At 49.3% G+C, this 57,671-nt stretch carries 53 protein-coding genes, 1 other RNA gene, 1 pseudogene and 2 riboswitches (2 of these 57 cut by a window edge); of the genes and pseudogenes, 39 read left to right on the top strand and 16 right to left on the bottom strand.

From position 1 onward, the window contains the following. Positions 1–1,390: the 3' portion of a SulP family inorganic anion transporter gene (locus tag DYD62_RS08140; RefSeq protein ID WP_115226865.1), read on the top strand. 305 nt of this gene lie to the left of the window's left edge; the window shows 1,390 of its 1,695 coding nt (coding positions 306–1,695); the start codon falls outside the window, past its left edge; it ends in the stop codon at positions 1,388–1,390. Positions 1,391–1,553: 163 nt separating this feature from the next. Here DYD62_RS08140 and motD read toward each other — a convergent pair whose 3' ends face one another. From motD to DYD62_RS08115, 5 genes are all read right to left on the bottom strand, one after another. Then, complete coding sequence (motD, locus tag DYD62_RS08135; RefSeq protein ID WP_115226864.1) at positions 1,554–2,366, bottom strand: flagellar motor protein MotD; 813 nt, start codon at positions 2,364–2,366, stop codon at positions 1,554–1,556. 102 nt (positions 2,367–2,468) lie between these two features. Continuing rightward, positions 2,469–3,401, bottom strand: a complete 933-nt coding sequence (locus DYD62_RS08130; RefSeq protein WP_115226863.1) for a S49 family peptidase — start codon at positions 3,399–3,401, stop codon at positions 2,469–2,471. Beyond that, the gene (locus tag DYD62_RS08125; protein WP_115226862.1) at positions 3,394–3,750 is read right to left on the bottom strand and encodes a Rieske (2Fe-2S) protein; all 357 of its coding nucleotides are present in this window, start codon (positions 3,748–3,750) and stop codon (positions 3,394–3,396) included. The genes DYD62_RS08130 and DYD62_RS08125 overlap by 8 nt, the downstream gene beginning before the upstream one ends. Beyond that, a complete protein-coding gene (locus tag DYD62_RS08120; protein WP_115226861.1) occupies positions 3,743–4,399 on the bottom strand; it encodes an HAD-IA family hydrolase in 657 nt (218 codons plus the stop codon). The genes DYD62_RS08125 and DYD62_RS08120 overlap by 8 nt, the downstream gene beginning before the upstream one ends. Next, positions 4,392–5,348: an RluA family pseudouridine synthase gene (locus tag DYD62_RS08115; RefSeq protein WP_115226860.1), complete on the bottom strand. Its 957-nt coding sequence runs from the start codon at positions 5,346–5,348 to the stop codon at positions 4,392–4,394. Before DYD62_RS08115 ends, DYD62_RS08120 begins: the two co-directional genes overlap by 8 nt. 778 nt (positions 5,349–6,126) lie before the next feature. Between DYD62_RS08115 and DYD62_RS08110 the strand changes: the two genes are divergently transcribed. The 9 genes from DYD62_RS08110 (at position 6,127) to DYD62_RS08070 (ending at position 18,111) form a co-directional block, all read left to right on the top strand. Continuing rightward, positions 6,127–9,111 carry an Rne/Rng family ribonuclease gene (locus DYD62_RS08110; RefSeq protein WP_115226859.1) on the top strand — a complete coding sequence of 995 codons (2,985 nt, stop codon included), beginning with the start codon at positions 6,127–6,129 and terminating at the stop codon, positions 9,109–9,111. A gap of 480 nt (positions 9,112–9,591) precedes the next feature. Further along, a complete protein-coding gene (locus tag DYD62_RS08105; RefSeq protein ID WP_099398492.1) occupies positions 9,592–10,521 on the top strand; it encodes a branched-chain amino acid ABC transporter permease in 930 nt (309 codons plus the stop codon). A gap of 14 nt (positions 10,522–10,535) precedes the next feature. Then, positions 10,536–11,648 (top strand): ABC transporter permease subunit, encoded by a 1,113-nt coding sequence (locus DYD62_RS08100; protein ID WP_115226858.1) that lies wholly within the window; start codon positions 10,536–10,538, stop codon positions 11,646–11,648. Further along, positions 11,645–12,415 (top strand): ABC transporter ATP-binding protein, encoded by a 771-nt coding sequence (locus DYD62_RS08095; protein WP_115226857.1) that lies wholly within the window; start codon positions 11,645–11,647, stop codon positions 12,413–12,415. Before DYD62_RS08100 ends, DYD62_RS08095 begins: the two co-directional genes overlap by 4 nt. Positions 12,416–12,488: 73 nt before the next feature. Then, complete coding sequence (locus DYD62_RS08090) at positions 12,489–13,205, top strand: ABC transporter ATP-binding protein (protein WP_115226856.1); 717 nt, start codon at positions 12,489–12,491, stop codon at positions 13,203–13,205. 206 nt (positions 13,206–13,411) lie between these two features. Beyond that, on the top strand, positions 13,412–14,155 hold the full coding sequence (locus DYD62_RS08085; protein WP_115226855.1) for a YdcF family protein: 744 nt from the start codon (positions 13,412–13,414) through the stop codon (positions 14,153–14,155). Positions 14,156–14,561: 406 nt separating this feature from the next. Beyond that, a complete protein-coding gene (locus tag DYD62_RS08080; protein WP_115226854.1) occupies positions 14,562–15,188 on the top strand; it encodes a helix-turn-helix transcriptional regulator in 627 nt (208 codons plus the stop codon). 76 nt (positions 15,189–15,264) lie between these two features. Beyond that, positions 15,265–16,566, top strand: coding sequence for an HAAAP family serine/threonine permease (locus DYD62_RS08075; protein ID WP_115226853.1), 1,302 nt, complete (start codon positions 15,265–15,267; stop codon positions 16,564–16,566). 153 nt (positions 16,567–16,719) lie between these two features. Beyond that, the gene (locus DYD62_RS08070; protein ID WP_115226852.1) at positions 16,720–18,111 is read left to right on the top strand and encodes an L-serine ammonia-lyase; all 1,392 of its coding nucleotides are present in this window, start codon (positions 16,720–16,722) and stop codon (positions 18,109–18,111) included. Positions 18,112–18,343: 232 nt separating this feature from the next. Here the strand turns inward: DYD62_RS08070 and DYD62_RS08065 are convergent, their stop codons facing one another. From DYD62_RS08065 to DYD62_RS08035, 6 genes are all read right to left on the bottom strand, one after another. Further along, a complete protein-coding gene (locus DYD62_RS08065; protein ID WP_115226851.1) occupies positions 18,344–19,126 on the bottom strand; it encodes a peptidylprolyl isomerase in 783 nt (260 codons plus the stop codon). A 49-nt stretch (positions 19,127–19,175) separates the two neighbouring features. Next, the gene (locus DYD62_RS08060; protein WP_115226850.1) at positions 19,176–19,457 is read right to left on the bottom strand and encodes a BolA family protein; all 282 of its coding nucleotides are present in this window, start codon (positions 19,455–19,457) and stop codon (positions 19,176–19,178) included. Further along, positions 19,444–19,743, bottom strand: a complete 300-nt coding sequence (locus tag DYD62_RS08055) for a YciI family protein (RefSeq protein ID WP_115226849.1) — start codon at positions 19,741–19,743, stop codon at positions 19,444–19,446. The genes DYD62_RS08060 and DYD62_RS08055 overlap by 14 nt, the downstream gene beginning before the upstream one ends. Continuing rightward, entirely contained in the window at positions 19,743–20,300 is a 558-nt protein-coding gene (locus DYD62_RS08050; protein WP_115226848.1) for a septation protein A, read from the bottom strand. The genes DYD62_RS08055 and DYD62_RS08050 overlap by 1 nt, the downstream gene beginning before the upstream one ends. A 341-nt stretch (positions 20,301–20,641) precedes the next feature. Beyond that, positions 20,642–20,739: signal recognition particle sRNA small type (gene ffs, locus DYD62_RS08040), an RNA gene on the bottom strand. A 124-nt stretch (positions 20,740–20,863) separates the two neighbouring features. After that, a complete protein-coding gene (locus DYD62_RS08035) occupies positions 20,864–21,841 on the bottom strand; it encodes an asparaginase domain-containing protein (protein WP_115226846.1) in 978 nt (325 codons plus the stop codon). Between the two features lie 63 nt (positions 21,842–21,904). Here DYD62_RS08035 and smpB point away from each other — a divergent pair, with 63 nt between their 5' ends. Beyond that, positions 21,905–22,360: an SsrA-binding protein SmpB gene (gene smpB, locus DYD62_RS08030; protein ID WP_099399112.1), complete on the top strand. Its 456-nt coding sequence runs from the start codon at positions 21,905–21,907 to the stop codon at positions 22,358–22,360. A gap of 69 nt (positions 22,361–22,429) precedes the next feature. Here smpB and DYD62_RS08025 read toward each other — a convergent pair whose 3' ends face one another. Further along, a complete protein-coding gene (locus DYD62_RS08025; protein WP_132038613.1) occupies positions 22,430–24,463 on the bottom strand; it encodes an LTA synthase family protein in 2,034 nt (677 codons plus the stop codon). Next, on the bottom strand, positions 24,441–25,052 hold the full coding sequence (gene plsY, locus DYD62_RS08020) for a glycerol-3-phosphate 1-O-acyltransferase PlsY (RefSeq protein ID WP_115226844.1): 612 nt from the start codon (positions 25,050–25,052) through the stop codon (positions 24,441–24,443). The genes DYD62_RS08025 and plsY overlap by 23 nt, the downstream gene beginning before the upstream one ends. An 81-nt stretch (positions 25,053–25,133) precedes the next feature. Between plsY and DYD62_RS08015 the strand changes: the two genes are divergently transcribed. From DYD62_RS08015 to DYD62_RS07980, 8 genes are all read left to right on the top strand, one after another. Next, a complete protein-coding gene (locus DYD62_RS08015) occupies positions 25,134–25,490 on the top strand; it encodes a dihydroneopterin aldolase (RefSeq protein WP_099399115.1) in 357 nt (118 codons plus the stop codon). A 276-nt stretch (positions 25,491–25,766) separates the two neighbouring features. Then, entirely contained in the window at positions 25,767–26,648 is an 882-nt protein-coding gene (locus DYD62_RS08010) for a Tim44 domain-containing protein (RefSeq protein WP_115226843.1), read from the top strand. A 132-nt stretch (positions 26,649–26,780) separates the two neighbouring features. Then, a complete protein-coding gene (locus DYD62_RS08005) occupies positions 26,781–27,116 on the top strand; it encodes a hypothetical protein (RefSeq protein WP_115226842.1) in 336 nt (111 codons plus the stop codon). Then, positions 27,116–27,787 (top strand): Crp/Fnr family transcriptional regulator, encoded by a 672-nt coding sequence (locus tag DYD62_RS08000; protein WP_115226841.1) that lies wholly within the window; start codon positions 27,116–27,118, stop codon positions 27,785–27,787. The genes DYD62_RS08005 and DYD62_RS08000 overlap by 1 nt, the downstream gene beginning before the upstream one ends. 49 nt (positions 27,788–27,836) lie before the next feature. Beyond that, a complete protein-coding gene (locus tag DYD62_RS07995; protein ID WP_099399119.1) occupies positions 27,837–28,505 on the top strand; it encodes a Crp/Fnr family transcriptional regulator in 669 nt (222 codons plus the stop codon). Positions 28,506–28,681: 176 nt separating this feature from the next. Then, positions 28,682–29,320, top strand: coding sequence for a TetR/AcrR family transcriptional regulator (locus tag DYD62_RS07990; protein ID WP_115226840.1), 639 nt, complete (start codon positions 28,682–28,684; stop codon positions 29,318–29,320). Then, positions 29,317–30,402: an HlyD family secretion protein gene (locus DYD62_RS07985; protein ID WP_115226839.1), complete on the top strand. Its 1,086-nt coding sequence runs from the start codon at positions 29,317–29,319 to the stop codon at positions 30,400–30,402. Before DYD62_RS07990 ends, DYD62_RS07985 begins: the two co-directional genes overlap by 4 nt. A gap of 103 nt (positions 30,403–30,505) precedes the next feature. Further along, positions 30,506–32,092 (top strand): DHA2 family efflux MFS transporter permease subunit, encoded by a 1,587-nt coding sequence (locus DYD62_RS07980; protein ID WP_115226838.1) that lies wholly within the window; start codon positions 30,506–30,508, stop codon positions 32,090–32,092. Positions 32,093–32,142: 50 nt separating this feature from the next. Here the strand turns inward: DYD62_RS07980 and luxS are convergent, their stop codons facing one another. Continuing rightward, positions 32,143–32,652: an S-ribosylhomocysteine lyase gene (gene luxS, locus DYD62_RS07975; protein ID WP_115226837.1), complete on the bottom strand. Its 510-nt coding sequence runs from the start codon at positions 32,650–32,652 to the stop codon at positions 32,143–32,145. Between the two features lie 163 nt (positions 32,653–32,815). On the opposite strand from luxS, the gene DYD62_RS07970 reads away from it, so the two are divergent. After that, on the top strand, positions 32,816–33,790 hold the full coding sequence (locus DYD62_RS07970) for an L-threonylcarbamoyladenylate synthase (RefSeq protein ID WP_115226836.1): 975 nt from the start codon (positions 32,816–32,818) through the stop codon (positions 33,788–33,790). Between the two features lie 32 nt (positions 33,791–33,822). Here DYD62_RS07970 and DYD62_RS07965 read toward each other — a convergent pair whose 3' ends face one another. Then, positions 33,823–34,056, bottom strand: coding sequence for a hypothetical protein (locus DYD62_RS07965; RefSeq protein ID WP_115226835.1), 234 nt, complete (start codon positions 34,054–34,056; stop codon positions 33,823–33,825). A 122-nt stretch (positions 34,057–34,178) separates the two neighbouring features. Here DYD62_RS07965 and DYD62_RS07960 point away from each other — a divergent pair, with 122 nt between their 5' ends. The 11 genes from DYD62_RS07960 to DYD62_RS07910 all read left to right on the top strand — a co-directional run bounded on the left by DYD62_RS07960 (position 34,179) and on the right by DYD62_RS07910 (position 42,367). Next, positions 34,179–34,586: a type IV pilin protein gene (locus DYD62_RS07960; RefSeq protein ID WP_115226834.1), complete on the top strand. Its 408-nt coding sequence runs from the start codon at positions 34,179–34,181 to the stop codon at positions 34,584–34,586. A 58-nt stretch (positions 34,587–34,644) separates the two neighbouring features. Further along, entirely contained in the window at positions 34,645–35,082 is a 438-nt protein-coding gene (locus DYD62_RS07955; protein ID WP_132038612.1) for a hypothetical protein, read from the top strand. Positions 35,083–35,150: 68 nt separating this feature from the next. After that, the gene (locus DYD62_RS07950) at positions 35,151–35,582 is read left to right on the top strand and encodes a type IV pilin protein (RefSeq protein ID WP_115226832.1); all 432 of its coding nucleotides are present in this window, start codon (positions 35,151–35,153) and stop codon (positions 35,580–35,582) included. Beyond that, positions 35,563–36,012 carry a pilus assembly FimT family protein gene (locus DYD62_RS07945; protein ID WP_165928602.1) on the top strand — a complete coding sequence of 150 codons (450 nt, stop codon included), beginning with the start codon at positions 35,563–35,565 and terminating at the stop codon, positions 36,010–36,012. Before DYD62_RS07950 ends, DYD62_RS07945 begins: the two co-directional genes overlap by 20 nt. Then, positions 35,996–36,406 carry a type IV pilus modification PilV family protein gene (locus DYD62_RS07940; RefSeq protein ID WP_115226830.1) on the top strand — a complete coding sequence of 137 codons (411 nt, stop codon included), beginning with the start codon at positions 35,996–35,998 and terminating at the stop codon, positions 36,404–36,406. Before DYD62_RS07945 ends, DYD62_RS07940 begins: the two co-directional genes overlap by 17 nt. After that, entirely contained in the window at positions 36,384–37,028 is a 645-nt protein-coding gene (locus DYD62_RS07935) for a hypothetical protein (protein ID WP_115226829.1), read from the top strand. Before DYD62_RS07940 ends, DYD62_RS07935 begins: the two co-directional genes overlap by 23 nt. Next, positions 37,025–38,965, top strand: coding sequence for a hypothetical protein (locus DYD62_RS07930; protein WP_115226828.1), 1,941 nt, complete (start codon positions 37,025–37,027; stop codon positions 38,963–38,965). The genes DYD62_RS07935 and DYD62_RS07930 overlap by 4 nt, the downstream gene beginning before the upstream one ends. A gap of 217 nt (positions 38,966–39,182) precedes the next feature. Next, on the top strand, positions 39,183–39,707 hold the full coding sequence (locus DYD62_RS07925; RefSeq protein ID WP_165928601.1) for a pilus assembly FimT family protein: 525 nt from the start codon (positions 39,183–39,185) through the stop codon (positions 39,705–39,707). Continuing rightward, complete coding sequence (locus DYD62_RS07920; protein ID WP_115226826.1) at positions 39,698–40,318, top strand: PilW family protein; 621 nt, start codon at positions 39,698–39,700, stop codon at positions 40,316–40,318. Before DYD62_RS07925 ends, DYD62_RS07920 begins: the two co-directional genes overlap by 10 nt. 13 nt (positions 40,319–40,331) lie before the next feature. Beyond that, on the top strand, positions 40,332–41,669 hold the full coding sequence (locus DYD62_RS07915; RefSeq protein WP_115226825.1) for a pilus assembly PilX family protein: 1,338 nt from the start codon (positions 40,332–40,334) through the stop codon (positions 41,667–41,669). Then, positions 41,663–42,367, top strand: coding sequence for a type IV pilus modification PilV family protein (locus DYD62_RS07910; RefSeq protein ID WP_115226824.1), 705 nt, complete (start codon positions 41,663–41,665; stop codon positions 42,365–42,367). Before DYD62_RS07915 ends, DYD62_RS07910 begins: the two co-directional genes overlap by 7 nt. Before the next feature lie 406 nt (positions 42,368–42,773). Here DYD62_RS07910 and DYD62_RS07905 read toward each other — a convergent pair whose 3' ends face one another. Next, positions 42,774–43,022, bottom strand: coding sequence for a (2Fe-2S) ferredoxin domain-containing protein (locus tag DYD62_RS07905; protein WP_115226823.1), 249 nt, complete (start codon positions 43,020–43,022; stop codon positions 42,774–42,776). Positions 43,023–43,118: 96 nt separating this feature from the next. Between DYD62_RS07905 and DYD62_RS07900 the strand changes: the two genes are divergently transcribed. The 8 genes and pseudogenes from DYD62_RS07900 to gcvH form a co-directional block, all read left to right on the top strand. Further along, a complete protein-coding gene (locus tag DYD62_RS07900) occupies positions 43,119–45,383 on the top strand; it encodes an arginine/lysine/ornithine decarboxylase (RefSeq protein WP_115226822.1) in 2,265 nt (754 codons plus the stop codon). 175 nt (positions 45,384–45,558) lie between these two features. Next, entirely contained in the window at positions 45,559–47,073 is a 1,515-nt protein-coding gene (locus DYD62_RS07895) for a mechanosensitive ion channel family protein (RefSeq protein WP_115226821.1), read from the top strand. A gap of 302 nt (positions 47,074–47,375) precedes the next feature. Then, a pseudogene (gene clpB / locus DYD62_RS07890) lies at positions 47,376–49,957 on the top strand (ATP-dependent chaperone ClpB). Between the two features lie 198 nt (positions 49,958–50,155). Next, the gene (locus tag DYD62_RS07885; RefSeq protein ID WP_115226820.1) at positions 50,156–51,670 is read left to right on the top strand and encodes a sensor domain-containing diguanylate cyclase; all 1,515 of its coding nucleotides are present in this window, start codon (positions 50,156–50,158) and stop codon (positions 51,668–51,670) included. Positions 51,671–51,770: 100 nt separating this feature from the next. Then, positions 51,771–53,468, top strand: a complete 1,698-nt coding sequence (locus DYD62_RS07880; RefSeq protein WP_115226819.1) for a SulP family inorganic anion transporter — start codon at positions 51,771–51,773, stop codon at positions 53,466–53,468. 163 nt (positions 53,469–53,631) lie between these two features. Further along, entirely contained in the window at positions 53,632–55,644 is a 2,013-nt protein-coding gene (locus DYD62_RS07875; protein ID WP_115226818.1) for a BCCT family transporter, read from the top strand. A gap of 140 nt (positions 55,645–55,784) precedes the next feature. Then, a riboswitch (glycine riboswitch) is annotated at positions 55,785–55,880 on the top strand. A 1-nt stretch (position 55,881) separates the two neighbouring features. After that, a riboswitch (glycine riboswitch) is annotated at positions 55,882–55,977 on the top strand. Between the two features lie 53 nt (positions 55,978–56,030). Next, on the top strand, positions 56,031–57,128 hold the full coding sequence (gcvT, locus tag DYD62_RS07870) for a glycine cleavage system aminomethyltransferase GcvT (protein ID WP_115226817.1): 1,098 nt from the start codon (positions 56,031–56,033) through the stop codon (positions 57,126–57,128). Positions 57,129–57,338: 210 nt separating this feature from the next. Next, positions 57,339–57,671 carry the 5' portion of a glycine cleavage system protein GcvH gene (gene gcvH / locus DYD62_RS07865; protein ID WP_099397761.1) on the top strand. It continues 45 nt past the right edge of the window, so the window shows 333 of its 378 coding nt (coding positions 1–333); the start codon lies at positions 57,339–57,341; its stop codon lies off the right edge, out of view.

Raw genomic sequence — 57,671 nt, 5'->3', positions numbered from 1 at the left:
AGAATACAGCGCACTGGCCGCCAGCTTGGCCCTGCTCTCAGGCCTGTTTTTAGCCGCCCTTGGCTTGCTGAGGCTAGGCTTTATGACGCAACTTCTTTCGCACCCTGTGATTAACGGCTTTACCAGCGGCGCCGCCATTCTGATCATCTTCGGGCAAACCACCCCACTGCTTGGCGCGCAGGAGCACACGCTACAGCACGTCATCATGCATCAGCCCCATCACCTTCTTTTTGGTCTGACTTGCCTTGCTTTACTCTGGCTACTGGGGCAGCCTCTCAATGCACTGCTACTGAATAAAAAAGTGCCACATGCCCCGCTAATCGCCAAACTCAGCCCACTACTTCTGATACTACTGATCACCGCCACGGTACATGGCTTAAACATCCAAACGCGCTTAATTGGCCCATTCCCAGGCCAGCTGCCCGCATTTACTTGGCCTGACCTTCATCCGAATCAGCTCGCCCGGCTCTGGCTACCTGCCATCACCATTGGCTTAGCTGGCTTTTTGCAAAGCATCACGATTGCTCAAAGCCTGGCGCTCAAAGCCAGGCGAAACATTGACAGCAATCAGGAGTTAATTGGCTTGGGTGCCGCCAATATTGCAGCTGCAGCAAGCGGTGGGTTTCCTGTGAGTGGCGGGTTTTCCCGCACGGCCGTCAATGCAGCTTCTGGCGCACAAACCCCCTTAGCGGGTGTGATGACCGCAGCATGGATTGCACTGGCAGCACACTGGCTCAGCGATTACTTAGCGCTCCTGCCGCAAGCACTGTTAGCCGCCACCATTATCCTAGTGGCCATTCGCCTGATTGATTTTGATTTTCTGATTCGCAGCTGGCGTTATGACTGGCGTGACGGTGCTGCTTTTATCAGCACAGCCATCGCTGTTTTACTTTTAGGCGCCATGCAGGGCATTGTGGCCGGAACAGGGGTATCGCTCATTCTGTTTTTATATCGCAGCAGCCAGCCCCATATCGCCATCGTCGGCCGGATTGCAGGCACAGAGCATTTTAGAAATATCAACCGTTTTACCACCCAAACCTGCCCTAGTGTTGTCGCCATCCGAATTGATGAAAGTCTCTATTTTGGTAATAGCGCAAAAATACAGGCCGAACTCATCCAAATTCTTGCCCAGGCACCCGCCGCGAAACATCTGCTGCTTATTCTATCTGCGGTCAATAGTATTGATTACAGCGCCATGCAGGCGATCAGCCTGCTGCAAGAAAACCTGCGGGTGCGGCAAATCAAAATCCACCTGGCTGAAGTAAAAGGGCCTGTCATGGATCATTTGCACCGCAGTGAAATGCTGAGCACGTTGGATGGGGAAGTATTTCTCAGCGCCCACTTAGCCATGCAGGCACTAAGCGGAGTGAGTGAGGATTTTTCGATTTAAACAGAAAGCCCCAACCTTAGCCCCGTAAACACAGAGATAAGGGGCGCACACACAAACTAAATGCCGTCATCCCTCTGGATATTCTTGGCGTACTGCTTTTAAATTCTGTGCTCTCTGTGTCTGCAGATTTGATTCATGGGTAGCCCCAACTGATGCACTTGGTTTATTTAGGCGCAGAGGGAGCGGGTGCAGGCTTGGCCTCATTTCCCAAGGGCAGCACCGCCACTTCGTCTTTATTATCAGCAAGGATATTCAAAGTCACCCTGCGGTTGCTGGCCCGGCCTTCCGGGGTGTCATTACTGCCTTGTGGCCGAAACTCGCCATAGCCGATAGCCACCAAGCGCTGCGGCGCTACGCCTACATCAACAAATAAACGCACCACACTAGCGGCACGGGCCGCAGATAATTCCCAGTTGGAAGGAAACTGCCCAGAGCGCATAGCCTGATTATCCGTATTACCCTCAATCTGAATCAGGTTATCCGTATTTTTAACCATCTCAGCCACCGCAATCAGCGCAGTGGCAGATTCAGTGTGCAAATCCGCCTTGGCAGTATCAAACAAAACCGAATCACTGATTTCTACCGCAATCCCCCGCTTAGACTGAGTGACGCGCACCTTGCCCTGATCAATCAAAGTGCCCAGCGATTTTTTTAAATCACCGGCCATGCCCTGCATTTTTTGTGTCTGCTCAGCCACTTTAGGGCTGGGCGTAGGGGTAGATACGGCGGTCAGCACCACCAGCTTATCCGGCACACCTGCAACAGGCTGGTTTTGTTTGATCACTTCTTTGCTCGTTGGTGTTTGCTTGAAAGCATCCACCATTGAATTTGACAACACCTTATATTTGCCTTCATTCACCGATGAAATGGCGTACATCACCACAAAAAAAGCAAATAACAGGGTAATAAAGTCTGCATAAGACACTAACCAGCGCTCATGATTATCATGCTCCTCGTGCCTGCGCTTGCGTGCCATGCTGAGCTCCTTTTAAAGATAAAAGGCGGGTACATTGCTGCACCCACCTGCACAAGCCAATATGATAAAGCGTGCGGGCAAGGAAACATGCCCACGCCGCCGTTACTTCAACTGTAAATTAAATTCTGAAACCAGCTTGTTTGCCGCAGACACCCCAATCTGGCGGGCCAGACGGTCTGCATAACTTGGGCGGGGAGTGAAATCGACAATGTCTTTCGCCTTAACCACATCACGCGCCACGCTGTCCACCGAGCCTAATGCATCAACCAGACCCATTTTGACGCTGGCGGCACCACTCCACACCAGTCCAGAAAAAAGATCCGGGTTATCGGCCAGCTTATTGCCGCGGCCAGCTTTAACCACCGCGATAAACTGCTGATGAATCTCATCCAGCATGACCTGTGCTTTATCACGCTGGCCCTGGCTCATTGGCGAGTAAGGATCTAAAAATCCTTTATTGGCTCCGGCAGTCAGCAAACGACGCTCGACACCCAGTTTTTCCATGACGCCACTAAAACCAAAGCCATCCATCAGTACGCCAATCGAGCCCACCATAGACGCCTTATCCGCGTAGATTTTGTCTGCGCCTGCGGCTGCGTAATAGCAGCCAGAAGCACAAATTTCCTCGATCACCACATAAAAAGGAATCTGGGGATACAGTTTTTTCAAGCGGGCAATTTCATCGGCCATCATCCCTGCCTGCACCGGACTGCCACCTGGGCTGTTGGCTTGCAGGATCACGGCCTTGGTGTTTTTATCTTCAAAAGCAGCAGTTAACCCTTCGATCAGGGTTGCTGCATCCGCCTCACCCCCAGCTGAAATAGCACCCTCCAGCCGAACCACGGCTGTATGCGGCCCAGCCAGCTCGTCACTGGCTTTCTTGCCCACCCAGCCCATCATCATGGCCAGAATCAGAATCACAATACTAAAAGTGACCAGCTTAAAAAAGATATTCCAGCGGCGCGCACTGCGTCTTTCTTTAATACCGGCTTGCAGCAAACTTTGTAATTGTTCGCGTTCCCAGGATTCATTCATGCTGTGTTTTTTCCTCAATCAGGCAGACTTGGCCCGCGTATTCGCGAACCGGTAAAGAAACAAGCTTGCGGCCAGGGCAAGGGCCGCCCAGGCAAAGACCCGTGTCGGGCGCATAATATGCGCCGTGTGTAGAACAAACAAGCCAAGAGCGGGAGTAATCAAAAAAATCCCCCGGATTAAAATCCAGCTCAATCGGTATATGCGCACACTCATTAATATATGCATACACTTGGCCATCATACCGAAGTACAAAAGCATTCCGTTCACGCCCTCCCCACAGCAGGGTAAAGCGCAGTGCCAGGCCCCGCTCTGCTAAGTCCTGGCTCTGGCACAGCACCCGATCAGGCATTTAATAAAATCCAGTCTTTTAAAGCATGGAAATCATCAAAATGTGCCAACGGCTTGCATGTTAATAATTCAGGCAATTTGTGTGCGCCATAGGTGAGCGCCAAACTTTGCGTCCCCGCATTTTGAGCCAGCTGCAAATCATGCGTGGTATCACCAATCATCACTGCCCGGCTCCCCTCCACAGCGCATTTATCCAGAATGTAATGCAACATTGCAGGATGAGGCTTAGAAAACGCTTCATCGGCCGTGCGCGTCACTTTAAAAAACGCATCCAGCCCCGTAGAGGCCAGGACCCGGTCTAAACCTGCCCTGGATTTCCCCGTTGCCACGGCCATTTGAAAGCCTGCATCAGCAAATAAAGGCAATGCATCCAGCACCCCGTCATATAAAGCCACATCCTGATCCTGGGCTAAATAAAAACGCCGGTACGCCCCAACAACCTCGGTAATCTGCGCGGCACTGGCTTCAGGTGCAAGATGCTGCATGGCCTCATGCATACCGTATCCAATGACATACCGCGCTTCTTTATCTGATGGCACGGGTAAACCAACCTCTGCAAAAGCCGATTGAATGGCACGAGCGATCGTGCCCGTGGAATCCATCAAGGTGCCATCCCAATCAAAAACCAGCAAATCAAATTGCTTAGGCATGCGTTTTCTCAAGTTGGTCGATATAAGATTGTAATTCGGGCGGCAAAGGCGCTTCCAGCTCTAATGATTTACCTGTAATAGGATGATCAACTACCAGACGCCATGCATGCAGAAACATGCGCCGCAGCCCTTGCCTTGGTAATATTTTATTTAAAGCAAAGTCACCGTATTTTTCATCGCCCAGAATTGGATGCTCGCTTGCAGCAAGGTGCACCCGAATCTGATGAGTGCGCCCAGTTTTAAGCTCACATTCCAGCAAGGAGCAATCTTTCCAGACCTGACGGCGATTCACAACCGTGTGCGAAATCTTACCTTCCGGCGAAACACGCACACGGCGCTCACCTTCGGCAGTGTTGTATTTCAACAAAGAAAATTTGACATGGCTGCGTGGATTTTCCCACACACCTTTCACCAAAGCCAAATATCGCTTATCAATCCGGTGATTATCACGCAAGGCATCTTGCAAAACAGTCAGCGCAGAGCGCTTTTTGGCCACCATTAGAATGCCCGACGTTTCTCTGTCCAGCCTGTGCACTAATTCCAGAAATTTAGCTTGCGGCCGCTGAGCGCGAATCAGCTCAATCAGACCAAAACTGACACCCGAGCCACCGTGAACAGCAAGCCCAGCAGGTTTATTTAAAATTAAAATGGCATCATCTTCAAAGATGATCGGTATATCAATACGGTGAGAAGCCGCCACAGCAGGCGCGGCATCTGGCTTTTCTGCAACACGAACCGGCGGCAAACGTAAAACATCACCGGCAGCGATGCGATACGTTACATCACTGCGGCCCTTATTTACGCGAACTTCACCACTACGCACAATGCGATATACATGACTTTTTGGTACGCCCTTGAGGTGTTTTAACAAAAAATTATCCAGCCTTTGGCCGGCATCTTCTTCATCCACGGTCAGGAACGTGACGGATGCTTTGCTACTGCCCTTCATCTTGACTTATACTCTCCGCACGCCACAACCCAGAAGGTTGTAGCAGGTTGGCCGGTGCGATAAAAACGCAACGGCAACGATTACCGCAAGGGCTTGTTTTGATAAGGGACTTTTTAACAGCCCCCTCAGGACAAGCACTGCGCAAGGTGGCTAAGGCCACTTTTAGATCCCGCTCTTAAAGCAATACTGCAAGACGATACAGTCGGCGATTACCTTCCCGCCGTAGAGAAATATGCTCTGCCCCTCCCAACTGGCACAAAAAGCCAGTCTTAGCAAAACTGGGAGCGCGAGCGCGGGGCTCGCCTATCTGCCGTCAAGCTGATGCAACAAGTTCCGGGAAGCGGTTATCTCGCTCACCGCAAAAAGCAGCGATGGTAATTGATTTATATATATAAAGCACTCATCGGATTCTTATTAGCGTACTGGCCTACTTTTACAGAAAAACAAGTAAAAACGCCGGTATGGTACGTTCGGCAGCTAGTCACCATTGTAATGGCCGCAAAAAAAAGGTGAGAGAAGAATAAAAACCAGCAGGAAACCGAATCCAGATCCTTGTTTAAATCATTGCATAACAAGGATTTTAGGCCGATTTCCAAGCCCAGGTATAAACTTCACCGCCCTTTTGCAGGCCGCTGTAAATAATTGCATGGAAACAGCCTACCTCTCCCAGCGCCATCAATATGATGCGGGCACTTATTAACCGCCTGCGTTCAGGCAGTTACACTGGGCATGCCAGAACCTAATTCCTGCCGCGTGAGTGCGTGCCGGAGTCTTTTTTATGAAACGTATGTTATTTAACGCAACGCAAGCTGAAGAGCTGCGCGTTGCGATTGTTGATGGTCAGAAGCTGGTCGACCTTGACATCGAAACCGTTGGCAAAGAACAACGGAAATCCAATATCTACAAGGGGGTCATTACCCGCGTTGAGCCTAGCCTTGAAGCCTGCTTTATCGATTACGGCTGCGATCGCCATGGCTTTTTGCCGTTTAAGGAAGTGGCTCGCGCCTACCTTAACGACAATGGCGACGGCAATGGCCGCCCGCGTATTGGTGACTCGCTCAAAGAAGGCCAAGAGCTGATCGTTCAAGTCGAAAAAGACGAACGGGGTAACAAGGGCGCAGCACTGACCACCTATATCAGCCTTGCCGGCCGCTATTTGGTATTGATGCCAAACAACCCACGCGGTGGTGGTGTTTCTCGCCGCATCGAGGGCGAAGAGCGCAATGAGCTTCGTGCGGTTCTTGATCAGCTTGAAACACCAAACGGCATGAGCCTGATTGCCCGCACTGCTGCCATTGGCCGCAATGCCGAAGAATTACAGTGGGATTTAAACTACCTACTGCAACTTTGGCGTGCGGTTGAAGGCGCTGCCTCTACCCAAACAGGTGCTTTCCTGATTTATCAGGAATCAAGCTTAGTTATCCGCGCCATCCGCGATTACTTCCAGCCAGAAATCGGTGAACTGCTGATTGATAAGCTCGATATTTACGAGCAAGCACGCCAGTTTATGAGCCATGTGATGCCGGCCAATGTCAACCGCGTGAAGTTCTATCAGGATGATGTGCCACTGTTCTCACGCTTCCAGATTGAGCATCAGATCGAAACGGCCTTTGCCCGCGAAGTGAATTTGCCTTCTGGCGGCGCCATTGTCATCGACAAGACCGAAGCGCTTTATTCTATTGACGTGAACTCGGCCCGCTCCACCAAGGGTGCCGATATCGAAGAAACCGCATTACGCACCAATATGGAAGCCGCTGACGAAATCGCCCGTCAGATGCGTTTGCGTGACGTGGGTGGTTTGATCGTGATCGATTTTATCGACATGGAAAACCCAAAGAATCAGCGTGAGGTTGAAAACCGTCTGCGCGACGCCCTGCACCACGACCGTGCCCGTGTTCAGACAGGCAAAATCAGCCGCTTTGGTCTGATGGAATTATCCCGTCAACGTCTGCAGCCTTCGCTGGAAGAAACTAGCCATATCGCTTGCCCGCGCTGCCACGGCACCGGCTTTACACGCGGTATCGAATCTTCCGCACTCAATATCCTGCGGATTATTCAAGAAGAATCAATGAAGGAAAACACCGGTGCGATTCATGCACAGGTGCCGGTTGATGTTGCGACCTTCCTGCTCAATGAAAAACGTGCAGAAATTTTTGCACTTGAAGCACGCCTGAAAGTCAGTGTGGTACTGATTCCAAATACCCATTTGGAAACCCCCAACTACAATCTGTCGCGCCTGCGTCACGAAGACATTGGCAGCAATGAAGACGTTATTCCTTCCTACAAAATGGTTGATCAGCCAAGTGAAACTGGCTACCAACCAGGCAAGGTGAAAGAAGAGCAAACCAAGCGCCAAGAAGCCATGGTTAAGGGCATTACCCCTGACCAACCAGCACCCATCTCTGCCCGTGATCGTATTGCCGCACCGAGCGACACCGTTGCTGCACCATCACTGTGGAAAAAACTGCTGACTTGGTTCCAAGGTGAGCCTGCTGCTCCGGTAGAGCCACCTAAGCCTGTGGCTGCTGCGCGTCCGCAAAACAACTCGCGCAACCGTAATGATAGGGGCCAGCGCCCGCCGCGTGAGCCACGTGAAGGCCAGGCACCACGCGCAGAGCGTCCTGCCCGTAATGAAGAAGCCCCCGCACAGGCACGTCGCGGCAGTGGCAAACCACGCATCGAAGAAGACTTGCAAAAGAGCCGTGAAAATCGTGAAGCGCGTGAAAACCGCGAGCCACGTGAACGGAACGAGCGCAATGATCGCACTGAACGCAGCGAAGCCCCGGCAGAACAACGCCCGCGTAACGAGCGTCCACCACGTCAGGAACGTCAGCCACGCAAAGAAGCAGCTGCAGCAAGTAATACAGAAGCGTTGTTAAGTGCACCTGTCGCAGAAAACAACACGGATGAAGCAAGCGAGCAACAACGTAGCCGTCGTCGCCGTAGCCGTCGTGGTGAACGCCGTGGTGAACGTGTTGAAACCAGCGGTGCAGAAGCAGCCTTCACAGCGATTGATGCACCAGCACCCGGCTTTGTAGCTTCAGCACCTGCGCCAGCGCCTGTTGTGAGTACACCCGCACCTGCTCCGGTAGTTGCTCCGGTTGTAAATGTTGCACCTGTTGCGCCTGTAGTCACTATTGCACCATTGGAAGTTGCCGCTGCGCCAGTTGCACCAGTAGCACCGCCTGCTGTTGCTGAAGTTGCTCCTGCTGCTCCGGTTGTTGCTCCTGCTCCGGTGCTTGCTCCGGCTCCTGCTGCTCCGGCGGCAGAAGCCATTGCTGTCCCTGCTCCTGCGCCAGCTGTTGTAAGCACACCTGCACCTGTTGTCGTTGCAGAGCCTGTTGCTGCGCCAGCACCGATTGCAGCTCCTGCGGCCCCTGTTGTGACCGTCAACCTTGCTGAGCCAGCGCCTATTGTACCTGCTCCTGTAACGCCTGCTGCACAAGCACCCGCATTACAAATTGGTACGCCTGAAGCCGCAGGGCTGGTGATGGTTGCTACCCGCAGCCTACCGGCTACTGCCGAAGAGCCAGTTGTTGTAGCACCAGTACGCCGCCGTCGCCGCGATGTGCAAGCTGCAAACACTCAGCTTGTGAACGAAGCGCCTATGCTGCAACAAGTTGAAACACAAGCAGCAGGCAATGCGGAAGTAGCAGCGAAGCCGGTAGCAGATACGCCTCGTGCGCCGCGCCGTGATGCAGCTGCGCCAGCAAGTGATCATACTACTGAGCCTTTAGTTCAGGTTCAAACCAAGCAGTTTTAATCAGGCCTGAAATAAGCCTGCCCAAAGCCACCGGATCATTACCGGTGGCTTTTTTATTTCTGTAAACAACAGTCTGTCTATTCTTAGCCCGCCAACTTTCAACCCAGCCTGGCTAATATCCTTTTCTAATACAAAGCTCACCCCCGCCATTCCCTAGGGTTTATACCTCAGCACCGATTAAGTGGCCTTAAATGAATCCCTCCTGCTCAGTTACAGAACAAAACCCCTATCCTTCTGTTTTAAAAAATGAATTACGCATTTAAAACAATGCCAATTAAATAACAATGTACTGATATCTAAATAAAATACATCAGCCAATAAACCTTAATCTTCTTGTTTAAAACGCCCTCACCCCAGATTGCCAGTTGGGGAAATTCACAAGTATCCGAAGCAATTATTCAAGGTTAATTTTTGTACTCAGACCAAACTGTAATGGTCTTATTCAATCGCATCTGCACTCCTTACTTAGGCCTAAACAACGTGGATATTTTTCTCCAGCAAATTTTTAATGGCTTGGTTGTCGGCAGCATTTATGCGCTGATTGCCCTTGGCTACACCATGGTGTATGGCATCATGCAGCTGATCAATTTTGCCCATGGCGAGATTGTTATGATTGGCGCGATGGTCACCATTACCTGTATCAATGTTTTAATTGGCCACAATGTTGCCTTGCCCGGCCCGATGCTTTTATTAATTGGCTTTATGATGGCCGTGCCTGTCTCGATTCTTTTAGGCTATGCGATTGAGAAAATTGCCTATCGTCCGCTGCGTAAAGCCCCAAGGCTTGCCCCTCTGATTACAGCCATTGGCGTATCCATTGTCTTGCAACAAGCCGCCATGCTCATCTGGGGCCGCAACTACCGCCCTTTCCCTGCTATTTTGCCCAGCACCGTGCATGAAATTGGCGGCGCAACCATTACCAGCCTGCAAATTGCCATCATTGGCTTGGCCTTAGCCTTAATGGCTGGCCTGTTTTTTCTGATTGAGCGCACCAAGCTAGGCCGTGCGATGCGTGCTACCGCCCAAAACCCGGAAGTTGCAGGCTTAATGGGTGTAAATATCAACTCCATCATTTCCATGGTATTTATGATTGGCTCAGCCCTTGGCGCGGTAGCAGGCGTTATGGTGGCGGCGAATTACGACCAGGCTCATGCCTATATGGGCTTTCTGATTGGTTTGAAAGCCTTTACTGCAGCGGTACTGGGCGGGATTGGTAATTTAGGTGGCGCTGTATTAGGCGGGCTATTGCTCGGCCTCATCGAAAGCCTCGGCTCTGGCTATCTGGGCGATTTAACCGGTGGTGCTTTTGGCAGTAACTACAAAGACATCTTCGCTTTTATCGTACTGATTATCGTACTGGTCTTCCGTCCGTCCGGCCTGTTGGGCGAGCGTGTTGCTGACCGTGCTTAATGCCCAGGGGAAACATGATGCTATTAAAACTTGAAAATCCCCGCACACGCCTGATCGCTATGGCGATGCTGACGGTCGTGATGCTGGTCCTGCCTTTTGCATTAACAGGCAGCTTTGAAAGCGGCAAATCCTGGATTCGCACCATCGACTTTGCTCTGCTCTATATCATGCTGGCCCTTGGGTTGAATATTGTTGTCGGCTACGCAGGTCTTCTGGATTTAGGTTATATCGCTTTTTATGCCGTAGGCGCCTATCTGTATGCCATTTTAAACTCACCTCATTTGGCTGCCGTTTTGCCTGTCTGGCTTATTTCTCCTTCTTTTCCAGTCATGATATTAATGGCGGGCTTAGTTGCCGGGCTGTTTGGCGTTTTATTAGGCTCACCCACTTTAAAGCTGCGCGGTGATTATTTGGCCATCGTTACTTTAGGCTTTGGTGAGATTATCCGTATTTTTATGAACAACCTAGATCGCCCCATCAATATCACCAATGGGCCACAGGGCATTAACAATATTCAAAGCATTCATGTAGCCGGTTACGATTTTGGCCGCCCTATTGAGTTTCTGGGCCTCTCTTTTGAAAAAGTACACCTCTACTACTACTTGATTCTGGCGTTTTGTCTTTTGATTATTTTTGTCTCCATGCGCCTGCAAAACTCTCGTATTGGCCGGGCTTGGGTGGCCATTCGTGAAGATGAAATTGCCGCAAATGCAATGGGTATCAACACCCGCAATATCAAACTACTGGCGTTTGCCATGGGAGCGAGTTTTGGTGGCGTATCCGGGGCTTTATTTGCCAGTTTCCAAGGCTTTGTTTCACCTGAATCCTTCGTTCTGATGGAATCCATCATGGTGCTGTGTATGGTGGTCTTAGGCGGGATGGGACATATCCCTGGCGTGATTCTGGGTGCGATTATTGTATCGATCACACCAGAGATTTTGCGGGACGTGATCAATCCACTGCAACACGCCCTGGTTGGCCGTAAAGTGGTCGATCCGGAAAACTTACGCATGCTGATTTTTGGCCTTGCCATGATCGTGATTATGCTGCTCCGCCCCGAAGGCTTGTGGCCGTCCAAGCGCCGCAAAGCAGAATTTCACGAAAAAGATGAGGAGGCAAAAGCATGAGCGAATTACTGTTAAAAATTGAAGGCATTACCAAGCGTTTTGGCGGGCTGCATGCTTTGTCTGGTGTTGGGCTTACCATCAATAAAGGCGAAATTTACGGCTTAATCGGCCCCAATGGCGCAGGCAAAACCACGCTATTTAATGTGCTCACCGGGCTGTATCAGCCAGATGAAGGCCACTTTCGTTTTGATGGCTTGGATTTATTCCGCCAAAAACCCAATATCGTTGTTGAATCAGGCATTGCCCGCACTTTTCAGAATATCCGCCTTTTTGCCAATATGACTGCACTTGAAAACGTAATGGTAGGCCAGCACGTGCGCACTCATTCCGGCATTCTGGGCGCGATTTTCCATAGCCCCAAAGCGGTCAAAGAAGAGCAGAACATCCACACTAAAGCAACTGAGCTCCTTGCCTATGTAGGGATCAGCAAGCACGCAAAAGAGCTGGCCCGCAACTTATCCTATGGAGATCAGCGCCGACTGGAAATTGCCCGTGCACTGGCAACACGCCCAAAGCTGCTGGCACTGGATGAACCGGCGGCGGGGATGAACCCAAAAGAAACAGACGATCTGAAAAAGCTGATGGAAAAAATCAGGAACGATGGCGTCACTATTTTGCTGATCGAGCACGATGTAAAACTCATGATGGATTTATGTGATCGCATCGCGGTACTCGATTACGGCAAGAAAATCGCCGAAGGCATCCCCGACATTGTAAAAAACGATCCCCGAGTGATTGAAGCCTATCTGGGCGTTGCGCCGGAATAAGTAAGCTATTACTGCAAGCCACAGCGCCCTCAAAAAATAATGGGCGCGAAGCTTTTCAAGGAGTTGCACAAAAATGAGTAGCCCATTATTACAAGTAAAAGACTTAAAAGTGGCCTACGGCGGCATTCATGCCGTAAAAGGAATTGATTTAGAAATCCACCAGGGCGAGCTGGTCGCCCTGATTGGTGCCAATGGCGCAGGTAAAACCACAACCCTGAAAACACTGATCGGCATGTGCAGCCCTAGCTCGGGCGATATTTTGTTTGATGGCCTGTCGACCGCTAAAAAACCTATCTACGATTATGTCAAACAAGGGCTGATTATGGTGCCCGAAGGCCGGGGCATTTTCAGCCGCCTGACCGTCGAAGAAAACCTTTTAATGGGGGCGTACACGCGCAACGATAAAGCAGGCATTGAGCATGATATGGAGCGCGTGTACTACCTTTTTCCAAGACTAAAAGAGCGGATGAAGCAGCTGGCAGGCACGCTGTCTGGTGGTGAGCAGCAAATGGTGGCGATTGGCCGCGCCATTTTAGGCCGCCCCAAACTGCTGCTGCTGGATGAGCCATCGATGGGTCTTGCACCGATTATTGTGCAAAAGATTTTTGAGATCATCAAAATGATCGCAGCCGAAGGCGTTACCATGCTGCTGGTAGAACAAAACGCTAAACTGGCCCTGCAAACCGCCAACCGTGGCTATGTGATGGAATCAGGAAAAATCACCTTAGCAGATACTGCAGAAAACCTGCTGGCCAACCCTAAGATTCAGCAAGCGTATTTGGGCGAATAAAACCTGCTTTTTTCACCCCCGCACAAAGAGCCGCCCATTGCGGCTCTTTGTGCATTTGGCTGCGCCTATTATTCATTTAAGTTAACTTTCGGCATTTCACCCCCCCCCTCGGCAAGCACTTTCTTTCAGTGTTCTATTGCAGTGGGAAGCCCGTTATATAATCCCCCCAAACATGCCCCCCCCACACTTACCAATCAGGAAGCCCCATGCATTCTGCCGTACTCGCTAAAAACGCTATTGCCGCGTGCTTACTGCCGCCCGGCCTGTTTTTATTGCTGATGATTACTGGCTTAATTTTACTGACTCGTAAGCCTCGCCTTGGGCGCGGTTTGATTGCGGCCGGTATATTAAGCCTTACTGTTCTTTCAATGCCCGTTATTGAGAAGCGCTTGCTGCTCATGATTGAACCTCCTGCTCTCGTAAGCATTCCCGGCGATGCAATGGCTATTGTCTGCTTAGGCGGGGGAAAACGCTTTGCCGCTTACGATCAGCCAGAAGGGGAAACCATCAATAACGCCACACTGGCCCGGCTGCGCTATACCGCTCAAATTGCGAAAAAAAGTCAGCTTCCTGTATTGGTGACTGGCGGAAAACCCCTGGGAGGCATCAGTGAGGCGGTACTGATGGCGAAAATTTTGCGTGAAGAATTCAATACGCCGGTGCGCTGGGTCGAAAGTGAATCAGTTGATACCCAAGAAAATGCCAGCCTGAGCGTCAGGCTACTTGGAAAAAACGCCAAAATTGTGCTGATCACCGAAGCCGCACATATGCAAAGAGCGCAAATGGCTTTTGAAAACTCCGGATTTCGTGTAACTACTGCTGCAACAGACTACGCAAACCAAGAGCCACTTTCCATCCTTTCATTTATGCCAAAAGCACAGGCGCTGAGCCGCAGCAGTTTTGCCTTACATGAGTTACTGGGCATACTCTGGCATCGTCTTCGCACCTGACTTGTCCGTTCGTCAGCCGCACTCTTGACATTTAAACCGCCCCCATACCCACTAAAAACAGCCACCAAATCCCCCTTAAAACCCCGTCACCCCACAAAAAAACAACACTTTTACTTCATAAAATGGAGGGTGTTGTTTTTTTTCGCACCCAATCCAATAAGAACAAAAAAGTAAATAATACGAATTTCTAAAAAAACCACACAAGGATAAATAAGGCGCTAAACACGCAGCTAAACATAATATATTCCATTTAGCATTAAAATTTTGACATTTTGTATTAATAATTTTTTATTTCCGTGAAAATTTTTTTATTGATGCGCATCAAAAAACGTACTTAATCCAACATCAGGAACAAAAATTCGGGAGTAGAATCCACACCAACTTATCAAGACAAGAATTTTTTATCATGAAGATCTCGGTAGACCTAGACATCCTTTCAGATTTCCTATCACAAGTATTTGGGGAATCGACAGAGGTGGCGGTTCACGATATGAATCAGCTGGAAAAATCGCTGTGCATTATCAAGAACCCAATCTCGGGACGAAAAGTGGGCGCTCCAGCCACAGATTTTGCACTGCGCTTGCTGCACGAATGTCAGAACAGCGCCAAAGCACCTTTTCGTACTAACTACCAGGGCAAGACACTCGACGGCCATCGCCTGCGCAGCTCCAGCATGCTGCTTCAGGATGAAGCAGGAAAACCCTTTGCCATGTTGTGCATTAACCGCAACGACCACCACCTGCAACGAGCCAGCGAATTACTGCATCAGTATTTTCAGCACGAAGAAAACACACCCAGCGAAGAATTACTCAGCCACTCAGTAGAAGAATTAGGCGACGACATTATTAATCAGGCATTAGCCAGCTACCCAATTGCCGCCAAACATTTAAGCAGCACCGATAAAAAAGACATTGTGCAAAAACTTGAACAAAACGGCGTTTTTTTAGTGAAAGGGTTTATTGCAAAAACAGCCTCTTTACTCTCGATTTCAGAACCCACGCTTTATCGCTATTTGAAAAACAGTACTAACTAAAAGAGAAACCAACGATCCAGATTGATCGACTTAAACATACACACTTAAAAAATTAATTTTATCTAGAGAAAACATCATGTCTGACACAACACTCAATGATCTGGCACTGCCTGGCAGCGCACCAACCTGGACCAAACACGACACCGTTTGGATGCTTGGCCTCTACGGTACTGCCGTTGGCGCGGGCACTTTATTCTTGCCGATTAACGCAGGGATTGGTGGTCTTTGGCCGCTAGTTTTAATGGCGTTTTTAGCTTTGCCATTAACCTTTTTTGCTCACCGCGGGCTCAACCGCTTTGTATTATCCGGCTCAACAAAAGACGGTGACATTACCGAGGTAGTAGAAGAACACTTTGGTAAAGGCGCAGGTAAAATCATTACCCTGCTTTATTTCTTTGCGATTTACCCGATCCTGCTTGTGTACAGCGTAGCGATTACCAACACTGTGCTGTCTTTTTTAACGCACCAGATGCATATCCCTGTTGGGACAGATTTAGTAACACGCGGTATTTTTGCCCTGTGTCTGATCTTAGGCCTGATGTCTATTGTGCGCCTTGGTGGTGAATTCATCGTTAAAGCCATGAGCGTCTTGGTTTATCCCTTTGTGATTGCCTTAATGCTGCTTGCTGTTTATCTGATTCCAAACTGGAACAGCTCAGTCATCGATCAGGCAGGCAGCTTGGGTGATGCACTGACTAGCGCGTCTTTCTACAAAACTATGTGGCTTGCGATCCCGGTAATGGTGTTCTCGTTTAACCATTCACCTATTATTTCTTCTTTTGCTGTAGGTCAGAAAAAGCTTCACCCAGGTAAAGAAGACCAAATCGCATCGAAAATCTTGCTGCGCAGCCACATCATGATGGTGTTGTCGGTCATGTTCTTTGTATTTAGCTGCGTATTTAGCTTGGCACCTGCTGATTTAGTTGCTGCTAAAGCACAAAATATTTCGATTCTGTCCTACCTTGCTAATCACTTTGATAACCCTGTTATTGCATGGATGGCTCCGATCATTGCCTTTATCGCGATTACTAAGTCCTACCTTGGCCATTACCTTGGTGCAAAAGAAGGTCTGCATGGTCTGGTAATCAAACAATTGCGTGAAAAAGGTAAAACAATCTCAACAGCTAAGCTTGAACGTTACACCTCAATCTTTATGCTGATCACCACATGGTTAGTGGCCACAATCAACCCAAATATTCTGGGAATGATTGAAACCTTAGGTGGCCCAGTGATTGCTGTACTGCTGTTCCTGATGCCGATGTACGCCATCCGTAAAGTACCAGCAATGCGTAAGTATTCCGGCGCAGCCAGCAATGTGTTTGTGGTCATGATTGGTCTGATTGCGATCTCTGCAATCTTCTACAGCCTCTTTGCCTAAACACCACCCGCTTTATATACAGCCTGCTTTTCACCCGCGGACTGCCTGACTTAAGTGATCACAACGAGGAAAAGAAACACTTTTCCCCAAGAGATAAAGCTTAAGCCCGGCAGCCCCCGCTTGGTGGCAGGCTGTTTTTACAAGGAAACAGCCATGTTCAGCACCTTAGATATCTACAAAATTGGTATTGGCCCATCAAGCTCGCACACAATCGGCCCAATGAAAGCAGGCCACCAGTTTTTAGGCACATTAAAAGAAACCGGCCAATTTAATGCCGTAACCAAAATTGCAGTGGATTGCTATGGTTCACTCTCGCTCACAGGCAAGGGCCACTGTACCGATCACGCCATCATGCTTGGCTTAGCAGGCAATCTGCCCGATACGATTGATTTAGACAATATGGCTAATATCGTTCACGAAGTAGAGCAAAACGGTACGATTTGCCTCGGCCGCACCCAGCAGCGTGTTGGCTTTAGCTTGGCCTTTCAGGACAGCTATCTGCCCCTACATGAAAACGGCATGATGATTCGCGCTTTTGTGGGTGATACCTGTTGCCTCAGCAAGACTTACTACTCGATTGGCGGCGGTTTTATTGTGGATGAAGAGCACTTCAACCAAGGTAGCTGCAACGATATTCCCGTGCCCCATCACTTTTTAAGCGCAGATGATTTGCTGAATATGTGTGAGGACAGTGGCTTATCTATTTCGGCTCTTGTGCTCGAGAATGAGAAAGCCTTCCATGATATCGCCGATATCAAAGCTCACTTTGTACGGGTCTGGAGCGTCATGCAAAGCAGCATTGAACGCGGCATGAAAACCGAAGGCAATCTGCCCGGCCCGATGCGTATTCCTCGCCGTGCCCCTGCCCTGCATCATCTGCTGACCAGCTCGCTGGATGTGGCCAATGATCCACTCAATGTGATGGATTGGGTGAATATGTATGCGATGGCTATGTCCGAAGAAAATGCGGCCGGCGGCCGCGTGATTACGGCACCTACCAATGGCGCCTGCGGCATCGTTCCTGGCGTGATGTCTTACTACAATCACTTTATTAAACCACTGGATGAAGAAAGCGCACTGCGCTTCTTCTTAGCCTCTGGTGCAATTGGCTGCTTGTATAAGCTCAACGCATCCATCTCTGGCGCTGAAGTAGGTTGTCAGGGTGAAGTTGGCGTTGCTTGCTCTATGGCCGCTGCCGGCCTTGCTGAACTCATGGGCGGCAGCCCAGCCCAAGTCTGTATGGCCGCAGAAATCGCCATGGAACACAATTTGGGGCTGACTTGCGACCCAGTTGGCGGGCAAGTACAAATCCCATGTATCGAGCGCAACGCGATTGGCGCAGTTAAAGCCATTAACGCCGCCCGTATGGCCATGCACCGCAGCAGCAGCCCTAAAGTGTCTTTAGATAAAGTGATTGCTGCGATGTATGCCACCGGCAAAGATATGGACGCAAAATACCGCGAAACGTCATGTGGTGGCCTCGCCCTGCAAATTACGGCTCCGGCCATAAAAACCATTACTTTTATGGATAAAGTACCTGCTTAAATATATGCCCGATCGTTGCCCCGGTGACATCAGCCGGGGTTTACTTTTTAAGGCAGCGGTTTAATTGCTTATAAAAATGCGGCTGATAAAGCCGCATTTTTATTGGCGGAACAAAAACAGGTGTTTATTATCTGCAATCAATGGCACTTATTTGCAACTTAGCCATTTAAAAGCAATACAGCAGACATAAAAAAACCCCGCAATTGCGGGGTTTTTTTATGCAAAAAGCCAATTACTCTACTTTTGCTTTAGCACGTAATTCTTCAACCATTTTTTGTACACGCTGGCCTTGCAGCTCGCGCATCAATTCTGGCTTAACCTCTTCAAACGATGGGCCTTTCGCTTCACGCTGATCATCAAGCTTAATCACGTGCCAGCCAAACTGGGTTTTCACTGGATCAGAGATCTTGCCTTTAGGCAATTTGCTCAGCGCTTCACCAAATTCTTTCACGTAGTTAGCAGGAGTAGACCAGCCCAAGTCACCACCATTAACGGCGCTACCCTTGTCTGCAGATTTCGCCTTAGCGATATCTTCAAACTTTTTGCCTTTTTTCAGATCAGCCAGCACCGCTTTCGCTTCTTCTTCTGTTTTAACCAGAATATGACGCGCTTTGTATTCTTTACCGCTGAAGTTGACTTTGATCTTGTCGTATTCTTTCTTCAGATCAGCATCGCTGACTGGATTTGCCTTGGCGTAGTCATTTACATAAGCGCCAACCAGAATTTGTTGCTTGGCCATATCCAAACGTTGCTGTACATCTGCGTTCTTTTCCACGCCTTTCTTTTGCGCTTCTTGGAACAGTACTTCGTTACGAATCAGCTCTTCTTTGATACGTGCACGCAGTTCAGGGCTATCTTTCTGACCACGTTCAGCCACTTGCTTCAAAAAGAAATCAACTTTGCTATCAGGGATAGCAACGCCATTCACGGTTGCAACGTTTGCAGCGGTTGCCGCAAATGAAGCAGACAAGAAGCAAGCAGTGAGAGCAAGAGCAATACGGTTCGGTTGACGCATGTGTTCAGTCCTTTGTTCTAAAGTCAGTAGAGCTTAGGTTCAATAGAGTTTACAACTCGTCCGGCGTCAGTGTTTTTTTAATACTGAGCGCATGGATTGGGTGCGGGATTAAATCCACAAACAAGGCCATCACCATCCGGTGACGAGCCAGGGTGTTTTTGCCTGCAAACTGGGCAGAGACAATAGTCAGATCATAGTGCCCGCCACCTGCCACGCTACCTGCGTGACCAGCATGCGATGCACTATCATCGTCAATATCGACATACTCAGGCTGCAACACGCCAAGGCGTGAGTGTATTTCTTCGACAATCATAACGCTAGGGGAGGACATGGCGAAAGGGTTTCACAGTAACGTTTACATAAACCCCTGCTTTTAAATAGGGATCACTGTCAGCCCAGGCTTGCGCAGCAGGCAAAGAATCGAATTCGGCTACAATTAAGCTGCCAGAAAAACCAGCTGCACCCGGGTCTGTTGCATCAACGCTAGGAAAAGGTCCCGCAAGGATCAAGCGGCCTTCTTCTTTCAAGAGATGAAGCCTTGCCAGATGTGCTGGCCGGTTAGCCAAGCGCAGCTCTAGGCTATTTTCGCCATCACTTGCCATTATTGCGTAAAGCATCAGGACGGCTCCTTTTTATCTTCAGCCTGATCATTAAGATACCGTGAAAGCACCAAGGCTTGCAGCAGCACAAATACCAGCGTTAATACCAGCGTGCCAAACATCTTGAATTTAACCCAGAGATCTTCGCTGTAGTTAAATGCAACATAAAGATTAAGCACACCCATACAGATAAAAAACAATACCCAAGCCAGATTGACTTTATCCCAAAGCTTAGCAGGCAAGGTCATTTGCGGGCCCATCAGGCTTTGCATCAGGTTTTTACCCCTGACATAGCGCGACCCGCACAGAATAAGGGCAAACACCCAATACAGTACGGTAGGCTTCCACAAAATAAACACTTTGTTATGCAATAACAAAGTGGCACCACCCAGCACCGTGATCAGGCCAAAGCTTAACCATAACATGCCGTCAACTTTACGATATTTAAACCAGGACCATGCCACCTGCGCCGTCGTAGTGACAATTGCCACGCCTGTAGCCGCATAAATACTTTTGGTAATGGAATAAGTTACAAAAAACAGAATAACTGAGAAGAGGTCAAAAAGGGCTTTCATTAGCATCTTCAAAAGAGAGATGCCGCATTATGCTGACCCATTTTTACGAAAACAAGTAAATGCAGACAAAAAAAAGCGCCGCGACAGTGCGCGGCGCACAATTTACCACTGGAGATACACGAAGCATCAAGCTCGCGTGATAAGTATCATCAGGCATTTGGGCATCAGGGGTATTGATATGGATCAATCAGGGGTGACTGATAAAAACATCCGTTTAAAACAATGATCCAAGCCAATACAACACAAACAACGATGAACGCACTGCGCGTTTCATCGTTGCATCAAAACAAACTCTGGAATTTACACATCCTGCGAAGAACCGCAGAATTTAAGAATGGGGAGGTGGCGAGCCTAACCCCCGGCACTAGCATCAAAAGCTGTGGCTGCTTCCTTCCGGACCTGACCAGGTTAACCTTCTAGCTATGCGGGGAGACCCGCCGTCGAACACAGGGGCGCACTATAGCACAGCTCGGCTAAAACGCCAAGCAATCTGCTAGATTTAAGCCCCCTTCCCCTACAATAAAATCAGATTTATCTCTTTTCAGACTTCTTTATAAAAACGCTTAAGTAAGCCGGTCACCCGAGTGAGGCTTCAAAAAGAGAGCGGCCCGCTCATTCCTGTCCATACCCTTAGCTTGCACATAGTAGAGTTTAGCCAGTGCGGCTTCCGGCGTCATATCTGCACCATCAAGTACACCTAAGGCAGCCAGACCGCCACTTACGGCATAACGACCCATTTTTACCGATCCTTGCAGACAAGGCGTACAGTTCACCACTAGGCTTTGCTCCGCCAATGCCGCCCTCAGGTCAGGCTGGCTTCCCGCATTACCCGCGCCAAAGGTTTCCAGTACGACACCATCAAGGCCCGTGAGCGACAATGCCAGCCATTCTGCACTAAAACCTGGTGCTAACTTTGCAGCCACAATGTGGGCGTTTTCCGCCACCGGCTGCAAACGAAACGAACCAAGCGGTTTAGTCATGACTGGGACCATAGTAGACATCTCCCAATGCCCAGCCTGCCATAAACCAAGCGCAGGCACATTAGGTGAGGCAAAAGCAGCCATGCCGTCACAATCCACTTTACGCACCCGATTGCCACGCAGGCACAACCCAGCAAACACCACAGCTACCTCACAAAAACCGGGCACTGAGGCTAATGCCAATGCTGCCGCAACATGCTCAATGGCATCATTACGCGGCTCGCACCATGGAATTTGCGACCCAGTCACCACCACAGGCTTAGCCAGGTTTTCTAGCATATAAGAGAGCGCTGAAGCGGTATAAGCCATGGTATCTGTGCCGTGCAGCACCACAAAGCCATCGTAATCATCGTAATCCGCCGCAATATCAGCCGCGATGCGATTCCATAAAGCGGGCGTCATTTCGCTTGAATCAAGCAGCGGAGAGTATTCCAGCACCGACAAGCCTGGATAGAGGTTTTGCAACTGCTGCTGCAAATAATCTGGCGCGGGCGCATAGCCATCGCTGCTTGGCAACATACCGATTGTGCCGCCGGTATAAATGACGCGAATTCTCTGCATCTATGACTTACTCCGTAAAGTGTTAGAATCGAGGTTTAGTGAAACAAAACCGGACCCATTGCGATGTCGATCGTCGATAATAAAAAGGCTTTTCACGACTTCTTTATCGAAGAACGTTTTGAAGCGGGCCTTATGCTACAAGGCTGGGAAGTCAAATCAATCCGCGCTGGCCGTGTGCAGCTCAAAGAATCTTACGTCGTGTATCTGCGTGGTGACTTTTGGCTGATGGGCGCACATATCTCGCCACTCACCAGCGCATCAAGCCATGTACTGCCTGAGCCTACCCGCCTGCGTAAATTATTGCTAAATCAGCGCGAAATCGAGAAATTATCGATCAAAGTTGAACGTGCAGGCTACACCGTGGCGGCACTCAATATGCATTATAAAAACGGCTTCATTAAACTGGATATCGGTTTAGCCAAGGGTAAAAAGCAGCACGATAAACGTAATAGCGAAAAAGATCGCGAATGGGTGCGTGAAAAAGCGCAGATTGTTCGTGCCAATAACAAGTATGCCTGAGAGCAAGCATGTAACCCTAGGCAAGTGCTTAATGCACTTGCCTAGGGCATTCCAGCAACACAATTAACATTACAGTTGTTTTTTTACAGCCTGAACCCGAATCATCCAGTCTTGCAATCCCAGCCTTGCCCGCTCGGTTTGTACCGCTTTTTGTAAAGCGGCCGGAGGATTTTCCAAAGGCAGCAACTTATCTTTAGCCGTATTCCAATGCAGCCAAGTGCTGTGCTCCAGCCCCACGGCCACCCCTTCCGGCGTATATAGATCATTAAAATCACCCAAACCCGCGCCCTGCCAAGTACTTGAAAGCATATCTTCGCCAAAGCCAGGATAACTTGCGCCAGACAATGAGTGCGCATAGAGCGTAGGGAAAATATCCCGATGTCCACCCTCTTTATCTGCCATATATTTCCCTTTGAAACGGTAGGCAGGCGGAATACGCAAATACAAAGGCACCCGATCAAGCCAGTGCAAATCTTCATTCATTTTTAACTTAAAAAACGAGCGAAGATGATGATCGCCACTCGCCGCGAGTAATGTTTTATCCGCGAAACCTGAAGCTTTGATCTGATCAATAAAGCCACCTAAAGCATCAGATGAATACTGAAAGGCCTGCAATGCCAGCTTTGCCTCAGCAGGTGGAAGCGTTACATCATTAAATTTGGCCATATTGATCGGCTTAACAACGTAATGCTTGGGAAGAATACTAGGCACAAAAGGCGGATGATTGGTGGTCGACAAAATAAACATCATCACTTTTTGCCCCTTTGCATCGGCTTTTTGCAAAGTATCAAAGGCAAAACGGAATAAGTACTCATCATGCAAGCCCGCATCGGCCACACTCGCCTCAGGGTAGGCCGCTTTGATATTATTCATATCCAGCACATCATCAAAATATTGCTTTGAAAACGCACTTTGCAACCTGCGCCAGCCCCCGCTTCCCCCGAAAACTAAAATGGTACGATAACCTGCATCCTTATAAGGCTTAGCCGCCGAAGAAGCATAAGAAACACTGCCAAACGAGCCCTGAGTCAAAGGAGTAAGAGGTGTGTTGATCAGCAGATTTTCTAAAGACGGGTGAGTCCCCCTGCGGCCCGATGCAAAGTGAGTAAACCAGTAATCTTCGCCAGTGTGTTTAGCCATTCTGCCCAGCACATCGTTATCTGCTGCCTGCCTAGAGATGGCCTGCATTCCCCATGATTCCATCAGGCTCATCACCACATGCGGAGGATGCTGTAGCAGATAATCATTTTGTGCCGTCTTTCTGAACATTGCCGCCATCACTTCATCATCCGTATGGACATTCCAGCCCAGCACCTGTGCGGCCGCAACAGGGCTGGCAAACCCCAGCCCCTGCAAGCCCGCAGTCACATCAGGGCCAATATCAATTTGCTCCTGCCGCTCTACCCATGCTGCATGCAAGGCAATAGGACCATTAGGCACCAGATCACAGAGCAAGCGATTTGATGAAACAGCAAAGCTTTCCGGATTAAGAGGCTGACTCGCCAAACTACCCCTAGCTGACAGGGCCAGCAGCACAATCAAGCCAGCACAGGCAGGCCAGCGCACCCGGCGACGCACAGGGTGCGGCACTTTTTCTGCCCAGACCAATATTTTTTTCCAGAGCTTTAACTGCACAAAAACCAATACCGACACACCCAGCAAAATACGAATGACAGAGTAATCCTGCCATATCGTTTTGAGCACAACCCATGTGTCATCCTCAAGCAGACCAAACACAATCGGATTAAACGGGCTGCGGTAGTAGCCATAATAAAAATGATTACAAACCGCCAGTAAATTAATCACTGCGAGGCCAAAACCAAAATAGATACGGCCCACACTTGCAAGCCAGGAACGCTTACCGGCCAGATTAAGCACCAGAGCCAGCAGACAAAACAAAATCCATACAACAGCCCATATTTTTAAATCAAAACGAAAACCCATTAAAAGCGCCTGCCAGAAATCAGCTTCACCCAACAGTGCCGTACTGCCATGCAAAGCAGCAGTCCACAATCTGACCAGACTTAAAGGAATAAGGCCGACCAAAAGGCCGGCCAGCACCATACGTATTAACGACGAATTATTGTTTATCGACCTGCTCACCAATCTGCCCTTCTTTTCCTGTTAATAGATCCCTGATATTTCTTTCATGACGCCAGATCAGTAGCACGGATATCACAAACACAGCCGCAATTTGCGCAGAAGACGTCAACCAGACCCAAGCCAGTACGGGCGCAAGCAAGGCGGCCAGCAGTGCAGCCAGAGAAGAAATTTTCATTCCCTTGGCGACCACCAACCAAAGCAGCAGCGTTAATAATCCAACACGCCAATCCAGCGCCAGCAAAATACCCGCTGCGGTTGCCACGCCTTTGCCACCTTTAAAGCTAAAAAAGATAGGCCACATATGGCCAACTGTGACTGCGACAGCGGCCAGAGCAATCACCTCTGGACCTAAACCTAAAGAGCGGGCCGCAGCCTGCGCCAGCACAATGGCCAGCCAGCCTTTAAGTGCATCGCCTAATAAAGTGAGCAAAGCTGCTTTTTTATTGCCGCTGCGTAAAACATTTGTGGCACCAGGGTTGCCCGAGCCATAACTACGCGGATCGGCTAAACCACTGGCTTTGGAGACAATCACGGCAAAAGAAAGGGAGCCGATCAGGTAGCTTACTAAAATTAGAATTAACGGTGTCATACCTAAATCCACTACAATCGTAAGCTTCCGATTTTAAGCTAAATGACCGCTGATGGGTAAAACCCATTAAGTCACCCCATCATGGACATTATCTATTTACACGAAGTGCGTGCGCGCACCCTTATTGGCTGGTATGACTGGGAGCGCGTTGCGCCGCAAGTTGTAGAGCTTGATCTGGAAATTGGCATCCCTTCTGCACGTGCCTGTGCCAGCGATGACTTAGTCGATACCATTGATTACGATGCGGTAGTCAGACACATTCGCAAAGTGCTTGAAGAACGCCATTTCCTACTACTTGAAGCCCTCGCAGAGCATATTGCACAGCTCATCATGCAAGATTTTGGCGCACCATGGGCCAAGGTTTCTGTCACCAAACTGGGCATCTTGCATGAGGTTGGCCGGGTAGGCGTCACGATCGAGCGGGGCCATCGCGCCTGAAATGATTTGAAAACATCCGCCTGCATGGGCGATGTTTCCCATCACACCCAACGGAATTTCGCATAAAGCGATCAAGGCAAGATCAAGGCAAATACAGCATTCAGCGTCACTGAGCCTATAACATCTGCAAAAATCGCCCGCGCAGCACAACCTCCGCCCAATCCCCTGCTGTATTCAAAGTTCAAGTCATTTTGCATTTATTTGCAGAATGACTTGAACTTTCCTGCATTCAACCTCACTAAGCATGTATTGAATGATTCAACGCAAGGACTTGGCATGAGCCAATTTAGTCGTACTCTGATGGTTACCCTACTCACTGCATCGTTATTTGCCAGCGGCATGGCCGAAGCAAAGCGTGTGGGTGGCGGCCGCTCCAGCGGCATGCAACGCAGCCAGACGACGCGCCCGGCAGCACCACCTCCTCAGCGCAATGTTGCTCCTGCACAGCAACCCGGACAAGCCTCACCCCAGCCACAACGCAGTGGCATGGGCTCGATCATTGGCGGTGTCGCTGCGGGTGCATTGGGCGGCTATTTATTAGGCAACCTGCTTAATTCAAACAATGCTTCCGGCACTTCGCAATCTGCTGGTGGCGGCTTCCCATGGGGCTTATTACTACTATTGGGCGCAGGCGGCTACTTTGCCATGCGGATGATGCGCCGTCGTAAAGAAGCTGCATTAGCAGCCAGCCCTGCATTTGCAGGCATGCCAAACCAAGACAGCGCACAAACAGACCGCGTTTTTCGCATGGGTGATCAGGCAGCAGCCGTTACTTCGGCCTCGGGCATTACCCGCCTGCCAGATGGCACAGAAACAGCGGCATTCTTGCGTCAGGCACGAGGCAGTTTTATGCATATGCAAACCCTGCACTCGGCTGAGCAAGTCAATGAAATGCGCAAATACTTAACGCCTGAGCTGTTTAACGAGCTAAGCCAGGAAATCTCAGGTAATGACGAGCCTGCAGAGTTTCCCGAGCTCAATGCAGAGCTTGTCGATTGCGCAACCGAAGAAGGCAGAATGGTTTCCAGCGTGCGCTTTTACGGCAAAGTGAGTGAATCACTTCACTCTGCACCTGCGCCATTCCAAGAAATATGGCATTTTGTACGCCCTATTAACGGCGACCCGCGCTGGATGGTCGCTGGGATTCAGCAGCTATAAGGCTGTATTGACCCGTAAACAACAAAGACCGACTCTCGTCGGTCTTTGTTTTGGTAAAAATAATATGCCTGAACAGCAGCCTGATTTTTCGCTTACACTAATAACAATACTATTGACATACTGGCTATAAAAATGCGTCGTCTTATTATTATGCTGCTTGGATTAATTACCCTCACAGGCTGCGATAAGGTCATGGAAGTCGTAAACAAGCAACAAGCCAATGGCAAAGCAATTGGTGCGGCCTGCAGACATAGTGGCCGTGCACTTGAAGATTGTTACCGCCGTAATATCCGAATTCCCAAAGCCGACATTTTTGCTGGCTGGAAAGAAATGAATGAATACATGCAGCAAAAAAAGATTGACGTAATTGCGCCACCTGAAGACGAACCAGCGCCAGCTGAAAAAAAAGTGGAAAAAACTGATGCATCCGAAGAAAAGCCTGCTGACGCCGAAAAAACAGGGCACTAATGACTAAAAATGAAACACTTCGCCAATTACTCTCTACCGTCCCGCTTTTTACAGACTTGGACGATGAGATTCTGGCCGCCATTGAAAAGATCTCGAACCGGCGCACCCTCAGCAAAGGCTCGCTGCTCTTTGCAGAAGGTGATATTGCCGAATCAATGTATATCCTGATCGAAGGGCGATTGCGCTGTTTTTCCAGCGCCGATACCGGTAAAGAATTTGTCTTTTATGTAGCCACCGCTGGAACCAGCTTTGGCGAAATGGCATTAATTGATGAAGAACCCCGCTCGCTCTCTATAGACGCGGCCGAAGACTGCCAATTACTCAGCATCAGCAAAACGTCTTTTCTTGAACTCCTTGAAAAAACACCATTACTTAACAATAACTTGCTGCGGAATATGATTCGTTACAATCGTTACCTAGCAAATATGGTGAAATCTTTAGCACTCAAGGACGTATATGGCCGTATGCGCCTACTACTTGAGGATTTAGCCATAGACGTGAACGGGCGGCGCTATATTGAAGATGCGCTTTCCCAGCAAGCAATCGCAGACCGAGTAGGCTCATCCAGAGAAATGATCGCAAAATTAATGCGTGAGCTGGTATTTGGCAACTATATTCGCATTGAAAATCGACGAATTGAATTATTACAAAAATTACCCGAACATTTTTAACACCCAATATTGCCAGAAATAGGCACTGAGCCACGGAGATATAACCCTCATGGACCATCATTTACTTAAAAACTTTTTATCGCAATCTGCCATTTTTCAAGATTTTGCTGATGAAGATTTAGACATTGTTTTAAATGCAGCGGTAAAACGTCACCTTCCTAAAGGTACCTTCCTGTTCCGCGAAGGCGACCCTGGCGAATCCATGTATATCCTACTGGAAGGCCGTACACGCTCATTTACCAGCGACAATCAGGGCAAAGAATTTGTCTTTATGATTGGCGAGCCGGGCGATGTATTTGGCGAAGTATCTTTGATTGATGATGAGCCCCGCTCATGGTCTACCCAAACTGAAGACGATTCATCCTTCCTGATGTTCTCCAAACAAGACTTCCGCGAAGCACTGAATGCCCTGCCTAACGCTAAAGACCAGCTGATTATGAATCTGGCCCGCATGGTTCGCCGCCTCTCGCTCACCATGAAAAATCTGGCCTTGCTGGATGTCTATGGCCGCGTTCGCGCCTTATTTGAAGGCATGCTAACCGAAGCGGACGGACAGGAAATGATTTCCGAGCCACTCACCCAGCAAGCCATCGCTGATCGCGTGGGATCTTCCCGTGAAATGATTGCCCGTATTCTGAAAGAACTCGTTTTTGGTGGCTATATCCGCCTTGAAAACAAACGCATCATCCTGCTGCAAAAGCTGCCAGAACGTTTCTGATCTGCGCCTTGCAACAAGCCTGAGCCAAGTATCTGGCAGACTATCGTCTGCCAGATTTTTTTTGCCTGCACACTGAACCCTCCCCATTTTTAGGCCATCAACCCTGGCTGATTCTTGACATCGCCCAAAGCTATCTATTTAATGACTGACCGGTTAGTTATTAGGCAGAAAACAGAGTGACTGACATCACGCGCACGCGCCAAAGACGCAAAGAAGCCCGCCCTGGCGAGATTATCGAGGCCGCACTTATTTTGTTTCACCAAAAAGGCTATTCAGCAACCAAGCTGGATGATGTCGCGCGTGCTGCAGGTGTAACTAAAGGTACGGTTTACCTCTATTTTTCTAATAAAGAAGCCCTCTTTAAAGCCGCAATCAGCGAAACCATCCATCCTAATCTCGATAGGATTGAAGAGCTGGCCGTCAACAGCACCGAATCAGCCACACAGCGTCTGCGCACCGCAATTGCCAGCTGGGCCACCGCGCTCAATGACTGCAAGGGCAGTATTTCCAAGCTCATGATTTCTGAAGCAGGCAACTTCCCTGATTTAACCGATTTTTATATTGAAACTGTGGTCAAGCGATCACGACTTCTGCTTATCAAACTCATCCAGGCCGGAATAGACAGCGGTGAGTTTCGCCAGACTAACCCCGACATGCTGGCCAGAGTATTATTTTCACCTATTTTGCTGACCAGCATCTGGCGACACACCTATGCCAGACAAGATCCAATTACTTACGACTTAAACCAACTCGCCCAATTTCACCTCGACATCGTTTTGCATGGCATTGCCATCGCCCCGGAGCACACGCTATGAGCACTAAACCTGCCTCACCTGCACGCAGCATTCTTGCGATTATTTTCCTGCTTATTTTGTGTTTTTTAGGCTACCGCTGGTGGTGGGGAAACCACCATATCAGCAGCGATAATGCTCAGTTAGAAGGGCATATTGTGCCCATAGCAGCCCGGGTAAGTGGCTATGTAAAAGCGGTTCCTGTCAGCGACAATCAGCTAATGCCGCAAAAATCCTTACTCATCGAGCTTGATCCGCGTGACTATCAAGTCAAAGTTGCACAAGCAGAAGCCGACTACCGCCAGGCCCTATCTGCAGCCGGCCACGATAAACAACCTGGAGAAGCGCTTGCACGTATTGGCGCTGCAACGGCCAATGCAGCAGCCGCTACTGCGCAATCCCACACGGCCGAAGCACAGATTACCGAAGCCCGTGCCAATGCATTGAAAGCACGCAAAGATTTATCCCGCAGCAAAGAGCTGGCCGCTCAAAAAATGCTGAGCCAATCCGCATTAGATAGTGCAGAAGCCTTACTTAAAGCAGCCGATGCCCGCGTCAGTGCGCTTGAATCTGCCCTACGCACTTCAAAAGAAAGCGCAAACGCCGCCGACCAGCAAGTTGCTGTTTCTTCTGCTGGCCTTAAGTCTGCTCAGGCTAAAGCCATGGCCGCAGAAGCTACCTTACAATTTGCACGCAATCAGCTGATTGACACACAAGTCTATGCCCCTGCCTCCGGGGTAATCAGCAAAAAAGCGGTCGAGCCGGGCCAGATGATTCAAGCAGGCCAGACACTCATGTATTTAGTACCTACGGATAAAATTTGGGTCATTGCCAATTTAAAAGAAACTGAACTCAAGCAAATTAAGCTGGGCCAGGAAGCTGAAATTGAAGTCGATGCTTTTCCGGATTTAAAACTAAAAGGAAAGGTTGATTCATTCAGCCCTGCTACCGGTGCGCGCTTTACGCTATTACCCGCAGATAACTCAACTGGCAATTTCACAAAAGTGGTACAACGTGTTCCTGTGAAAATTGTTTTAGATGAATTACCTAAAAAAAATCCATTGCGCCCTGGTCTGTCGGTGAATGTAACAATTCATACGCCGTAATGAATTAATTGCAAAATACAGCAATGGGCTTTAATCCCAAACTATCCGCATGCACAGAATCACAGTTTGGGCGAAAAGCCTTATCAGACCATAAAGAGGCGATATGAAAGCCATTTTGCCGGGTTTATCCCGATCAGATACGCCGGAGCGTATTTACGCGCATCGCTATATTATTGCGATGTCTGTAACGCTGGCCTGCGTATTGGAATTATTAGATACTAGTATTGTGAATGTTGCTGTGCCGCATATGATGGGTAGCCTTGGCGCAACACTGGATGAAATCACTTGGGTATCCATTGGCTATGTAGTGGCCAATGTAATTGTTCTGCCTATTTCTGGCTTTCTGGCGCAATTATTTGGCCGCAGAAATTACTTTATTTTATCAATTGCCCTGTTTATTTTTTCTTCATTTGCCTGCGGTAATGCCACCAGCTTAGGAGGCCTTGTTTTCTGGCGGATTGTGCAGGGTTTAGGCGGGGGCGGTTTAATTGCCACTGCCCAATCTACTTTATTTGATACCTTTCCCAGCAAGGAAATGGGCACGGCCATGGCTATTTTTGGCATGGGGATTATGACAGGCCCGATGCTGGGACCTACTTTAGGCGGCTGGCTGACCGATCAATATTCATGGCCGTGGATTTTTTATATTAATCTGCCACTCGGCGGTATTGCGCTGTTTCTGACGCTGCTCTATATGCCGGAAGCCAAACACCAACAAGCCATTAACAAAATCGACTATATCGGTTTGATTTTAATGGCCACTGGCATTGCCACTTTACAATTACTACTGGAAAGAGGCGAGCGCTTAGAATGGTTTACCTCTCCCGAAATTATCAGCTATGCGCTGATTAGTTTTTTTTCACTCAGCTTATTTATTATCCGCCAGCTGGAAATCAAACACCCCATTGTTGATTTATCCATCTGTAAAGACCCGCAATTTTCTGCGGGCTTAGTCATGACATTTTTGCTGGGTGCATCGCTCTTTTCAACCGTATTTATTTTTCCTGTTTATGTGCAAAGCTTAATGGGCTATACCGCATGGCAAACGGGATTAATGATTTTACCTTCAGCGATGGCATCGGGTTTAGCCATGCCTATTTCTGCAAAATTAGTTGCGCGGGGTGTTTCTGCCAGAGCGCTGATTGCCCTTGGCGCCATGCTGTTTATGTATGGAATGTGGCAGCATTATCATTTCACGACCGATTCCGGCATGAATGACTTTCTTTGGCCCATGATCATTCGCGGCTTAGGGCTGGGGATGATTTTTATGCCACTGAATGCGCTAACCATGGCCAATATTTTGCCGCAGCAAATTCCTAATGCAGCGGGCTTATATAACTTAACCCGCCAATTAGGCGGCAGTGTCGGCATTGCGCTCTCTGCCACGCTCCTCGCCCAATTAGGCGATGCAAAACGGGCTGCGCTGAACGAGCATGTGATTAGCAATAGTGCTCAGACTATAGAGCGTATTGCCGGATTAAAAAGCCGCTTATTGTTTATGGGCACACCAGAAACACTCGCCCCAATCAAAGCTCAGGCACTCCTCGCCCAGCAAATTGCCAAACAAGCGCAAATGCTGTCTTTTGCACATTTATTTATGCTTTTTGGCATTGCCATGCTATGTGTTACGCCGCTTTTATTTGTCATGAAAAAACAAACCATGAGTGCAGGCAGCGATTTATCGCATTAATGAACAAAAAAAAGGCTGATATAAAATCAGCCTTTTTTACATCTACCCAATTAAAGGGACTGCAGCTTTTCCGCTGAGAGTGCTAATTCATCATTGCGATTGACGCCAATACCTCGGGCAATCACATTTTTTGCAATACCTTGTGCTTCTTCCAATGAATGCATCACAAAAGTACCGCACTGGTATTCGTTCAACTCCGGAATCTCACTTTGCTCTTTTACCTTTAAAACATCCTCCATCGCCAACTTCCATGCACTTGCCACACGCGCTTCGCTAGGGGCACCGCATAAGCTCATATAAAAACCAGTACGACAGCCCATAGGCGAAATATCAATAATCTCTACGCCATCGCCATTCAGATGGTCACGCATAAAGCCCGCAAATAAATGCTCTAGGGTATGAATGCCGCGCTCAGAAAGAATTTCCTGATTAGGCACGCTAAAACGCAAATCAAACACAGTGATCGTGTCTTTACTTGGGGTCAGCATGGTTTTGGCAACGCGCACCGCAGGGGCCTGCATACGGGTGTGATCAACGGTAAAACTATCTAATAAAGGCATATTTCCTCTCTGAGATTACGGCCAGTGGCCAGTGCTGCAGCATGGTATCACGCGTGAATATCCACCTTAAACATCTTGCAGGCCTAAAGAAAGCACTAAAACAACGGCCTTCGCGCTGGCTGTACATCAAGGTATAATTCGCTCTTTTGTATGAAAGCTTCTGATGACTAGCGATCTGGATCAAGCCCTTGCCCTTCTTAAAGCCGGAGAGCTGGTCGGCATTCCCACTGAAACAGTTTATGGCTTAGCCGCAGATGCAGCTCAGCCACTGGCCGTGGCCAAAATTTTTGCCGCTAAAGGCCGCCCGAACGATCACCCTGTCATTGTGCATATTGCAGGAAAAGCACAGCTCAGTGATTGGGCCACAGAGATCCCTGATGATGCATGGAAACTGGCCGATGCTTTTTGGCCCGGCCCGCTGACGCTAATCCTAAAAAAACAACCGCATGTTTCCTATGCCGTCACCGGCGGGCAAGACAGTGTAGGTTTACGCGCGCCTGATCACCCAATTACCCACGAGCTATTGCAGCGCTTTGGCGGCGGCATTGCCGCCCCATCGGCCAATCAGTTCGGCCATGTCAGCCCCACTACCGCACAACATGTAAGGGATGAATTCAGTCCTGAAAGTGTGTCGCTGATTCTGGATGGCGGCGCTTGTGACGTGGGCGTTGAATCAACCATTATCAGCCTGATCGGCCCGCGCCCGGTTTTACTTCGCCCCGGTGGTGTAGCCCGTGAGGCAATTGAAGCCGTGCTGGGCCACAGCGTTGAACACTTACAAAACGCCAGCAGCGCCAAGATTCGTGCCTCAGGCTTATTGGATTCTCACTATGCACCGCGCACCACGCTATTAACCGGCAATCAGACACAAATGGCGGCTGCAGCCCAGGCAAGAGCGGGGCAAAAGCTGGCGGTATTGCACACACAAGCGCCCTTGCCACAGGATGACACCACGCTGCACATCCTGATGCCGGATAACGCGGATGAATACGCACAAATGATTTACGCCACTTTGCGCGATTTAGATACTCAGGGGCTGGATGCTATTTTACTGGTGCTTCCGCCTAATGAGCCCGCTTGGCTGGCAGTACACGACCGACTGGGCCGGGCCGCGCATCAAAAAATGACCCCGGACTAAACACAACTTTCCTACCCTAGTCAGGCGGCATCTCAAAATCCCCGGCACACTTTGCTGGGGATTTTTTTATCCCCAGACATTTTAAGCAATACCACTTTAAAAATATTCCCCTCTATTTTCATCAAAACAACACAAAATATATTTACTATTTCCGTCTTTAAAACACAAAAGAAACATTTCTGAGATAACGGCAAAAACACAAAATTATCTTTTAAAAACAATAATATATACACTAAACCCCACCAATTCACATTAATAATTTTCACGACACTTACCCCAACCCATCGACAAAACAACAAAATACTTATATAGCACAAAGAGATTGCCGCCTTTCGTCAATACCACTAATATCTCCTTACATAAATAAAACACCCTAAGTGAATTCCTTATGAACAGAGGCTTTACACTTATTGAAATGATGATCGTCGTAGCCATCATCGGCATTCTTGCGGCCATCGCCCTTCCAAGCTACCAGGACAGCGTGCGAAAAAGCCGCCGCAGCGATGCCGTGGTGATGATTGCAAAAATCCAGCAGGCCGAAGAAAAGTGGCGGGCAAACAATACCGCTTACACCAGCGATTTTGGTGCATCTGGGCTCAAGCTAAGCAGCAGCGATACCATCACAAGCGATAGTGGGTTTTATGAAGTAAAGGTCAGCCAGCCCTCAGGCTCTGGCTATGTCATTACCGCCAAAGCGGGCAAAACACAAAGTAAAGATACAGGCTGCACTGAATTGGTGATGACCATCAGTCATGGCAATGCAAGCGGCTCCCCGGCCCAGTGCTGGCAAAAATAAAACTCAAAATGTGTCACCTCACGACGAGCAAAACACTCCACCTGCTGAAGGTTTTATCATGCTCCGCACCCTTTTTGCTTTAAGCATTTTCTTTTTATCCGGCACCCTGCTGGCCTCCGCGGTGTATGTACAAAGAGAAGCCAATGGCAGCGTAAGCTTTGGCGATGCTGCGTCAATGTCACCTAAGGCTAAAGTTCATATTGTAAAACCTGCTACCGCTGCGGCCACACAAGCCTCCAGCCCTGCAACGCCAGCCCCTAATGAAGCACTGACCATATTGAACAATATGGAGCAGCGCAATTTAAAAAACATTGCAGAATCCAGGGAAAAATTAAGCAAGCTATATAAAAGAGCCGCTGAAGAAAAAAACCCTAATTTGCGTGAAAATCTGCTGAGCCAGATTCAAGCAGAAACACAGGCAACTGAAATTTATAACGCAAATTTAAATCAAATCAAAAAAAATAAAGACGCACTGAATAAAGAGCGCACTTTATAGTTTTAGCCTTAATCAAAACATAAAAAATATAAGAATATTTCAATTAACTCGGTATCTTTTGGGCTGTTATGAAAAAGAATGGTTTTACTCTGATAGAAATGATGATTGTTGTGGCCATTATTGCCATTCTGGCCTCGATTGCCATTCCCAGTTATCAGCGTTATATCCGCCAAGCGGCAGCAAAATCTGCAGCAGGAGATTTAGTTTCTTTATCGCTATTTTTCGAACAAAAACTACAGCGCAGATTAAGTTACGAATTCACTGGCGCCGATGGCAATGTCATTGACGAGCTAACCACCAATACAACGGAAACGACTAAGGCATTAGTCACCGGCTGGCAGCCCTCTCAATCCGACTTTACTTACAAAACAATTATTGCGGATGATAGAAACAGCTACAGCCTGACTGCCATCAGCACAAAATTCACCTGCACACTCAAGCTGACTTCCGCTAACGACCGAAAAGCAACAGGAGCCGATTGTGGATTCACAAGCTGGTAAGCAAGCAGGCTTCAGCCTGATTGAGCTGATGGTGACCATAGTGATTTTTGTCATGCTGACGCTTACAGCCGTTTCTCTGGGCTCTTCCTGGCTGGTTTTGAGTGATTTGCAAAAATCAGAAAGCGTTTTAAAAATGGCACACTCCAAAGCTAAAGCACTGGCCATCAGAAACGCCAACGGCACAGCAGCTGGCTTGCAAATTACCGGGCAAAAAGTCTTTATCTGCGCTGGCAATGTGGCAGGTGGCGGCTGCACGGCCAGCACTGCAATCTGGTCAGCGGCTTTTGCAAAAAATGCCGCGGTCAGCATCAGCGACAGCGACAGCAGCGATATCACCACCATTCAGCTGGACAGAACGGGCCTTGCCGCCAGAGCACTGACTTACTCCATTACAGAAAAAGGCGATCGCGTTAATGGCAAGCTTGTATAAACAAAAAGGCGACGCCATGATCGAGGCACTGGTTTCCATTGTGCTGCTTGGCGTGATTATGATTGGGCTGACTTTTTTAGTGGCCAAAACGGCCGTGGCACAAAAAAACACATCGGTGCAAAACATGGCGCTGTTTGCCCTACGTTCAGCCGCACAAACAGAGGGCGTCAGTGCTTTATGTGCCGCGGCCAGCCCTTCGGTTACTGTCGCGAATAAAAATGTGGCGCTGACTGCCCAATGCCAGCGCAATGCATTTACTGCGACGGTTGCAGGGCAGACGATTAATATTCCTGCGGCGGCCAACTCACCGATTACAGCGTCTGCTCTGACCACCAAACAAGATGTAACAAACGCGAAACTGATTGGGGGCGATGGTGTTATTTCGCTCAATTAAATCGCAAAGCGGGGTTTCTTTAATTAGCTTGCTGGTAGGCATTACCATCTCGCTGATTACAGCCCTGGCCATGCTGACCCTGTTTCGCCATTCAATCAGAATTACGGCAGATACCACCCAAATCAGCAAACAAGACGCTGAAAGAACCAGCGCCATGACCATTGCGCCCATTTTGCTGCAAGACGCCGGCTTTGGCATTAACAACGCCAGAGTCAGTGACAATATCATCGCGCTTAAAGGCGCTACTTTCTCTGCAAGCAATAAGCTCAGCGGCACGGTTGCAGCCAATGACAAAACGGCCAATGCCCTAGTCTGGCTGCGTAATCTGGGGACAAATTTTGAATGCTCAGCCCTCTTTGCTGCGCCAGACAAAGGCCTGCTGCTGCTTGGCCCCATCAATTGTGCGGGGCTTACTACATGGTCTACTGCCAACTGGGCCACAGGCAAACCGCTTGCAAGCCTTGGCACTTTTAATTTTTTGCTGAGTAATACTGCGGGCACTTGCAGCCAATTTGGCTATGCAAGCCTTGGCAAAGCCACCATCACCCTCCAATCAAACAATGCAATCGGGCAGCCAGTCAGCTCGCAAAGCTGCTTATCCAATCTGGTGGTTTCCCCATGAAAAACCCACAAAAAGGCATGGCAACGGTTCTGATCCTTATTTTTGTCGGCCTAGCACTTGGCGCAACTGTTTTGGGCGCTAATTACTATGTAAAGGGGATGCAGGAGCAGCAAAACACCTCGCTGGCGGCTACTCAGGCCCAGATGCGGGCATGGCAAGGGCTGGATATCGCCCAGGCTGTTTTTAACAATATGACGGCCGCTCAGCTGCAAACACTGGCAACGGCTGCGGCCACCTCGCCGCAAAATATCACCCTCACCGGCGTGCCCAATATCACGCTGCAAGTTACCAGCGCAACAGCAGGCCCGCCAAGCCAATTTAATATTGTGGTCACCGGTCTGGCTGGCACCAGCACCAGCCTAGCTTCCAGCTCAAGGCTGGCAGCCAGCATTGTCGTCACACCGGGCACACCCCCCGTACGCCCATCCAGAGGCGTGGTGATGTTTAATAGTGATTTAAAGCTGGGCGGTGCCATCCAATTATTTGAGGGTGATGTGCATAATATGGAAATCCGTGTAAACGGCAATGTTGAAACCAGTGGTAATTCAATTACTGGCGTTGGCGTTATCCGCTCTACGGGCAATATCACCATTACTTCTGGCAGCAGCTTTGGCTTGCTGCACGCCAATGGAAATATCACGCTCACAGGCAGCACTAGCTCCAAAGCCCTGCTCTCCCGCGGCAATATCTTACTAGACAATAACGGCACCATTCCTCATGCAGCAGCCAATGGCAATATCACGGTTAAAAATTCAACGGAAGTGCTCGATCTTTTGGCGGGTGGCGCGCTGGATATCACAAATGGTGGCGCAAAATTTCAGAGCGGATACCAAACAGCTTATAGCTTTAACCCTGCTACCGATCATTTTGAAATCACTACCTTGCCCCAGTTTGACGTGGCCTCTGGCTATACAGGCGCAACGGGCAAACCCCAATTTGACAAAGTAAAACTAGGCATAAAAAAGCCGGGGGATTGGTTTGATACCAGCATGATTAGCGTTGTACCTGATTTAATCGTGAATGTGCCTATCGTGACGCTCACTCCCGACGATAGCTTTGATGCCTATGCTTATAAAGATTTAGCCAATTACGCTTTTTATATTGATGACGATGGCTTTATGAAAGTAAAGGTCAAACGAATCAGTGGCATCGCCGAAGGCGATTACTATATTGGATCTTTTGGAACTAGCCAGAAAGACTATCTATGTACGAATGTATCCGGTCCGGTATCGGCAGCTCAATGCACAGGCCGCGCACTTGATACACAAAAAACAATTTGTGAAGGGTTTTCAAGCTCAAACTCCTGCTTTTCTTATGACAGCAGCAAAAAACTCTGGACCATTAATGGTAAAGGAATTGCACCCGGCGTAGCGTGGTTTGAAGGTCATTTAGCGGTGCAAAATGGTACTTATTACAATACTTTTATCACCACATTAAATTTTAAAACCACAGCATCCGCCACTATTTATGCGCCTAACTATGCGGGGTATTCAGGAAAAGTAGGCTCGGCTATTTATTCACCGCTTGGCTATTGCAATCAAACTTACTATGGATTAATTCCATCGCAGTTTTGTGCTTCTGCCACAAACTGGAATAGCGATATCGATGGCGGGATTGGCAATTTCTCTACTATGGCGGGCAGCACACTGAAGGATGTTTACCAGGGTGGCGATATCAGCTTTGCCAATAGCTCTGATATTTATGGCAGCGTTTGGGCGGGCAATTTATATGGCAATACGGGCGATACAAAAATTCATGGCTATATTACAGCCTTGGCTTTAGGTAGCAAAACCAGCAACACCATTCAAAATAGTACAAAAATTATTCTGACTAATTTGCCCGATAGTTTTAAAGCAGACCAAACCGCCTCCCCCCCCGGCGGAGGTGGCAGTGGCAGCGCAGCCAGCACGGTTGTTCGCTGGGTCAGATATATATAATCCCCTGCACAGCCCCGTAAATCTGATTTACGGGGCTGATTGATGTTAATTCCTGCCCAACCTTTGATCTGGTCCGGCAGCGGCACGCCCTGTTTAAGCGTAAAATATGCCCCCTTCGTAACGCTGCCACGGCCCGCCATACACCACGCAATATAAGTCATTAACTGACATCGCCCCCATGCTATACCTCAACAACTGCAACACAAAAAATGGCCCAATGCGTAAACACCTCGCTTTTAGCTTAATCGAATTAATGGTCACCCTGATTGTGCTGGGCATTATCCTGAGCATCGCCATCCCCGGCTTTACCGGCATGTTGCAGCGCTATCGTTTGCAAAGCGCTGTTTTAGAAGCACAAAACGATTGGTTGTTTGCCCGCAGTACAGCGGTTAAATTTGGCGGTGCACACAGCCCCGCTGTTTTTTATGTGGCTAAACGCACGAGCAATCAAAACTGGTCTTTGCAAATTTGTACTGTTACCCCCTGCGGTGAAGGCAGCACCCTACTGCGCCAGCAAAAATCAGAAGAGCATAGAGGGGTTGAATTAAGCTCATTGAGTGATGCATTAAAAGAAAATAAATTCCATAATTACAATGGCCTGCCTGATTTTACGCAGCAGCAGTTTATTCAATTTCAATCCGGAAAATACCAGCTGCAATTACAAATTACCGCAACCGGCTTATCCACCCTATGCCGCCCCAAGGGCAGCATAGTTTTCGGAAAATATGCGGAATGCATTTAAAACTTCATACCCAGCAGGGTTTATCTTTAATTGAAATGATGCTGGCCACCGCCATGGGGCTATTGCTGCTTGCCGGTATTTCCAGCTTATCACTCAGCAATTTATTCACCAGCACAGACACTCAGCGCAGTATTATTTTGCAGCAGGATACCCAAGCCATGCTGTCTTTGATCAGCCGCGATCTGCGCCGTGCAGGCTATCATCCTGATGACAATCAGATCAGTGAAATGCGAAAAATATGGATTATTAATACAGCGGGGCAAAGCTGCGTTTTATTTCGCTACCATAATCCGGATTTCCCTGATAAAAACACCCATGGTTTTCAATTTACAGCATCAGATAAAGCAGGCAATTTTGTGAATATGCTGACCTCAAACAACGCCAGCAGCTGCAATGATGGCCAGTGGCAGCCCCTGAACAGCCCACGCAATATCCTCATTACTCAATTTAAAATCACACCTCAATATTCGCTTGAAAAAGCAGGCAATACAGTAAAAACGGTGATCAACAGCTTAGATATTGATTTAGAAGCCACAGATAATGCGGGAAAATTCAAAGCACATCTGAATCAGAATGTACAATTACGCAATCGCCCTTTTTTACAAGAATAAGGCGATTCCAACGATGAAAACCCCCATTTATCAGCAAGGCATTGCCGCATTGGCCGTGACCCTTATCCTGACTTTAATCGCCACTATTTTTGTTTTATCCGCTAACAAAAACAGCTATATCTTTCAAAAAGCATCGGTTAATCACTATCAGCAAACTCAAGCTTTTGAAGCTGCAGAAGCAGGCGCACAGGCAACGCTATTACAAATGCGCCGCGATATTGAGGCCATTAACGCCAATCCAAATTACGACGGCATCATTTTAAAGAAAATACAATCAGCCCCTCCTCCTGCGCCAGGTACAAATAACTGTGGCTGGGATACGGTCATCGTAAATAGTGATTCCTACGATTATTCTGAGCAATTCAAAAAAAATAATTATCTGTTTTCAAAAAAAACCGTCAGCCTTTTTCAAAAAATTGGCTCGCTGGAAATCAATGCTGACAACACGGCCTGGCGCAGCAGCGTGGATTTAAAAAATGGCATCGTCAGCAGCGAAGGCTGCGCCGATGAAAGCAGCGATCAGAGCCCTTTTTGCGCGGATGCACGTAGCGATCAAACCGCCGCCGTCGTAAGACGGGGCTTTGACATTCCGCGCAAAGCCGAATTTAATCCCAAGAAAATAGCCCTCACCATCAAGGGATACGTGGATATGAGCGGCAGCATGACGCTGGATCCGAACTCAGGTCAGCCCAAGCCGCTGTGCAATGTTTCCAGCGGCGGGGAATTTGGCTATTGGGGCGCGCCGCTCAGCCCGGACAGCACTCATAACACCCCCTTATCGGCCCTGAGCAATGCCCAGCTTTTTAGCGCTGTCTTTGGAATGAGCCCAGCAGAATTTAAACAACAAGCCACACAAATTAATCCAACCGACAGCAGCGGCATAGTCAGCAGCTGCCCGGCCGCCACGGGGCTAATTTGGATTAATGGTGATTTCATCCCGCCAAAAAACTGCGCCATTGGCAGCAGCTATCCCCGTTTTGCCCCCGCCATTGTGGTGGTTGGCGGCACGGGCAGCAATGCACTTACAGCAGGGGGAACAGGCGGCAATATGGTATCGGACAGCCTATTGATTAACGGCATGCTGTTTACAAATCATTTTAGCGGCAACATTCAGGTATTAGGAGCAATGGCCGTAAATGGCAATATTGAAGGTGCTTTAAATGGCATTTTCGACAATACGCCGGGCGACTGTGTATATGGCCTGTGCGCGCAAAAACCTGGCACCGGATCAACCGGATCGATTAACGTTGCATACGATGAGCGCATGTTTATTGGTGCGAATGCCGGCGGCAATCTGAGTGGCAATAAGCTGGGTAGCTGGCATGACTTCTGCAAGGAAGGAAAATGCTAAGCGCTAAGCAAAACGGCTTTTCCATGCTGGAGATTCTGATCACGCTGCTGATTATCGGCATTGCTGCCCTCGCATTAAACGCCCTGCAAACCAACGCCTTAAAAAACAACAGCATCGCGCAAAATCGCAATGAAGCCGTGTTCCTTGCAGAGGATAAGCTGGAAAAACTTCGTCAGAGCAATCTTTGCCCGCGCAGCAGCACCACCTCTGGCGGACTAAGCGTCAGCGGCGATCAGGGCACAGGTAATGCAGAGCTGGAAAACATACAGCGGCAAACCGCCAGCTACCGCCGCATCACTCTGATTAAAGACATCAGCCAGCCCGCACAGCTAGCCCCCGATTTTGGCTGCCCACCGATTGCAAAAAACCCACCATCCGCCGCCACGTTGCCCGATCCGCAAAAACTCTACCAGGTTGAGCGTAGCGTACAGCTTGTTATCGACTGGCAGGATAGCTACGGCGAAACGCAATACATCACCCTGAGCAGCCAGATCAACTGGTCGTCACAGGGCGATTTACCCAGCCCACCCGGTGACGCCTGCAATTACGCATGGGTAGCAAAAAAAGATCTGCTCTGGGGGGCATGGGCTAAGTTTGGCAACAGCCTCTACCAGTGCACACTGGAAAGCGGCTGCCCCGGCAGCGATATCACACCGGATATGGCGGCAGGGCAATGGAAAAGGATAGGGGGGTGTTAGTCACTGATGTTCCGCAGTGATCGTATTTTTAGTGCCTTCGGCACGTTAATTTTGGTGCGGCATCCCCGCGAAGTATTTGATTTCTGAACGGCCAGAAATCCTAGTACGCAAAGAAGGCCGCCCCGACCAGCACGAAGGCCCCTCGCTGCGGATAATCGCCTCGGCGAAAAAGGCTGCTCGGGAGCAAGCCCGCTACCCCTTTTCCGAAACCCCGAGCCGCTTATTCCTCGCTTCGGCGTGCTTCAAGGGGGATTTAAGCCCCTTGCCACTAGCAGCGATACGAATCTTGACTTCAAAGGTTTTAAAACACTCAAATCTTACAAAACAACTTAATTAATGCCTTGTTTTTTCGTGAAACGCCGTAGCCTCCGTGTTTCAATATTTGGGTTTTTCTCGCATAACAGCCCTACACCCCTGCCTCCTCCAAAATCAGCGGTAGCATGGCTAAATCCACCTCGTGATAAAGATCCCCTCCGACCACTTTTACATTCGGCCCCACCTCGCATGCGCCCATGCAAGGCAGGCGAATTATTCTTATATTGGCGTGCATTTTTGTTGCCATTTCAAGGGCCTGCACCAGCGCTTCGCTGCCTCTGGCAGCGCAGGATGGCTGGCCGCTTAGGCGTCGATTTACACAGATAGCAATTGTTTTCATTTTTCACCACATATCAACACATTTTGGGATTAATATACGCGCCTTTCCGGCTTTGCCGTCCTATGTACAAGCAGGTGTTTTACTAAGGATTTTGCCATGCGTTTTTACTTCCCTATCATCATCATCGATGAAGATTTCCGCACCGAGAACACCAGTGGTTCCGGTATTCGTGAATTAGCGGCGGCCATTGAGGCCGAGGGCAGAGACGTAGTTGGTTATACCAGCTACGGCGATTTAACCTCATTTGCGCAGCAGCAAAGCCGTGCATCCGGCTTTATTTTATCGATTGACGACGAAGAGTTTGGTGGCGGCTCACCCGAAGAGACCCACGAGGCGCTCACCAGCCTGCGCAGCTTTGTAGCCGAAATCCGCCGCCGCAACCCGGATATCCCGATTTATATCTATGGTGAAACCCGCACCGCCCGCCACATCCCTAACGATGTGTTGCGTGAATTACACGGTTTCATTCATATGCACGAAGACACCCCAGAATTCGTGGCACGCCATATTATCCGCGAAGCGAAAAGCTATTTAGATACGCTGGCTCCGCCGTTTTTCCGTGCGCTCACCCATTACGCCCAAGATGGCTCTTACAGCTGGCACTGCCCGGGGCACTCAGGTGGCGTGGCTTTCCTGAAATCGCCGGTTGGCCAGATGTTTCACCAGTTTTTTGGTGAAAACATGCTGCGTGCCGACGTATGTAATGCGGTAGAAGAGCTCGGCCAGTTGCTGGACCACACAGGGCCCATTGCCGCTTCCGAACGCAATGCGGCGCGTATTTTCAATGCCGACCATTTATTCTTTGTGACCAACGGCACATCGACCTCCAACAAAATCGTCTGGCACTCTACAGTTGCCCCAGGCGATGTGGTGGTAGTAGACCGTAACTGCCATAAATCGATTCTGCACTCCATCATGATGATGGGCGCAGTGCCGGTGTTCCTGATGCCAACGCGTAATCACTACGGCATTATCGGCCCGATTCCAAAAAGCGAATTCGAGCCGGAAAACATCCGCAAAAAAATGATGGATAACCCGTTCGCCCGCGAAAAACTGCTGGCCGACCCTAACTTTAAGCCGCGTATTCTGACCATTACTCAGTCTACTTACGACGGCATTATGTATAACGTCGAAGAAATCAAAGGCATGCTCGATGGCGAAATTGACAGCCTGCACTTTGATGAAGCATGGCTACCCCACGCCGCATTCCACGATTTCTATGGTGATTACCACGCCATTGGCGAAGATCGTCCGCGTTGCAAAGAATCAATGATTTTCTCAACGCAATCAACACACAAGCTATTAGCAGGTTTAAGCCAGGCCTCGCAGATTTTGGTGCAAGACCCGGAAAACCGTAAGCTGGACCGTGATTTATTTAACGAAGCTTACTTAATGCACACCTCCACCAGCCCGCAGTACTCCATTATTGCGTCCTGCGATGTGGCTGCTGCCATGATGGAAGCACCTGGCGGCACGGCTCTGGTTGAAGAATCCTTAGTTGAAGCGTTGGATTTCCGCCGCGCCATGCGCAAAGTGGATGAAGAGTTCGGTGATGAATGGTGGTTCCAAGTTTGGGGCCCAGACGATCTGACCGATGAAGGCTTGGATCACCGCGATGCATGGATGCTTAAATCTGGCGACAACTGGCACGGCTTTGGCGATATCGCCGATGGCTTTAATATGCTCGACCCGATCAAAGCCACCATTCTGACGCCTGGGCTTGATTTAGACGGCAAGTTCTCTGAAACAGGCATTCCGGCCAGCATCGTCACCAAATACCTAGCCGAGCATGGCGTGGTGATTGAAAAATGTGGCCTCTATTCTTTCTTTATTATGTTTACCATCGGCATTACCAAGGGCCGCTGGAACACCCTTGTGGCCGCCTTGCAACAATTTAAAGACGACTACGATAAAAATGCTCCGCTCTGGCGCATTCTGCCGGACTTTATTGCCCAGTATCCGCAATACGAGCGCATTGGCCTTAAAGATCTGTGTCAGCAAATTCACGGTATTTATCGTGCCCACGATGTAGCGCGCCTGACCACCGATATGTATTTATCGAATATGGAGCCCGCCATGAAGCCCGCCAAGGCTTTCGCCAAAATGGCGCACCGTGAGATCGACCGCGTGGCGATTGATGAGTTGGAAGGTCGTATCACCGCCGTGATGCTTACCCCTTACCCGCCAGGCATTCCACTACTGATCCCTGGCGAAGTATTCAACAAAACCATCGTTGATTACCTCAAATTTGCACGGGACTTCAACAAACGCTTCCCAGGCTTTGAAACCTATATTCATGGCTTGGTTGCAGATAAGAGCAGCGGCGAAACCCGTTACTTTATGGATTGCGTAAGGGCTTAATTTACCTAGAAGCAGGGAGTGGGGGGCCATCCGCCCCCTGCTCCCCCACGCAACTCCTCTCCCCACCGCTCCTGCACCCCTGTCATCCCGCCATATTTCTGTACTCCATCGCAATCAAAGGCTACAAACAAGGAAAGCGATTTCCTTTTATATTCCCTGAAACCGGGGCTTTGCGATGCAACATCTGCCTTCCGAATTACAAATTCTGATTTACTTTATTGCCAGCTGCCTTATTCTGGGGATGCTGCTTTATTACCGCGTCCGAACCAGCCGCCATCGCTTATTTAACAGCATTTTGCTGCTCACATTCAGCTGTCTGGGCCTCTATAGCGCTCAATTACTGGAAAGCTACAATCTAAGCAGCGCCGCCAAAGCAGTGCATGAAACGTTTATGGTTGTGCTGGGTTTTGCCCTGATCCGCTACTGGGGCATGCTGATTTTTCAACTGATTGCCCCTCTGTTCCGGCTCAATCCACCCCGCATTCTTGAAGACTTACTCGAAGCAATCGCCATGCTGGGCTGGGGGTTTTATCGTCTGCACCTGGCAGGGCTGGAGCTTGGGCAACTGGTCACCACATCGGCCGTGATTACGGCCGTGCTGGCCTTTGCCATGCAAGACACCCTAGGCAATATTCTGGCAGGGCTGGCACTGCATCTGGACAACTCCATTGAGCAGGGCGACTGGATTAAATTAGGCGAACTCACTGGTCGGGTCGTCGATTTATCCTGGCGTGCCACCCGGGTTGAAACACGCAATGGCGAAACGGTAATGATTCCCAACGGCATGCTGATGAAAGGCCAGTTTCAGCTACTTGGCAAACGTGTTGACAAACCTCTGGCATGGCGGCGCTGGGTCTGGTTTGAAGTGGGGCTCGACACCCTGCCCACACAAGTCATGCTCTTAATAGAAAATGCCATCCGCGAAGCCGCCCCGCCCAATGTCGCCCAAGACCCCCCACCCTCCTGCTTATTAATGAATGTAGAAAAGGGCAACGCCCGCTACGCCGCACGCTATTGGCTGACCGACCTGCAAAATGACGACCCCACCGATTCGCAAATCCGCACCCTGATTGACGCAGTTTTACGCCGCAACAGCCTGCGCCTTGCTGCGCCGCAATATAAAGTGTTTGTTACCCAGGAAAACGAGCGCTACTTTGAAGGCCGCCACAAACAACATACGCAGGAGCGGCTGGCTGTGTTGCAAAAACTGGAGCTGCTCGCTTCATTAAAAGAAGAAGAGCTGCACACCTTAGCCGACAGGCTGCGCTTTACGCCCTATGTGGCAGGGGATGTGATGATACGCCAGGGTGAAAAAGTAGAATGGCTCTATATCCTGATCAAAGGTGAAGCAGAGGCATGGGTACAACCCACCCGTGGCGAGCGCAAATTATTTGCAAAACTCGGGCCGGGCAGTTTTTTTGGCGAAATGGGGCTGATGACCGGCGAAGCCATCCGCGCCACCGTTGTGGTCAGCACCAATGTGGAGTGCTATCGCATTGATAAAGAATCTTTCCAGCAGATTCTCTTATCCCGCCCCGAGCTGGCAGGCGTGTTCTCTGAAGTACTGGTCAAGCGTCAGGCCGAAGAGCAAATTCTGTTAAATGACGACAGCAGCATCATCCCACCCGTTGCCCGCTCAGAAATCCTTGCCAGACTGCAGCATTTTATTGGGCTGAATCGCGGGGCTTGAGTAAGCAGCAGATGCCCCCCATTGTTAAAACTCTTCCACTTGGAACTAAAAGAGCTAAATCTCAAACCACAGAGAAAACCTAAGTTTCTTAATGGATTTTCTCTGTAAAGCGCGGTGCTCGCAGTGGCTTCTGTGGTTGAAGGTCTTACTTGAAACATTAATTTTACTGAGGTAGGCCAGTTGGCCTATCACAGTAGCCATCGATTCTTTCCCGCATATAAAAACTCACATCCCCCCTCACTTGATCTCGCCCTGCCACGCCCCCATGTATAACGTAAGAACAAACTTTGGAGGTGTGCGGAATGCGTTTCGATAAACTGACCACAAAATTTCAGCAAGCCATAGGCGACGCGCAAAGCAACGCCAATGCCAACGACAATCCCTATATTGAGCCACAGCATGTGCTGGCTGCACTGCTGACCGACGTGGATTCCGGCACTTCTGCCCTGCTGGCCCGTGCGGGGGTGAATGTGAATCCGCTCAAAACGGCACTCGCTGCCGCGATTGATCGCCTACCTAAAGTCAGCGGTGGCGATGGCGAAATCACCGTCTCTAAAGAACTGAGCAATTTACTTAATCTGACAGATAAAGCCGCGCTTAAACGCAATGATCAGTTTATTTCCAGCGACTTATTCTTACTCGCTTTAAGCGCAGACAAAGGCGAAACCGGCCGTTTACTGAAAGAAAACGGGGCTAAAAAAGAAGCCATCGCCGCAGCGATTGATGCCGTACGCGGCGGGCAAAGCGTGGACAGCTCAGATGCGGATCAAAACCGTGAGGCGCTGGATAAATATTGCCTAGATCTGACCGAGCGCGCCAAAGCCGGCAAGCTAGACCCGGTGATTGGCCGCGACGATGAAATCCGCCGCGCCATGCAGGTATTGCAGCGCCGCACCAAAAATAACCCCGTACTCATTGGCGAGCCAGGCGTAGGTAAAACTGCGATTGTGGAAGGCCTGGCTCAGCGCATCGTCAATGGCGAAGTGCCTGAATCGCTCAAATCCAAGCGCGTTTTGGTGCTCGATCTGGCGTCTTTGCTGGCAGGCACTAAATACCGTGGCGAATTTGAAGAGCGCCTGAAAGCGGTATTGAACGAGCTGGCCAAAGACGAAGGCAACACCATTATCTTTATCGACGAGCTGCACACCTTGGTGGGCGCGGGTAAAACCGAGGGCTCGATGGATGCAGGCAATATGCTCAAACCGGCGCTGGCGCGGGGCGAGCTACACTGCATTGGCGCCACCACGCTGGATGAATACCGCAAATACGTGGAAAAAGACCCAGCGCTGGAGCGCCGCTTCCAGAAAGTGCTGGTGGGTGAGCCCAGCGTTGAGGCCACCATCGCCATTCTGCGCGGCTTACAGGAAAAATACGAAATCCACCACGGCGTAGAAATCACCGACCCGGCGATTGTGGCCGCCGCCGAGCTGAGCCACCGCTATATCACCGACCGCTTCCTGCCCGATAAAGCCATCGACTTGATCGACGAAGCCGCGGCCCGCATCAAAATGGAGATCGATTCCAAACCAGAAGTCATGGATAAGCTGGACCGGCGCATTATTCAGCTCAAAATCGAGCGTGAAGCGGTAAAACGCGAAAAAGACGAGGCTTCTAAAAAACGCCTCGCCCTGATCGAAGAAGAAAGCGCACGACTAGAGAAAGAATATTCAGACTTAGAAGAAATCTGGAAAGCAGAAAAAGCCAGCGTACTGGGCAGTCAGGCGATACGGGAAGAAATCGAGCGGGTTAAAACCGCCATGGACGCCGCCCAGCGCCGTGGCGAGTGGGACAAAGCCAGCGAATTGCAATATGGCCAGTTGCCACAGCTGGAAGCCAAACTCAAAGCCGCTGAAGCGTCCGAGGCCACCGGCGGAAAATTAAAACTGCTGCGTACTCAAGTCGGGGCAGAAGAAATTGCCGAGGTGGTTAGCCGTGCCACGGGATTCCCGTTAGCCGCATGTTGCAAGGCGAACGGGCCAAACTGCTAGCCATGGAAAACGCCCTGCAGCAAAAAGTGGTCGGGCAATCCGAGGCCGTTCGTTTGGTGTCCGATGCGATCCGCCGCTCCCGCGCAGGGCTTGCCGACCCTAACCGCCCTTACGGCAGCTTTTTATTCCTCGGCCCCACCGGCGTGGGTAAAACTGAGCTAACCAAGGCGCTGGCAGAATTTTTATTTGATTCGCCCGATCATCTTATTCGCCTTGATATGAGCGAATTTATGGAAAAACACAGCGTATCCCGCTTAGTGGGTGCGCCTCCGGGCTATGTGGGCTATGAGGAAGGCGGCTACTTAACCGAAGCGGTGCGCCGCAAACCTTATAGCGTCATTTTGCTCGACGAAGTCGAAAAAGCGCATCCCGATGTGTTTAATATCCTGCTGCAGGTACTGGACGATGGGCGTTTGACCGATGGACAAGGGCGCACGGTGGATTTTAGAAATACCGTTATCGTCATGACCAGTAATCTGGGCAGCCAGCAAATTCAGGCCATGGCAGGCATGGATTATCCGCTGATCAAAATGGCGGTACTTGCCGAAGTACAGGGCCATTTCCGACCTGAATTTGTGAACCGGATTGATGAAATGGTGGTGTTTCATTCGCTGGATCAGGCCGCGATCAGAAATATTGCACGCATTCAACTCAATCGCTTGCAAAACCGCTTAGCCCATATGGAAATTGAGCTCAGCGTGACGGATGCTGCGCTTGATTTGGTAGCTGCAGCAGGGTTTGATCCGGTTTATGGGGCAAGGCCTTTAAAACGCGCCATTCAAACTGAGATTGAAAATCCACTTTCCAAAGCAATCCTAGAAGGTAAAGTCAGCGCAGGCCATCTGCTCACGATTGATGCCGACAATGAAACGCTTTGCTTTAAGCAATCTCATTAAATCTGCAGCACTTAACGGCATTCTTCGGAATGCCGTTATTTTATTGCCGTGCAAAACCATCAGTAAGCATCTTCCTTTCAAAACAAGCCTGTTTTATATTCCAATAACTCGTCAGAAAATGGTACTTCCGTAATCAAATACTCAACAATTATCAAAATAATAAGATAAGCTTAATGATCGAATTCCCAAAAAAATGTAATGAAGCAAGCACTTACATTTCTGACATCCCCTAAGGCCGCCAAGGCCTTCTTGCTGCTGGTCCTTTATCTGGGCATTGGCTTTCTGAGTATTCAATTTGCCATGCTGCCCTCAGAAAACTTTGCCGTTATTTGGTTTGCTGCGGGCTGTGGGCTGGTTCTGATACTGGAGCTTGGCAAAACGGGAATTCCTTTTGTTTTAGCCGGCAGCGCCATCCTGAACACCCCCACCTATTATGTTTTTTTGAGCCATGCGGGCATGAATCATGCATTGCCCCTATCTATTATTTTAGGTCTTATCCCCGCAGCCATTGATACTTGGCAAGCCGTAATGGCCGCCAATGCATGGAAAGCTTTTATTGAAAAGAATCATCACCCGCCATTACAAACCCCCGGAGATCTTCCTTATTTCTGGCAAAAAATCTGTTTTATGCCTGCACTGATCAGCATGACACTTTGGCATTTACTGTTGAGCTGCAGCAATACAATCCCCTACAACGGCTTATTTTCTAATCTTCAACAAATGTTATTACTGATTCTTGGCGATACTGCGGGTATTTTTGTCATTACCCCTATATATGCCTCATGGAAATCAGGTGCGTTAAGAAATATAATCCGCCCTGCATCACCCTACTTCGCCACCATTTTACTGATTGTTGGCCTTGGATTTATGGTACACAATTATTTAATGATGCTGGTTTTGCCGGTTTTATTATTAATTGCCATTCATTTCAAGCTAGCTGGAACATCGATCGCTTTATTTATTGTATTTACCCTATCGGCCATTGGAACGGTCTTTCAGACAGGGCCTTTCCTCCACAATAATTTAATGATTACTTTCATTAATTTACAGCTTTTTCTTTTTCCCCTCGGGCTGACACTGCACTATCTGGCTCTTTTACAAGAGCTGCTCAGCCGAAGCCAAATGCAACTTGAATCTGAAGTGGCAAGCAGAACGGAAGCATTAGCCGCAGCCAATTTGCGCCTCGAAGAATTAGTCACCACAGACGAGCTAACGGGTGTAGCCAACCGAAGAGAATGGCAGCGCCGCTGCGATGAAGCCATAACCTATGCCCGCCGCTACCAGCAACCCCTGTCTATTTTATTAATTGATATTGATCACTTTAAAAATGTAAATGATCATCACGGCCATTTAGCCGGGGATTTAATACTGAAAGAATTATGCCGAATATGCACCACAGAATTACGCGCCACAGACAGCTTTGCCCGCTGGGGAGGCGAAGAATTTGTCTTGCTCTTGCCTGGCACCACACAGGCAGAGGCTATGCTCGCAGGTAATAAATTAAGGCTGGCAGTAGAAGAGCAAGCGCAAATTGAATTTGAAAACAAAAATATCCGTATCACCATCAGCATTGGTGTGGCTATGCTGGAAGACACCGACCCCAGCCTAGATTGCCTGCTGAACCGTGCTGATCAAGCCATGTACGCAGCAAAAGCAGCAGGCAGAAATCAAGTGCAATGCGCATTAAGCAGTGCATATTTTGCCAGCCGTTGAAGCTGTATGCTAAGGCCAAAACAGCAACAACTTACTTGATACTTATACAGATTCAAAAGAGTGCGCCATAATTAAACTCTGCCTTTTACTTGGCTCAATCATGCTTACCCGCTTTCGCCCCCGCTCCCTAGATATCCTCCACAATTATAGTAAAAGCCAGCTGTTGGCCGATATCACGGCTGGAATGAGCGTGGGCATTGTAGCGCTTCCCCTTGCTATGGCCTTTGCTATCGCCAGTGGGCTAACTCCCGCAGCCGGGCTGACCACCGCCATTATTGCGGGCTTTCTGATTTCACTTTTGGGTGGATCAAAAGTACAAATAGGTGGGCCCGCTGGGGCATTTATTGTAGTGGTTTACGCTATTGTTCAGCAGTATGGCTTAGGTAATTTGCTTTTAGCGACCATGCTGGCGGGTGTATTTATGTTTTTACTTGGCCTGCTCGGCCTTGGGGCATTAGTACGCCATATTCCCGTTTCAATTGTGATTGGCTTTACCAATGGAATTGCGGCCTTAATTGCTTTATCTCAGCTTAATGATTTTTTTGGTTTAAATATTGACCATCTTCCTGCTGAATTTTTTTCAAAAACCAAAGCAATTGGGCTGGCCCTGCCTCATATTCATTTGGCCACACTAAGTATTGGCGTATTTTCGCTGGCCATTCTGATTGTCTGGCCCAAAATAGCCAGGCATTTACCTGCGGGTTTAAAGCAAATTCCTGGCAGTATGATTGCCCTTTTAGCAGGGACTTTACTTTCTCAATGGCCGGAGCTGAATGTGGCCACCATAGGCAGCCGCTTTGGCGATATTCCATCGCAGCTCTCCTCTCCCGCTTTTCCTCAATTCACCTGGCACTCCCTTGCCGCTATTATTCAGCCCGCCCTGACTATTGCCGTACTTGGCGCAATTGAATCATTACTTTGCGCGCGCATCGCTGATGGCCTGATCAATGACCGCCACGACCCCAATCAGGAGCTGATGGCGCAGGGCATTGCCAATTTTGTTTCGCCCTTATTTGGCGGGTTTTGCGCCACCGGCACAATCGCCCGTACCGTCACCAATATTAACAGCGGGGCCTGTAGCCCTGTTTCGGGCATGGTGCATGCCTTATCTATTTTGCTGATCATGGCCATTGCTGCGCCATTTGCCAAGCTGATTCCACTTTCCACGCTCGCTGCTGTATTGCTCTATGTGGCTTGGAATATGGGGGAATGGGCCGAGTTCCGGCGTTTGCAACATTTCACCGGCAATTACCGCACCATTTTACTTTCTACTTTTATTCTCACCGTGGTCGTAGATTTAACTGTAGCAATGGAAGTTGGCTTACTGCTTGCCTGTGTTTTCTTTATTACCCGAGTATCCAGCCTGACTCACTTAAAAAAAGTGGAACTACCCGAATATTTGCAAGGCAAGGCAGACCAAATTGAAGCATGGAGTATTCATGGCTCCTTATTTTTTGGATCGATTGCCAAAATAGAAAGCTTACTCGATCCACATAAAATCCAGCCCGACCTGCTGATTTTAGACTTATCTTCACTCTTAAATATGGACACCACGGGGCTTGAGGCCTTAGAAACACTGCAGCAGCAATTACACCATCAGGGCGCTTGCCTGATGATTTGCGGCGCGGGCATTCAGCCTCATTCACTGATTCACAGATCCGGGTTTTATCAGCACTTAGGTGCAGAATTTTTATTGCCCGATCTGCAAAGTGCCTGGCAGCGAGCAGATCATTTTCTCAAAAAAACACATGCAGATCATCAAGAAAACAGCGAAAAAACGCATCGTCACAATGTGTGATTTAGTCACTCATTTGTACTATTTATCATTACAAATTCAGAAATCATTGTTAAAGTGCCTGTCGCTTTTCTATGCAAATAGTCTTATAAATACATAGGCATAGCACTGAAATCCGCTTTTTATCCCCAAACGGCCTCGTTTTTTGGCCATTACAAGGAGATGCATGAATACAAGTACCCGACCCCGCCTCCATCACACCTTAAGCATGCCGGTGTTCTTACCCAGCATGATTTTAATTGGCATATTGCTCGCCATTTGCACGCTTAATCCTCAAGCTGCAGAGCAAATCTTCTCGCAAGGCCAAGCTTGGGTTACACAGAAATTCAGCTGGTTTTATATTCTTTCTGTCGCTATTTTTGTCATCACATTAGTCGCCATTGCCTGCAGCCCTTACGGCAATATCCGTCTTGGCCCGGACGACGCCAAACCTGAATACAACTTTACCTCCTGGGTGGCCATGCTGTTTGCCGCGGGCATGGGTATTGGTCTGATGTATTTCGGCGTGGGCGAGCCCATGCAGCATTATTTATCACCACCACTGGCCCAAGGCAGCACCATGGCTGCCGCCCGTGAAGCCATGACCATGACCTTTTTCCACTGGGGCTTTCATGCTTGGGCGATTTACTGTTTGGTTGGTCTCGTCCTGGCTTATTTTGGCTTTCGCTACAATCTGCCGCTAACTATCCGCTCCGGCTTGTATCCGATTTTGCGCGACAAAATCAATGGCCCTGTCGGCCATGCCGTCGATGTATTTGCCCTTTGTGGCACTATTTTCGGGATTGCCACCACGCTGGGCTACGGCATTTTGCAAATCAGCGCTGGCTTACATTCGCTCACCGGCTGGGAAACCTCAAATCTGCACTTTCAGTACGGCCTGATTGCCGTGGTGATTGGCCTTGCGGGCTGGTCTGCTGCATCGGGTCTGGATAAAGGCGTGCGCCGCCTGAGTGAGCTTAATTTAGGGCTCGCGATTACCCTGATGCTGTTTGTTTTATTTGCAGGGCCAACGCTGTTTTTGCTTGGCGCATTTGGCGACAATATCGGCCATTATTTTTCCAGCCTCGTCGAGCTGACTTTCCGCTCTTACACCTATGAGCCTACGCAAAAAGAAGGCTGGTTCAGTGGCTGGACGCTGCTGTATTGGGCATGGTGGATTTCATGGTCGCCATTCGTTGGGATGTTTATTGCGCGTATCTCCCGAGGCCGCACCTTACGTGAATTTATCATCGGCGTGATGCTGATTCCTGCCCTGTTTAACTTGGTATGGATGACCATTTTTGGCAATACCGCGATCTGGCTGGATATGCATACAGCTGCTGGTGCGCTATCGCAAACCGCTGGCAATGTGGATGCACTGCTGTTCAAATTTTTTGAATACCTGCCGCTGGTGAAAGTCACTTCATCGATCACCATCTTGCTGATTGCCGTGTTTTTTGTCACCTCGGCTGATTCGGGCGCTTTTGTGCTCAATACGATTGCCACCCGTGGTGCAGATAAATCACCGGCCTGGCAAAGCCTATTCTGGGCGGGCTTACTTGGCGCTACAGCCGCTATTTTACTGACTGCCGGTGGTTTAAAAGCGCTGCAAGCCGTCACCTTAATTGCCGCCCTGCCGTTCACGGTGATTATGCTGCTGCTCTGCTTTAGCTTGTGCAAAGGCTTAGCGGCTGACCGGCAGCATTTTTCTCAGAAGTTTTCTCCAAGCACCACCTTCTGGACTGGCCAGCATTGGCGCACCCGCCTTACACAAATTCTGCATGAGCCGCGCTTAAGTGATGTTGAAAAATTTATCGCTAAAAGCGTGCAACCTGCTCTGAATGAAGTGGCTGCCGAGCTGCAAAAACAAGGCCTGAGTGCTTCTGTACTTCTTGGCGAAGATGGTGCGGTTTCTTTGGTTGTGCCACAAGCTAATCTGCGTGACTTTGTTTACGGCGTGCGGCCTTTAAAGCAGCCGGTAGCAACATTTGCGCTACGCGATGCATCGCTGCCCATGTCGAGCAGGCCGCATCACTATGTTCCCATCACCTTCTTTGAAGACGGCCGCCAGGGCTACGATGTGCAATATATGATTCAGCAAGAGCTGATTGCCGATGTACTTAAACAATACGAGCGTTATTTAAGCCTGGTGCAAAATCAGGATACGCATCTGCTCAATAGCGCCCCCGGGCACACTTAAACCCAGCCCGCCGACCATAACGCCCCGCTTGCGCAACAAGCGGGGCGTTATGCCATTTAAATACCCAAAAACCATAAGAAAAATGCCAGCCGGCTTGTACATGTAAAAATTGACAAGCACCGCCTAAGTGGTTAAATTCCGACCACTAAAGAGGAGAGAGTAGCTAGGGAAAACCCTAGTTACCGCCGAAGGCGCAACGCCCGCGAACGCTCAGGCAAAAGGACTCTTTGGCATCAACACTCTGGAGAGCGGCGTGAATCGCCCACCGAAGGGGCTAACAAAACGGATCGTCATGAGCCGTTTTGGAATCTCTCAGGTACCAAGGACAGAGGGGCCGCTGCATAAACCAGCCAGACTTGGCTCGCAGCGCTATGCCCGAGAGCGCCATGTCCGCCCAACTCCACACTACCCCACTCAATGCTGCCCATCGTATTGCCAACGCCCGTATGGTCGATTTTGGCGGCTGGGACATGCCCGTAAACTATGGCTCGCAGATCGAAGAACACCACGCTGTTCGCACTGACGCAGGCATGTTTGATGTAAGCCATATGCGTGTGGTGGATATCAAGGGCGAACAAGTTCGCGCCTTCCTGACTCGCGCCATTGCCAATAATGTGGCCAAGCTTAAAGTATCCGGCAAAGCGCTCTATTCTTGCTTACTTAACCCACAAGCCACCGTCATCGACGATTTAATCGTTTATTTCTTTACAGAAGATTACTTTCGCTTAGTGGTGAACGCTGGAACAGCAGATAAAGATATCGCATGGCTGCAACAGCTTAATAGCGACTGGAATACGGGTCTTACTATTACTTCCCGCAATGATTTAGCCATTTTGGCCGTACAAGGCCCGAACGCCCGCGCTAAGGTTTGGCAAGTTCTGCCAGAAACCCAGGCCGCCAGCTCAGACCTCAAGCCTTTTAACGCCGCCCAAATTGGCGAGGTGATGATTGCCCGCACGGGTTACACCGGTGAAGATGGCTTTGAAGTTGTTTTACCTGCCACACAAATTGAAAACTTCTGGAACCAGCTGATTGCCGCTGGCGTTCGCCCATGCGGCCTTGGCGCGCGCGACACGCTGCGCCTGGAAGCCGGTATGAATCTGTACGGCCAGGATATGGACGAAACCATCAACCCGCTGAACGCAGGTTTGGGCTGGACCATTGATCTGGTTTCCGAACGCGATTTCGTCGGTAAAGAAGCCCTCATCGCCCAAGGCCAGACACAGCAATTCCTAGGTTTATTGTTATTGGATAAAGGCGGCGTACTGCGCGGCCATCAGCGAGTGCATACCGAACACGGTGACGGTGAAATCACCAGCGGCACCTTCTCCCCTAGCTTGCAACAATCCATCGCCATGGCGCGTTTACCGCTTGGCGTGGCCATCGGCGACACGGTACATGTCGCCATTCGCGATAAAAAACTAGCCGCCCGCGTCGTAAAAATGCCTTTTGTACGCAATGGTAAATCACAACTTGACGATTAATCACAACTAGAAACACTGCCAAATCTTTGAACCACAGAGGACACAAAGAGCACAGAGAACCACTGAGAAAATCCAATTAAGCATCTCCATACTGGTGAGATCAACCTGACTAAGGTAATGCTTTTTTCTCTGTGAAATTCTGTATCCTCTGTGCTCTCTGTGGCGTAAGGTTTGGCTCAAACATCCGCACACACCTCTTGGAGCAAAAACATGTCTATCCCAGCAAATTTGAAATTCACTGACACTCACGAATGGCTTCGCCTGGAAGCTGATGGCAGCATCACCATCGGTATTACCAACCACGCGCAAGAAGCGCTGGGCGATATCGTTTTTCTGGAGCTGCCAGCAGCTGGCACTCGTTACGCTAAAAACGACGCATGTGGCGTGGTTGAATCGGTTAAAGCCGCCAGCGATATCTACGCGCCACTGGCGGGTGTCATTCTGGAAAGCAATGACGATTTAACCAATGCACCAGAGCAAGTCAATACCGACGCTTACGGCGCATGGTTATTCAAAATCACCCCAGACAACGCAGCTGACCTC

Origin of the sequence: Iodobacter fluviatilis, from assembly GCF_900451195.1 — a bacterium.
GTDB lineage: Bacteria > Pseudomonadota > Gammaproteobacteria > Burkholderiales > Chitinibacteraceae > Iodobacter > Iodobacter fluviatilis.
This window is presented reverse-complemented; position numbering and strand designations above follow the sequence as displayed.

Bases quoted from the DNA above. Each gene is read 5' to 3' on its own strand.
- motD (WP_115226864.1), bottom strand. From the start codon at position 2,366: ATGGCACGCAAGCGCAGGCACGAGGAGCATGATAATCATGAGCGCTGG.
- DYD62_RS08130 (WP_115226863.1), bottom strand. From the start codon at position 3,401: ATGAATGAATCCTGGGAACGCGAACAATTACAAAGTTTGCTGCAAGCC.
- DYD62_RS08125 (WP_115226862.1), bottom strand. From the start codon at position 3,750: ATGCCTGATCGGGTGCTGTGCCAGAGCCAGGACTTAGCAGAGCGGGGC.
- DYD62_RS08120 (WP_115226861.1), bottom strand. From the start codon at position 4,399: ATGCCTAAGCAATTTGATTTGCTGGTTTTTGATTGGGATGGCACCTTG.
- DYD62_RS08115 (WP_115226860.1), bottom strand. From the start codon at position 5,348: ATGAAGGGCAGTAGCAAAGCATCCGTCACGTTCCTGACCGTGGATGAA.
- DYD62_RS08110 (WP_115226859.1), top strand. From the start codon at position 6,127: ATGAAACGTATGTTATTTAACGCAACGCAAGCTGAAGAGCTGCGCGTT.
- DYD62_RS08100 (WP_115226858.1), top strand. From the start codon at position 10,536: ATGATGCTATTAAAACTTGAAAATCCCCGCACACGCCTGATCGCTATG.
- DYD62_RS08095 (WP_115226857.1), top strand. From the start codon at position 11,645: ATGAGCGAATTACTGTTAAAAATTGAAGGCATTACCAAGCGTTTTGGC.
- DYD62_RS08090 (WP_115226856.1), top strand. From the start codon at position 12,489: ATGAGTAGCCCATTATTACAAGTAAAAGACTTAAAAGTGGCCTACGGC.
- DYD62_RS08085 (WP_115226855.1), top strand. From the start codon at position 13,412: ATGCATTCTGCCGTACTCGCTAAAAACGCTATTGCCGCGTGCTTACTG.
- DYD62_RS08080 (WP_115226854.1), top strand. From the start codon at position 14,562: ATGAAGATCTCGGTAGACCTAGACATCCTTTCAGATTTCCTATCACAA.
- DYD62_RS08075 (WP_115226853.1), top strand. From the start codon at position 15,265: ATGTCTGACACAACACTCAATGATCTGGCACTGCCTGGCAGCGCACCA.
- DYD62_RS08070 (WP_115226852.1), top strand. From the start codon at position 16,720: ATGTTCAGCACCTTAGATATCTACAAAATTGGTATTGGCCCATCAAGC.
- DYD62_RS08065 (WP_115226851.1), bottom strand. From the start codon at position 19,126: ATGCGTCAACCGAACCGTATTGCTCTTGCTCTCACTGCTTGCTTCTTG.
- DYD62_RS08060 (WP_115226850.1), bottom strand. From the start codon at position 19,457: ATGTCCTCCCCTAGCGTTATGATTGTCGAAGAAATACACTCACGCCTT.
- DYD62_RS08055 (WP_115226849.1), bottom strand. From the start codon at position 19,743: ATGCTTTACGCAATAATGGCAAGTGATGGCGAAAATAGCCTAGAGCTG.
- DYD62_RS08050 (WP_115226848.1), bottom strand. From the start codon at position 20,300: ATGAAAGCCCTTTTTGACCTCTTCTCAGTTATTCTGTTTTTTGTAACT.
- DYD62_RS08035 (WP_115226846.1), bottom strand. From the start codon at position 21,841: ATGCAGAGAATTCGCGTCATTTATACCGGCGGCACAATCGGTATGTTG.
- smpB (WP_099399112.1), top strand. From the start codon at position 21,905: ATGTCGATCGTCGATAATAAAAAGGCTTTTCACGACTTCTTTATCGAA.
- plsY (WP_115226844.1), bottom strand. From the start codon at position 25,052: ATGACACCGTTAATTCTAATTTTAGTAAGCTACCTGATCGGCTCCCTT.
- DYD62_RS08015 (WP_099399115.1), top strand. From the start codon at position 25,134: ATGGACATTATCTATTTACACGAAGTGCGTGCGCGCACCCTTATTGGC.
- DYD62_RS08010 (WP_115226843.1), top strand. From the start codon at position 25,767: ATGAGCCAATTTAGTCGTACTCTGATGGTTACCCTACTCACTGCATCG.
- DYD62_RS08005 (WP_115226842.1), top strand. From the start codon at position 26,781: ATGCGTCGTCTTATTATTATGCTGCTTGGATTAATTACCCTCACAGGC.
- DYD62_RS08000 (WP_115226841.1), top strand. From the start codon at position 27,116: ATGACTAAAAATGAAACACTTCGCCAATTACTCTCTACCGTCCCGCTT.
- DYD62_RS07995 (WP_099399119.1), top strand. From the start codon at position 27,837: ATGGACCATCATTTACTTAAAAACTTTTTATCGCAATCTGCCATTTTT.
- DYD62_RS07985 (WP_115226839.1), top strand. From the start codon at position 29,317: ATGAGCACTAAACCTGCCTCACCTGCACGCAGCATTCTTGCGATTATT.
- DYD62_RS07980 (WP_115226838.1), top strand. From the start codon at position 30,506: ATGAAAGCCATTTTGCCGGGTTTATCCCGATCAGATACGCCGGAGCGT.
- luxS (WP_115226837.1), bottom strand. From the start codon at position 32,652: ATGCCTTTATTAGATAGTTTTACCGTTGATCACACCCGTATGCAGGCC.
- DYD62_RS07970 (WP_115226836.1), top strand. From the start codon at position 32,816: ATGACTAGCGATCTGGATCAAGCCCTTGCCCTTCTTAAAGCCGGAGAG.
- DYD62_RS07960 (WP_115226834.1), top strand. From the start codon at position 34,179: ATGAACAGAGGCTTTACACTTATTGAAATGATGATCGTCGTAGCCATC.
- DYD62_RS07955 (WP_132038612.1), top strand. From the start codon at position 34,645: ATGCTCCGCACCCTTTTTGCTTTAAGCATTTTCTTTTTATCCGGCACC.
- DYD62_RS07950 (WP_115226832.1), top strand. From the start codon at position 35,151: ATGAAAAAGAATGGTTTTACTCTGATAGAAATGATGATTGTTGTGGCC.
- DYD62_RS07940 (WP_115226830.1), top strand. From the start codon at position 35,996: ATGGCAAGCTTGTATAAACAAAAAGGCGACGCCATGATCGAGGCACTG.
- DYD62_RS07935 (WP_115226829.1), top strand. From the start codon at position 36,384: ATGGTGTTATTTCGCTCAATTAAATCGCAAAGCGGGGTTTCTTTAATT.
- DYD62_RS07930 (WP_115226828.1), top strand. From the start codon at position 37,025: ATGAAAAACCCACAAAAAGGCATGGCAACGGTTCTGATCCTTATTTTT.
- DYD62_RS07925 (WP_165928601.1), top strand. From the start codon at position 39,183: ATGCGTAAACACCTCGCTTTTAGCTTAATCGAATTAATGGTCACCCTG.
- DYD62_RS07920 (WP_115226826.1), top strand. From the start codon at position 39,698: ATGCATTTAAAACTTCATACCCAGCAGGGTTTATCTTTAATTGAAATG.
- DYD62_RS07915 (WP_115226825.1), top strand. From the start codon at position 40,332: ATGAAAACCCCCATTTATCAGCAAGGCATTGCCGCATTGGCCGTGACC.
- DYD62_RS07910 (WP_115226824.1), top strand. From the start codon at position 41,663: ATGCTAAGCGCTAAGCAAAACGGCTTTTCCATGCTGGAGATTCTGATC.
- DYD62_RS07905 (WP_115226823.1), bottom strand. From the start codon at position 43,022: ATGAAAACAATTGCTATCTGTGTAAATCGACGCCTAAGCGGCCAGCCA.
- DYD62_RS07900 (WP_115226822.1), top strand. From the start codon at position 43,119: ATGCGTTTTTACTTCCCTATCATCATCATCGATGAAGATTTCCGCACC.
- DYD62_RS07895 (WP_115226821.1), top strand. From the start codon at position 45,559: ATGCAACATCTGCCTTCCGAATTACAAATTCTGATTTACTTTATTGCC.
- DYD62_RS07885 (WP_115226820.1), top strand. From the start codon at position 50,156: ATGAAGCAAGCACTTACATTTCTGACATCCCCTAAGGCCGCCAAGGCC.
- DYD62_RS07880 (WP_115226819.1), top strand. From the start codon at position 51,771: ATGCTTACCCGCTTTCGCCCCCGCTCCCTAGATATCCTCCACAATTAT.
- DYD62_RS07875 (WP_115226818.1), top strand. From the start codon at position 53,632: ATGAATACAAGTACCCGACCCCGCCTCCATCACACCTTAAGCATGCCG.
- gcvT (WP_115226817.1), top strand. From the start codon at position 56,031: ATGTCCGCCCAACTCCACACTACCCCACTCAATGCTGCCCATCGTATT.